46 protein-coding genes (2 of these 46 cut by a window edge) are annotated in these 57,671 nt (G+C 41.3%); 22 read left to right on the top strand and 24 right to left on the bottom strand.

All coding sequences use genetic code 11. The features are described 5' to 3' along the window. Both V7K73_RS07785 and V7K73_RS07780 read left to right on the top strand, forming a co-directional pair. On the top strand, positions 1-1,452 hold the 3' portion of the coding sequence (locus tag V7K73_RS07785) for an ABC transporter substrate-binding protein (RefSeq protein WP_334878691.1). Its footprint begins 201 nt before the window's first position; only the last 1,452 of its 1,653 coding nucleotides appear in the window; its start codon lies off the left edge, out of view; its stop codon occupies positions 1,450-1,452. Positions 1,453-1,700: 248 nt separating this feature from the next. After that, positions 1,701-2,726: an ABC transporter permease gene (locus tag V7K73_RS07780; RefSeq protein WP_334878689.1), complete on the top strand. Its 1,026-nt coding sequence runs from the start codon at positions 1,701-1,703 to the stop codon at positions 2,724-2,726. 247 nt (positions 2,727-2,973) lie between these two features. On the opposite strand, the gene V7K73_RS07775 is transcribed toward V7K73_RS07780, so the two are convergent. The 3 genes from V7K73_RS07775 to V7K73_RS07765 all read right to left on the bottom strand — a co-directional run bounded on the left by V7K73_RS07775 (position 2,974) and on the right by V7K73_RS07765 (position 5,888). Next, on the bottom strand, positions 2,974-3,573 hold the full coding sequence (locus V7K73_RS07775; protein WP_334878687.1) for a hypothetical protein: 600 nt from the start codon (positions 3,571-3,573) through the stop codon (positions 2,974-2,976). A gap of 156 nt (positions 3,574-3,729) precedes the next feature. Continuing rightward, a complete protein-coding gene (locus V7K73_RS07770; RefSeq protein WP_334878685.1) occupies positions 3,730-4,848 on the bottom strand; it encodes an ABC transporter permease in 1,119 nt (372 codons plus the stop codon). 158 nt (positions 4,849-5,006) lie between these two features. Then, complete coding sequence (locus V7K73_RS07765; protein WP_334878683.1) at positions 5,007-5,888, bottom strand: Npun_R2479 family HD domain-containing metalloprotein; 882 nt, start codon at positions 5,886-5,888, stop codon at positions 5,007-5,009. A gap of 690 nt (positions 5,889-6,578) precedes the next feature. Here V7K73_RS07765 and V7K73_RS07760 point away from each other — a divergent pair. Further along, positions 6,579-7,994, top strand: coding sequence for an efflux RND transporter periplasmic adaptor subunit (locus tag V7K73_RS07760; protein WP_334878681.1), 1,416 nt, complete (start codon positions 6,579-6,581; stop codon positions 7,992-7,994). A 110-nt stretch (positions 7,995-8,104) separates the two neighbouring features. Further along, complete coding sequence (locus tag V7K73_RS07755; protein ID WP_334878680.1) at positions 8,105-11,230, top strand: efflux RND transporter permease subunit; 3,126 nt, start codon at positions 8,105-8,107, stop codon at positions 11,228-11,230. 318 nt (positions 11,231-11,548) lie between these two features. Here V7K73_RS07755 and V7K73_RS07750 read toward each other — a convergent pair whose 3' ends face one another. The 6 genes from V7K73_RS07750 to V7K73_RS07725 form a co-directional block, all read right to left on the bottom strand. Next, positions 11,549-12,907 carry a M48 family metallopeptidase gene (locus V7K73_RS07750; RefSeq protein WP_334878678.1) on the bottom strand — a complete coding sequence of 453 codons (1,359 nt, stop codon included), beginning with the start codon at positions 12,905-12,907 and terminating at the stop codon, positions 11,549-11,551. Positions 12,908-12,913: 6 nt separating this feature from the next. Beyond that, positions 12,914-13,501 (bottom strand): LemA family protein, encoded by a 588-nt coding sequence (locus V7K73_RS07745; RefSeq protein ID WP_334878677.1) that lies wholly within the window; start codon positions 13,499-13,501, stop codon positions 12,914-12,916. Between the two features lie 220 nt (positions 13,502-13,721). Continuing rightward, positions 13,722-13,952 carry a hypothetical protein gene (locus V7K73_RS07740; protein WP_334878675.1) on the bottom strand — a complete coding sequence of 77 codons (231 nt, stop codon included), beginning with the start codon at positions 13,950-13,952 and terminating at the stop codon, positions 13,722-13,724. A gap of 323 nt (positions 13,953-14,275) precedes the next feature. Further along, positions 14,276-15,295, bottom strand: a complete 1,020-nt coding sequence (locus tag V7K73_RS07735) for a tRNA-dihydrouridine synthase family protein (protein WP_334878674.1) — start codon at positions 15,293-15,295, stop codon at positions 14,276-14,278. Between the two features lie 216 nt (positions 15,296-15,511). Continuing rightward, positions 15,512-15,838 (bottom strand): PIN domain-containing protein, encoded by a 327-nt coding sequence (locus V7K73_RS07730; protein ID WP_334878673.1) that lies wholly within the window; start codon positions 15,836-15,838, stop codon positions 15,512-15,514. Further along, positions 15,835-16,194 carry a CopG family transcriptional regulator gene (locus tag V7K73_RS07725; RefSeq protein ID WP_334878671.1) on the bottom strand — a complete coding sequence of 120 codons (360 nt, stop codon included), beginning with the start codon at positions 16,192-16,194 and terminating at the stop codon, positions 15,835-15,837. The genes V7K73_RS07730 and V7K73_RS07725 overlap by 4 nt, the downstream gene beginning before the upstream one ends. Positions 16,195-16,261: 67 nt before the next feature. On the opposite strand from V7K73_RS07725, the gene V7K73_RS07720 reads away from it, so the two are divergent. Further along, the gene (locus tag V7K73_RS07720) at positions 16,262-16,486 is read left to right on the top strand and encodes a DUF4926 domain-containing protein (protein ID WP_334878669.1); all 225 of its coding nucleotides are present in this window, start codon (positions 16,262-16,264) and stop codon (positions 16,484-16,486) included. A gap of 59 nt (positions 16,487-16,545) precedes the next feature. On the opposite strand, the gene V7K73_RS07715 is transcribed toward V7K73_RS07720, so the two are convergent. Both V7K73_RS07715 and V7K73_RS07710 read right to left on the bottom strand, forming a co-directional pair. Beyond that, on the bottom strand, positions 16,546-16,782 hold the full coding sequence (locus V7K73_RS07715) for a hypothetical protein (RefSeq protein ID WP_334878668.1): 237 nt from the start codon (positions 16,780-16,782) through the stop codon (positions 16,546-16,548). A 54-nt stretch (positions 16,783-16,836) separates the two neighbouring features. After that, entirely contained in the window at positions 16,837-17,097 is a 261-nt protein-coding gene (locus tag V7K73_RS07710; RefSeq protein WP_334878667.1) for a DUF2281 domain-containing protein, read from the bottom strand. A 301-nt stretch (positions 17,098-17,398) separates the two neighbouring features. Between V7K73_RS07710 and V7K73_RS07705 the strand changes: the two genes are divergently transcribed. Beyond that, the gene (locus V7K73_RS07705; RefSeq protein ID WP_334878665.1) at positions 17,399-17,635 is read left to right on the top strand and encodes a DUF2281 domain-containing protein; all 237 of its coding nucleotides are present in this window, start codon (positions 17,399-17,401) and stop codon (positions 17,633-17,635) included. 122 nt (positions 17,636-17,757) lie between these two features. On the opposite strand, the gene V7K73_RS07700 is transcribed toward V7K73_RS07705, so the two are convergent. Both V7K73_RS07700 and V7K73_RS07695 read right to left on the bottom strand, forming a co-directional pair. Beyond that, positions 17,758-18,780, bottom strand: coding sequence for a GTPase (locus V7K73_RS07700; RefSeq protein ID WP_334878663.1), 1,023 nt, complete (start codon positions 18,778-18,780; stop codon positions 17,758-17,760). Between the two features lie 191 nt (positions 18,781-18,971). Further along, the gene (locus tag V7K73_RS07695) at positions 18,972-21,185 is read right to left on the bottom strand and encodes a phosphoketolase (RefSeq protein WP_334878661.1); all 2,214 of its coding nucleotides are present in this window, start codon (positions 21,183-21,185) and stop codon (positions 18,972-18,974) included. A gap of 977 nt (positions 21,186-22,162) precedes the next feature. On the opposite strand from V7K73_RS07695, the gene V7K73_RS07690 reads away from it, so the two are divergent. The 5 genes from V7K73_RS07690 (at position 22,163) to V7K73_RS07670 (ending at position 28,510) form a co-directional block, all read left to right on the top strand. Beyond that, a complete protein-coding gene (locus V7K73_RS07690) occupies positions 22,163-23,539 on the top strand; it encodes a cytochrome P450 (RefSeq protein ID WP_334878659.1) in 1,377 nt (458 codons plus the stop codon). Between the two features lie 101 nt (positions 23,540-23,640). Then, a complete protein-coding gene (locus tag V7K73_RS07685; RefSeq protein WP_334878657.1) occupies positions 23,641-24,381 on the top strand; it encodes an LmeA family phospholipid-binding protein in 741 nt (246 codons plus the stop codon). Positions 24,382-24,567: 186 nt separating this feature from the next. Next, on the top strand, positions 24,568-26,262 hold the full coding sequence (gene crtO, locus V7K73_RS07680) for a beta-carotene ketolase CrtO (protein ID WP_334878655.1): 1,695 nt from the start codon (positions 24,568-24,570) through the stop codon (positions 26,260-26,262). Between the two features lie 529 nt (positions 26,263-26,791). After that, on the top strand, positions 26,792-27,535 hold the full coding sequence (locus tag V7K73_RS07675; protein ID WP_334878653.1) for a tetratricopeptide repeat protein: 744 nt from the start codon (positions 26,792-26,794) through the stop codon (positions 27,533-27,535). Positions 27,536-27,613: 78 nt separating this feature from the next. Next, the gene (locus V7K73_RS07670) at positions 27,614-28,510 is read left to right on the top strand and encodes an SDR family oxidoreductase (RefSeq protein ID WP_334878651.1); all 897 of its coding nucleotides are present in this window, start codon (positions 27,614-27,616) and stop codon (positions 28,508-28,510) included. A gap of 745 nt (positions 28,511-29,255) precedes the next feature. Here the strand turns inward: V7K73_RS07670 and gcvP are convergent. From gcvP to V7K73_RS07650, 4 genes are all read right to left on the bottom strand, one after another. After that, positions 29,256-32,201 carry an aminomethyl-transferring glycine dehydrogenase gene (gene gcvP, locus V7K73_RS07665; RefSeq protein ID WP_334878649.1) on the bottom strand — a complete coding sequence of 982 codons (2,946 nt, stop codon included), beginning with the start codon at positions 32,199-32,201 and terminating at the stop codon, positions 29,256-29,258. 185 nt (positions 32,202-32,386) lie between these two features. Further along, positions 32,387-32,776, bottom strand: a complete 390-nt coding sequence (gcvH, locus tag V7K73_RS07660) for a glycine cleavage system protein GcvH (protein ID WP_334878647.1) — start codon at positions 32,774-32,776, stop codon at positions 32,387-32,389. 125 nt (positions 32,777-32,901) lie between these two features. Continuing rightward, positions 32,902-34,038: a glycine cleavage system aminomethyltransferase GcvT gene (gcvT, locus tag V7K73_RS07655; RefSeq protein WP_334878645.1), complete on the bottom strand. Its 1,137-nt coding sequence runs from the start codon at positions 34,036-34,038 to the stop codon at positions 32,902-32,904. Further along, complete coding sequence (locus tag V7K73_RS07650; RefSeq protein WP_334878643.1) at positions 33,975-34,133, bottom strand: hypothetical protein; 159 nt, start codon at positions 34,131-34,133, stop codon at positions 33,975-33,977. The genes gcvT and V7K73_RS07650 overlap by 64 nt, the downstream gene beginning before the upstream one ends. A 132-nt stretch (positions 34,134-34,265) precedes the next feature. Here V7K73_RS07650 and V7K73_RS07645 point away from each other — a divergent pair, with 132 nt between their 5' ends. Beyond that, the gene (locus tag V7K73_RS07645) at positions 34,266-34,763 is read left to right on the top strand and encodes a pentapeptide repeat-containing protein (RefSeq protein ID WP_334878641.1); all 498 of its coding nucleotides are present in this window, start codon (positions 34,266-34,268) and stop codon (positions 34,761-34,763) included. A gap of 88 nt (positions 34,764-34,851) precedes the next feature. On the opposite strand, the gene V7K73_RS07640 is transcribed toward V7K73_RS07645, so the two are convergent. Beyond that, entirely contained in the window at positions 34,852-36,741 is a 1,890-nt protein-coding gene (locus tag V7K73_RS07640) for a tetratricopeptide repeat protein (protein ID WP_334878640.1), read from the bottom strand. A gap of 641 nt (positions 36,742-37,382) precedes the next feature. On the opposite strand from V7K73_RS07640, the gene V7K73_RS07635 reads away from it, so the two are divergent. Together V7K73_RS07635 and V7K73_RS07630 are read left to right on the top strand one after the other, a co-directional pair. Further along, positions 37,383-38,996 carry an NAD(P)H-quinone oxidoreductase subunit 4 gene (locus V7K73_RS07635; RefSeq protein WP_334878638.1) on the top strand — a complete coding sequence of 538 codons (1,614 nt, stop codon included), beginning with the start codon at positions 37,383-37,385 and terminating at the stop codon, positions 38,994-38,996. A 130-nt stretch (positions 38,997-39,126) separates the two neighbouring features. Beyond that, entirely contained in the window at positions 39,127-39,732 is a 606-nt protein-coding gene (locus V7K73_RS07630) for a Uma2 family endonuclease (protein ID WP_334878637.1), read from the top strand. Between the two features lie 37 nt (positions 39,733-39,769). Here V7K73_RS07630 and V7K73_RS07625 read toward each other — a convergent pair whose 3' ends face one another. After that, on the bottom strand, positions 39,770-40,156 hold the full coding sequence (locus tag V7K73_RS07625; RefSeq protein WP_334878635.1) for a hypothetical protein: 387 nt from the start codon (positions 40,154-40,156) through the stop codon (positions 39,770-39,772). Positions 40,157-40,393: 237 nt separating this feature from the next. On the opposite strand from V7K73_RS07625, the gene V7K73_RS07620 reads away from it, so the two are divergent. Then, entirely contained in the window at positions 40,394-42,961 is a 2,568-nt protein-coding gene (locus tag V7K73_RS07620; protein ID WP_334878633.1) for a DEAD/DEAH box helicase family protein, read from the top strand. Positions 42,962-43,101: 140 nt separating this feature from the next. Here V7K73_RS07620 and V7K73_RS07615 read toward each other — a convergent pair whose 3' ends face one another. The 4 genes from V7K73_RS07615 to V7K73_RS07600 form a co-directional block, all read right to left on the bottom strand. After that, the gene (locus tag V7K73_RS07615; RefSeq protein WP_012407317.1) at positions 43,102-43,452 is read right to left on the bottom strand and encodes a DUF1257 domain-containing protein; all 351 of its coding nucleotides are present in this window, start codon (positions 43,450-43,452) and stop codon (positions 43,102-43,104) included. Between the two features lie 141 nt (positions 43,453-43,593). Next, entirely contained in the window at positions 43,594-45,105 is a 1,512-nt protein-coding gene (ycf46, locus tag V7K73_RS07610) for a stress-responsive protein Ycf46 (RefSeq protein ID WP_012407316.1), read from the bottom strand. A gap of 96 nt (positions 45,106-45,201) precedes the next feature. Beyond that, positions 45,202-45,549, bottom strand: coding sequence for a hypothetical protein (locus V7K73_RS07605; protein WP_334878631.1), 348 nt, complete (start codon positions 45,547-45,549; stop codon positions 45,202-45,204). A 227-nt stretch (positions 45,550-45,776) separates the two neighbouring features. Continuing rightward, complete coding sequence (locus V7K73_RS07600; RefSeq protein ID WP_334878629.1) at positions 45,777-46,583, bottom strand: FHA domain-containing protein; 807 nt, start codon at positions 46,581-46,583, stop codon at positions 45,777-45,779. Between the two features lie 208 nt (positions 46,584-46,791). On the opposite strand from V7K73_RS07600, the gene V7K73_RS07595 reads away from it, so the two are divergent. From V7K73_RS07595 to V7K73_RS07575, 5 genes are all read left to right on the top strand, one after another. Continuing rightward, positions 46,792-47,310, top strand: coding sequence for a hypothetical protein (locus V7K73_RS07595; RefSeq protein ID WP_334878627.1), 519 nt, complete (start codon positions 46,792-46,794; stop codon positions 47,308-47,310). A gap of 213 nt (positions 47,311-47,523) precedes the next feature. After that, entirely contained in the window at positions 47,524-48,678 is a 1,155-nt protein-coding gene (locus tag V7K73_RS07590; protein ID WP_334878625.1) for an NAD-dependent epimerase/dehydratase family protein, read from the top strand. A gap of 12 nt (positions 48,679-48,690) precedes the next feature. Next, positions 48,691-49,335, top strand: a complete 645-nt coding sequence (locus V7K73_RS07585; RefSeq protein ID WP_334878623.1) for a DUF4291 domain-containing protein — start codon at positions 48,691-48,693, stop codon at positions 49,333-49,335. Between the two features lie 6 nt (positions 49,336-49,341). After that, positions 49,342-50,478 (top strand): glycosyltransferase family 4 protein, encoded by a 1,137-nt coding sequence (locus V7K73_RS07580; protein WP_334878621.1) that lies wholly within the window; start codon positions 49,342-49,344, stop codon positions 50,476-50,478. 446 nt (positions 50,479-50,924) lie between these two features. Then, complete coding sequence (locus tag V7K73_RS07575; protein ID WP_334878619.1) at positions 50,925-53,522, top strand: GAF domain-containing protein; 2,598 nt, start codon at positions 50,925-50,927, stop codon at positions 53,520-53,522. Between the two features lie 21 nt (positions 53,523-53,543). On the opposite strand, the gene V7K73_RS07570 is transcribed toward V7K73_RS07575, so the two are convergent. After that, entirely contained in the window at positions 53,544-53,828 is a 285-nt protein-coding gene (locus V7K73_RS07570; protein WP_334878617.1) for a DUF7219 family protein, read from the bottom strand. Between the two features lie 711 nt (positions 53,829-54,539). Here V7K73_RS07570 and purC point away from each other — a divergent pair. Together purC and V7K73_RS07560 are read left to right on the top strand one after the other, a co-directional pair. Further along, positions 54,540-55,277, top strand: coding sequence for a phosphoribosylaminoimidazolesuccinocarboxamide synthase (gene purC / locus V7K73_RS07565; protein WP_334878616.1), 738 nt, complete (start codon positions 54,540-54,542; stop codon positions 55,275-55,277). 126 nt (positions 55,278-55,403) lie between these two features. After that, positions 55,404-57,671 carry the 5' portion of a BamA/TamA family outer membrane protein gene (locus V7K73_RS07560; protein ID WP_334878614.1) on the top strand. The gene runs 330 nt beyond the window's last position, so 2,268 of the gene's 2,598 nt are visible here — the first part of the coding sequence; its start codon is at positions 55,404-55,406; the stop codon falls past the right edge of the window.

The following is a 57,671-nucleotide window of genomic DNA, read 5'->3' as shown; positions in this document are numbered from 1 at the left end:
GCTGATGCTTATGAGTTAGCATCTTTAGGTTTGGTGTTTAATATGAGCGATCGCCTCTACAACTACGAACCAGGAAGTACGGAAATTAAGCCGCAGCTAGCTACAGCATTACCTAAAGTCAGTCAAGATGGCTTAACTTATACCATCCCCTTACGCCAGGGAGTAATTTTTCACGATGGGACTCCGTTCAACGCCCAAGCAATGGCCTTTACCATCAAACGCTTTATTCAAAATAAAGGAAAACCCTCATTCTTACTAACTGATATAGTAGATTCGGTAAAACCTACAAGTGAGTATGAATTAACCTTTAAGCTGAAAAAGCCCTTTGCACCGTTTCCTTCATTGCTGGCGTTTTCTGGGGTGTGTGCAGTTTCACCAAAAGCTTACGAACTTGGTGCTGGTAAATTCAAGCCGAATATCTTTGTAGGGACTGGGCCTTACAAATTAGCACAGTATGGTACTGATTCAATCAGATTTGATGTGTTTGATAAGTATTGGGGAGAAAAACCAGTTAACAAGGGTGTTAACCTGCAAATTCAAACAAGTCCGGTTAATTTGTTTAATGCTTTCCGTACAGGCGCAATCGATGTAGCTTATCTGTCACTACAGCCAGATCAAAATCGCAGCTTAGAAGAAGGTGGTAAAAAAGGGGATTGGCAAGCGATCGCAGCTGAGGGTAGTGTAGTAAGCTATCTGGTATTAAACCGGAATCAAAAGCCTTTAGATAAATTAGAGGTAAGACAAGCGATCGCATCAATAATTGACCGTCCACTTTTAAATGAGCGGGCGTTACTTGGTCAAGCAGATCCACTTTATAGTATGATTCCTACAACATTTAAAGTTTCTGTGCCATTATTTAAAGAAAAATATGGTGATGCTAACTTTGATCAAGCTAAAAAATTGTTAACTACTGCTGGTTTTTCTAAAGAAAATCCTGCAAAAGTGCAAGTTTGGTATCCTTCTAGTTCACCTACTCGTAGTTTGGCAGCACAGACACTCAAATCTCTTGTCGATGTCAAAATGGATGGAATACTACAATTTGAAGTCACCCCCGCCGAAGGCCCAGCCTTTTTCAAAGACATTGCTAAGGGATTATATCCAGCAGCTTTACTCGATTGGTATCCAGATTTTTTAGATCCAGATAATTATGTCCAGCCATTTTTGGCTTGTGACAAAGGTTCAGTTGCTAAAGGATGCGAAGATGGAGGCAGTCAAACTCAGGGTTCATTCTACTATAGCGAAGGCATTAATAAACTGATTGATCAGCAACGCAAAGAACAAAACCCCGAAGCGCGTCAGAAAATTTTTACAGAAATTCAAACACAAGTAACTACTGATGTACCTTACGTTCCCTTATGGCAAAGTAAAGACTATGTATTTGCCCAAAAAGGTGTTAACAGCGTACAACTTAATCCCACTCAAATTTTGCTTTACCAAACAATTAAAAAGTAGTCATTAGTCATTAATCATTAATAATGATTATTGACTAATGACTCTTAAATAAAATATTTCATGTTCAATATAAGTAGGTGGGTCAAATTAAATATAAAACCTCACCCTCAATCCGGCTTCCCTCTCCTTCATAAGGAGAGGAATTGAGGGTGAGGTTTTATCTTATATTTAATTACGCCTACTTACTTATCTAGTTAATAGCTAAGATAAGTCCAAAAACTGCATTTATTTATAATTTTCAATTGCTTATGTCTCGCTCTAAAGCTTTACAGTATTACATTGTTTCTCGCTTGCTTCTCGCGCCACTTCAGCTATTAACGATCATCACTATTGTATTTCTCTTACTAAGAGCAACACCAGGAGATCCAGCAGATGCAATTCTCGGCGGACGTGCGCCAGAAGCTGTTAAAGAAGAATTGCGAAAACAACTAGGTCTAAACCTTCCTCTGTGGCTACAGTACCTAAATTATTTGGGAAATTTGTTGCGCTTTGATTTGGGAACTTCTTTGTTGAGTAGCGGACAGAATGTTTGGGACATAATTGGACAATATTTCCCGGCGACAGTGGAGTTAGCAGTATGTAGTATGGGAGTTGCACTCATCGTTGGAATTGCGGTTGGTACTCTTTCGGCTTCTCGTCCTGGAACATATTTTGATGTCGGTGGGCGTTTATTTGGGATTATCACTTACGCACTCCCGATGTTTTGGGCGGGGATGCTTTTACAGTTGATTTTCTCTGTCCAATTGGGTTGGTTTCCTAATTCCAACCGCTTTCCGCCCAATCTTCCGGCTCCCACTACTGTCACTGGATTGTATACAATTGATAGCTTACTCGGTGGAAATCTCACTCAGTTTTTTACATCTTTGCACCATCTTGCTTTACCAAGTCTCACTTTAGGAATTTTGCTGAGTGGGATTTTTGAGCGAATTGTGCGAGTGAATTTAAAGCAAACCTTGCAAGCCGATTATGTAGAAGCGGCTAGAGCTAGAGGGATTGGGGAAAATAAGATTTTAGCCTCCCATGCTTTAAAGAATGCTTTAATTCCAGTAATTACAGTCTTGGGGTTAACATTTGCATCTCTGTTAGGTGGGGCGATTTTGACAGAGGTAACATTTTCTTGGCCTGGGTTAGCTAATCGACTTTATCAAGCGATCGCCGATCGCGATTATCCCACAGTTCAGGGAGTGCTAGTATTTTTTGGTGCGATCGTTGTTAGCGCTAGTATTTTGATTGATATTCTAAATGCTTATGTAGATCCGCGAATTCGGTATTAGGGACTTCCAAATAAAAAAATACTCAACTACTTCTTGTGGTAATTTATTTGTTGGAAGTCCCTTAGCAAGGAGTTGTTAAGATAATTCGTAATTCGTAATGACGCTTCTGCGTCGCTAACGGAATTCGTAAATATAGCGTTTTTGGTTATTGAGACAATCTAAACAAATTCATTCGTGACATAATCCCAGTGATTACAGTCTTGGGATTAAGCTTTGCGTCTCTATTGGGTGGGGTTATTTTGATATTTTATTGAGAAATACCACTGGCTAAAATCCCAAGAATTTTATTCACATCTTTCAGATAATATTCGCTTAAATCAATGGTCAATGTTTGTGCTTCTAGTTTGAGGAATTGCCAAATACTGCCCGTTGTGACTGCTCCGTAAATTGTTTTAATTTCAGTTGCAGCTTGCTGATTAAAAATTTGGGCTGCTACCATTTCCGCCGCACACTGACCCAAACCCGCATTAATATTTTCTTTTTTAGCTTCTACAACTGTAATTACTGGTGCTGTTAAAATTAGAATTTCTGGAGATTTAGTAATAATAAAATCGCAAGTACCGTTTAATCCTTTGCTATTATCGACAGTGAAATCTACCCCAGAAAATAAACCAATTTGTTCTCGTAATTGTCGGCGTAAATCAACTAAAATTGGAGCAATAATTAACTCAGAACGCGCTTTTTCACTATTACTACCTAAAGCGATCGCCAGGTTATAATTGAGTGTTTCTACAAGTAAATTACTCGCTGCTAATTCAGGAGCTTCAGCGAAAATATCACGTTTTTCTAATGTGGTTAAACTAAACTCTTGTTTTGCTTTAGCTAAACTAAACTCGCTATAAGCCATAAAACTATTACTCGCTTTCGCTTTTAAACAGAAGACTGAAATTACTCCCCAACATCCAAGCAGCAAAGATACCGGGCGAATAGAATTCGCGGCTACACAGGCTTTCGTCCGCCTTCGCGGACTAATTTCGGCGATCGCATTTGCTATTCTAAGAGCTTATCTTCTATTTAAACTACGAGGGTCGAGTGCATCTCTTAGCCCATCACCGAGTAAGTTGAATGCTAACACTGTCAGGATAATCAGCACAACAGGCGGCCAGATTAACCAAGGTTGCAGTACCAAAATTGAAGCATTGCTAGCTAGAGAAAGCATATTGCCCCAAGAGGGGTCCGGTTGTTGAATACCCAAACCAATGAGACTCAATATCGCTTCTGCGCCAATAAAGCTAGGAATTGCAAGAGTAGCAGAGATAACTACATAACTAGCCGTTTGCGGCAAAACGTGGCGGAGGATGATATAAATTGGGTTTGCGCCCATCGCCCGTGCTGCTTGGACAAATTCTCGCTCTTTAATTGATAGTACCTGTCCTCGAATCACCCGTGCTAAACCAGCCCAGCTAATAACCGAAGTAATTACCACAATCAGCAAAAAGCGCTGGGTACTGCTTAAACCAGGTGGTAAGACTGCCCCCAAAGTCACCAAAAGATAAATACTAGGGAAAGTCATTAGCACTTCTGCCAAGCGCATGATGACGCTATCAGTCACACCACCGAAATAGCCGGAAATTCCCCCGATAATCAAACCGAGGGGATAGGTAATGATAATGCCAAAAATTCCGATAAACATACTGATGCGACCGCCATGCAAGAGGCGACTAAATTGGTCGCGGCTTTGGTCATCAGTCCCCAAGATGTTGAAGTTGGCGCCAGTTGTTGTGCCAAATAAATGCCAATTTAAGGGAATACCAGGAAAGATTGTCACCTCATCCCACTTTGGGGGTAATGGCAAACTCATCTGCAACAATCGGTATTCTGGCCCGGAGACAAATAGACGCAGGGGTGAGGGCTTTGTCAAGTCTACAATGAGTTTGCGATCGCCTGTTTCTAAATTTGTGTCTCCCTGAGTCGTCGGATAAATATACGGCCCGATAAACTGTCCTGACTTAGAAACCCAATGTATCTTAGTTGGTGGAAGCAGTGAACCATTGGGCTGTGAAGCATAGGGGTCATAAGGAGCCACGAAATCTGCTGCAATTACTGCTATGTAGAAAATTAACAGCAAAATTGCCCCAAATTGTGCCAAAGGATTTTTTTTCAGTCGTCGCCACCAATCCATAGGAGTTAGAAGTTATGAGTTATGAGTTATGAGTTATTAAACTTTTATCTTAATTCATAATCCATCATTAATAATTCTGAACTCCCAATGCAACTTGGGATTTTGGATTGAAGGAAAAATCTAAAATCTAAAATCCAAAATCCAAAATTGAATAACTCTTAATTCCCAACTCCTAACTTCTCTAAATAGCGCTGCTGTTCTTCCTGTTGTTTTTCATGTTCCACAACAAACACGTTTGAGTAGAGATTAGCCAGAATTTGTTTTCCCTGTTGTGTCAGTGATAGATAATGTAGCCCCTCTTGGATATAGGGGTAGACGCCATTCCAGTAAAACTTAGCGTAGTTATTCCGTAAATCAGCAGGGGTTTTATATCCTAAAACTTTATTTACACCAGTTTCTTCAAACTCGTAAAATAAAGAAGTAATTTTCTTCAGGTAACGCGGGTCGCTTAGTTGACCAATCAAATCAGCAGCCCGGACTAATCCTGCAAAACACCTTGTATCTTGATGATCTTCTGCCGCAGGCACAGGAAATCGAGTCAATTCAATATTGCTCTTAATTGCCTCAGCATCGATTAACTTGTGACCTCCAAAACGCTCATCAATAAAAAGCTTGGCTCTATCAACATGATACGGTGTCAGACTCGCATCAGAAGCCCCAGGAGCTACAGAAATCATTTTGCCATTTTTACCTGTGGCATATAAACCTGCTGTCTCTCGGTCTTGTCGGCAAACTCCCTTAACGTAGCCAATATCATGAGACAGCAAGGAAATGATACAATGCAGCCAGTCTTCACTAGAAACACCGCCTTCCCTAATGTGTTTGCCACGTAAGATTTCTTGCCCCACTAGGGTTACAAGTACTGTGTGTTCAACATTGTGATAAAGAGCGTCGCTATTGGCAATGTTTTCTAAAGCCATATTACCAGCCCAGGCGATAATATCTTGATAATCATTTTTGAAGCAGCCGTAGGTGCGACGGTAACCGTCTCGAATTTCATTTACAAAGGCATCAATTAAAATTTCAGTGGCATTGAACATATCTGGTTACTCTGGTAAATACCAATTATTTATTGATTTGATTTCAAAATTCCATAATCAGGCTCACCCTTGCTGGAATTTCTCCTTACTTCCATTCCTCTCTGCTTGTAGGAGAGAGGCTTAAAAACCTGATTATTTCATTGCTTCCCCCTTGCAGGGAGGCTGGGTAGGAGACGTTCGTCGAACTCACATGAATTTAGAACAATAGATTTTGCTCCTTTGTAACTTATATGTAGCTGTGGACGCTAGCTTGTCTTATGCCTAAATTGCATGGTAGAGAATGGTTTCCTAGTGACACAAAGGCTTCAGAGGAATTATCGATGCCGTACAAAAATATTTATTTGCTATAAGTTTATACATAAAAGGCTGGGTTTGAAATTAGATCAATCTAGATTAGCTTCACTAGTTTTTCATATCTAACCATTGCTTGACGGTGATCTAAATACATATTATGTGTGACCTTGAGTAGCTAAATGAGATAAGCTAATTTTTTGTGTGATAATTTACATAATTTTTTTCAGCCTGTTTGCTTAGTAATTACTCTTAGCAAGCTTGTTCTATTAGAGACGTTGGTATATAAAAGACATTTACTATGAAATGCGTCATAGTTGATATGAAGTAAATAAACTTCAAGTTTTCTTAAGAAAATAGCAAGCTTGGGATGCATAGACCGAAAGTGGAGGTAGGACTGTGAGCGATGAAAGTGTTTCAGAAGTCGAGGTGAATAAACCTGTAACATCTGAAGATGCTACCTTTTTAAGCAAATCAGATAAAAAACTAAGTCCTGCTTGGTTGAAGCCATTATTCTTAGGGGCTGGTTTAGGAATTGCGATCGCCTTTGGTGGAATGAGTGTATTAAGTCGTGTTCCATCCCGTCAACAAAGCGCGGTAGCGGATAAAAAAGTTAACCCAGCAATGACAGTTACCATCGCCAGAGTAGAATCCGCCCGTGTTTTCCGTACCCTGAAAACTACTGGGACTGTAGCAGCAGGCGATTTAATTCCGGTGTTATCGCAGACAAACGGCTTACAAATCAAAAGTATCCCGGAAAATGTAAAAGAAGGGGCTTTTGTCAAAAAAGACCAAGTGTTAGCGGTGTTGGATGGTTCGATATTGCAAAGCCAAATTAGCCAAGCAAAAGCAGATGTGGAATCAAAACAAGCAGATTTAGCAGCTAGACAGGCAGATTTGGCATCAAATAAAGCCATAGTCCAGCAAAAAAAAGCAGATTTAGCTCAAGCTAAGGCGAAGTTAGAAGAAGCAGCGAAGAATTATCAGCGCTATAAACAACTCGCTGATTCTGGGACGATTAGTAAGCAAGAACTCGATACTCGTTCCTACGCTGTGAAAACTGCGATAGAAGTTGTGAATCTATCCCAAGAAAATGTACGTAGCGCCCAAGCTAATATCGGCAGCGCCCAAGCTATCATCAACAAAGCCAGAGCCGATATCAAAAACAGTGCTGCTAAAGTGCAACAACTACAAACTCAGTTGGGACAAACTGTGGTGCGATCGCCGGTTGCTGGAGTAATTGCTGAGAAACTGGCCAGAGTTGGTGATGTGACTGGTGTACCGCCACAAACCCAGGTGGGAACCGTCATTGGTGGCACACAAAAGCTATTTTCGATTATCCGAGATGAAAAGTTAGAACTTCAGGCGAAGGTGGCTGAAATTCAACTAAATCAAGTGAAAATTGGTGCATCTGTGCAAATTACTTCAGATGTCGATCAGCGCGTGCGATCGCAGGGACGAGTCAGAGAGATCCAGCCACAGGTAAACGATCAAAGGCGAGAGGCTACAGTCAAAATTGACTTACCGCCAACAACTTTACTTAAACCAGGGATGTTTGCTAGTGCTGCAATTACTACTAACTCTGGGATAAGGATGGTAGTACCGCAAAAAGCAGTGCAATCTCAAGCAGACTCAAGTGTAATTGTATTTACCTTATCGAGTGGAGATATAGTCCGTAGCCAGAAAGTAGAGTTAGGAGATCCTGCAAATGACGACAAAGTAGAAATCAAAAGTGGTTTGCAATTAGGCGATCGCGTTGTAGTTGATGGTGCAGGATATCTTAAAGATGGCGATAAGGTTCGAGTTGCAAAGTAAAAACGAGATGAGGGGTATGGGGGGATGAGGGAGATGAGGGAGATGAGGGAGAAATGACAAATGACCAATGACAAATCCAAAATCCAAAATCTAAAATCTAAAATTTTCCCATGTCTTTTAATATCTCAGCTTGGTCGATTAAAAAACCTGTTCCTACAATAGTTTTATTTTTAATTTTGACGGTTGTGGGTTGGTTCTCGTTCATATCCTTGGGGATTGATATTAACCCAAATATTGATGTGCCAACAGTTACGATCAAAGTCACCCAACCAGGTGCAGGTCCGGCCGAACTAGAATCCCAAGTGACGAAAAAAATTGAAGATGCCGTCGCGGGGTTAGGCAATATCGATTATATGATTTCCACCGTCAGCGATGGGAGTTCTAACACGACAATCAATTTTGTTTTGGGTACAGATAGCGATCGCGCCACCAATGATGTTCGGAATGCGATCGCTCAAATTCGCCAAGATTTACCCCAAGATATCAACGATCCAATTGTGCAACGTCTGGACTTTTCCGGCGGACCGGTGATTACTTACGCAGTTAAATCAGATCGGCGTTCTGTAGAAGAGTTAAGCAATATTGTAGATCAAACCATTAGCCGCGCCTTATTGGGAGTTCGTGGTGTTGCACAAATTCAGCGTGTGGGTGGAGTTGACCGAGAAATTCGGATTAATCTTAATCCAAATCGCTTACAATCTCTGGGTATCACCGCCACCCAGGTAAACGACCAAATCCGCACTTTGAATATTAACTTACCTGGTGGACGCGCCGAAGTTGGTGGTAGCGAACAAAGTATCCGCACTTTAGGAAGTGCAGCTAGTGTGGATATGTTGAAAACCTACGAAATCCTCTTACCACAAGGTGGTTCCGTACCCTTATCTACCCTGGGAACCGTAGAAGATAAATTTGGCGATGTGCGTCAAGCCGCCCGCTTGAATAATCAACCTGTGGTAGCTTTTCAAGTGTTGCGTAGTACTGGTAGCGTTCTGGTGACTGTGGAACAAGGAGTCAAAGCAGCAGTTAAAGAACTGGAAAAAACCCTTCCCGCAGATGTGAAGCTGGATTTAATTTTTACTAGAGCCGATATTGTTCGCCAATCTTACCAAACCACCATTGATGAATTGATTCAAGCTTCGCTGCTGGCAGTCATCGTTATTTTAGTATTTTTGCGGGACTGGCGAGCAACATTAATTACGGCTGTTGCCTTACCCTTGTCAATAATTCCCACCTTCGCAGTGCAGCAAGCCCTTGGTTACACCCTCAACAACATGACTTTGTTGGCATTAGCGCTGGCGGTGGGCAACTTGGTAGATGATGCCGTTGTGGAAATTGAAAACATGGAACGCCACATGGCTATGGGCAAGTCAGCTTGGGAAGCTGCTTTTGAGTCTTCCGACGAAGTAGGGTTAGCGGTAATAGCAAGTTCCTCGACGATTATTGCGGTGTTTCTGCCCGTTGCCTTTATGGGTGGGATTCCGGGGCAGTTTTTCCAACCATTTGGTGTTACCGTTGCCGTTTCCACAATTTTCTCAACTCTGGTAGCGCGGATGGTTACGCCGATGATGGGGGCGTATCTTTTGAAGGAGAAGGAAGGGAGTGGGGGAACAGGGACAATAAAATTCTTCAATTTTAAATTTACACTTCCAGGTAGCGGGAACGGAAATAGAAAACTTATCACCGAAAAGCGCCGAGGCTTTCAACCTTATAGATCGCTCCTTGAGTGGGCGTTACGCCATAGATTGACAACAATGGCGATCGCATTAGCTTTTTTTGTTGCGAGTCTGACGCTGGTTCCCTTAATTCCCAAGGGTTTTGTTGATGATGGCGATTTTGGAATTTCTAACGTATCTATAGAATTAGCTCCAGGTTCGACATTAAAAGATGTTAACAAGGTAGTCACACAAGCCACTGACATCATCCGACAAAACCCAGTAGTTGAACGTGTACTAGCAACCGAAGAGATAAATTCTGCAACCCTTGCGATTAATCTCAAACCTAGAGAAGAACGAAATATTTCCCAAAAACAGTTTGAAGAACAAGTACGCCCTGACTTTGAGCAAATACCAGGAGCTAGAATTAGTTTTCAAAGTCAGTCACCAGGTGACAGTAACAAAGGTTTATCAATTGTCCTCAGAAGTGAAAATCCCGAAGCGCTGAATCAAGCTGCTGATGCTTTAGAAAAACAGATGCGATCGCTAGCCGGATTAGTGGAAGTCTCTTCTAGTGCGAGTTTAGTTAAACCAGAGATATTGGTAATTCCTAACCCGCAACGGGCGGCAGATTTGGGGGTGACAGTGCAAGCGATCGCTCGGACTGCTTCCCTTGCTACCATCGGCGACAATGAGGCCAACTTGGCAAAATTTAATTTAAGCGATCGGCAAATCCCCATTCGTGTGCAAATCGATCCGAAGGCGCGGGCTGACATCAACACAATCACAAATCTGCAAGTCCTCAGTCAAAGTGGTAAATTGATTCCCCTCGTCGCAGTTGCAGACATCCGCTTTGGCAGTGGCCCTGCTACGATTAACCGCTACGATCGCGCCCGTCAAGTTGCCGTAGAAGCCAATTTGCAAGGCATTTCTTTGGGACAGGCAGTAGAAACAATCAACAAACTACCTGCGATGCAAAACTTACCGCCAGGGGTAGTACAACAACCATCCGGTAGCGCCAAAATTATGCAAGACATTTTCGGGCGCTTTGGTGGTGCATTAGGATTGGCATTAATGTGTATCTATGCAATTCTGGTGCTGCTGTATAACAACTTTCTGCATCCATTATCGATTATGGCAGCCTTGCCCTTTTGTTTAGGCGGCGCACTGGTAGCGTTGATGCTTGCCCAAAAACCCTTGGGACTTTATGCCTTGATTGGGATCATCCTGCTGTTGGGAATTGTCACCAAAAACTCAATTTTGTTAGTTGACTATACAATCATCAACATGCAGGAAGGTAAAACCCAACGTCAGGCACTCGTAGAATCGGGTGTGTCACGTCTGCGTCCGATTTTAATGACTTCTTTGGCAACGATCGCCGGGACTTTACCTTTAGCATTAGGAATTGGCGCGGGTTCTGAAGTTCGCCAACCAATGGGAATTGCGATTATGGGCGGTTTTACAACTTCTACTCTGCTGACACTGGTTGTAGTGCCGGTGATATTTAGCTACATTGACAACTTCCAAACTTGGATTAAGGATAGATTGCGCTATGGCTTTGGTAAGAAACCATCACGCCAATAATGAAAAGCAAAGACGCGATTCATCGCGTCTCTTGCCTTAACCGAACCATATTGTTACCGATGTACCTCACATAAACGAGAACCCCTATATCACTGGTTATATTAACTTTGCTTTGCAAAAGATTGTTTCTGTTTGGAAACGCTACGCTGAGGGTTTAAAAATGGGGGAATGGGACAATCTAGAGTCATAGCGATCGCTCTTAGTAAATCTGCTTCTGACTGTGTAACTTTGTTGTCTAATAGTACCGTGTGGGCGCAGGCATCAACAATAGCTTGCTTGAGTTTGGGACTCGCTAGACGGAGGCGATCTATACTCTTCTTAAGGTACTGCTAAATCCACAAGTGGCAAGCGAATTTTAGGATCTAACTGGCTAATTTCGCTGCTCAATTCCAGAGTTTTTTCTACCAACTCCGCAGGCTGCACCTCGCGTAACCAAGCAATTTGACGTTCTTGGATCTCGATATTTTCAGTATCTAAGGCTAGGGCAAATGCGATCGCCATTGCACTTTCTTGCTCCCGCGCACCCAAACGCAGAGATTCTGGTAACTGCGATAACAGCGCTTGAGCATGGGCAAAATGCTCTGGTGTGACGCTTCCCACCTGGTTTACAATCTGTTCTGGAGTGGGGCTAAAACCACCAGCAAAGCCCATTGTTAAGGATTCCTGGGAGGGGGAACGCATCTGATTGCGAGATGGCATTGCTGGTAAATTGCTGACGTTTAAACCCCCAACCCGGCGGATACGTTCTGCTAAGGCTGGGTGCGTAGAAAACATATTTTCCCCAAAAGAGGGGTTGAGGGCGTTGCCAAAAAACATGTGGCTAGCGGCTTCTGCTCCCGGCGAAATCAAGCGGGAATCCATCTTTTGGAGTTTTTCGAGGACTCCGGTAAGTCCATTGGGGTTACGAGTGAACTGTACAGCCGAAGCATCGGCGAGAAATTCCCGTTGGCGAGAGACTGCGGCTTTAATTAAGCGTCCAGAGAGTAATCCGATACTGCCAATTGCCATCAGTGCTAAACCAAAAGCCCACAAAGGTAAACCCTTGTCTTCCTTTCCTAAACGGAAAGTACCACGAAGCCGCCAGAGCAATTCCCCGGTTAAATAAATGAACAAAATCCCGTGGAGTAATCCTACCAAACGCAAATTTAGCCGCATATCTCCATTGATAATATGACTAAATTCGTGGCCGATGACTCCTTGTAGCTCATCTCGGTTCAGGTGTTGCAGAGTTCCACGGGTAACTCCAATTACAGCATCATTGGGCGAAAATCCAGCAGCAAAGGCATTAATGCTGGTTTCTCTTTCCAGAAGATAAACTTCTGGGACGCAAATACCAGAAGCGATCGCCATTTCCTCGACAATATTTAATAGAATTCGCCCTTGTTCATCCGCCATATCTGCTATCAGGAGTCTTCCCCCCAACTCCTCAGCAATTACGCTTCCGCCCTCACGCAGATAGGCAATTTTATATAAGCTTCCGACTGCGATCGCAATTATTGTAATCCCAGCCACGTAAATAAATATCCCTGGATGCCACCAAACACGGGGAGCCATGCGAAACAGAAATAAAGTGGCAATATAAATTGCCATAATCATAACTGCGATCGATAGGGAAAATAACCCAATTAATTGTTGCGTATTTTGGCGTGCGCGATCCTGATGTTCAAAGAAATTCATAGACACCTAAAAAGACACGCGTGGGACATTTCTAATTTCTGGAGTAGCTTCCGGGAGCAATTCTGCAACAGTAAAGTTAAAATTATTGGCTACAAGATTGCTGGGGAAAGATTCTCTCTTGGTGTTGTAAAGTGTCACCCCGTCATTAAAAGCCTGACGGGCAAAAGCAATCCGGTTTTCAGTGGAAGATAATTCTTCCATTACCTGAGTCATGGCGCGATCGGCTTTCAATTCTGGATAAGATTCTGAAAGTACCATCAACCGACTTAATGCACCCGTCAGCGCTCCTTCAGCATTGCCCAAGTGTTGCATTGCTTGGGGATCGCCGGGATTTTGGGCAGCCCGACTGCTAGCATTAATTGCAGAATTCCGAGCGGTAATAACTGCTTCTAGAGTTTCCCGTTCATGTTTCAGGTACCCTTTGGCAGTTTCCACCAAGTTGGGAATTAAATCATAACGGCGCTGTAATTGAACATCGATTTGAGAGTAAGCATTTTTGTAACGATTCCGATACTTGACTAAATCGTTGTAGCTATTAATGATAATTACAGCAACAATGGCAACTAAAGCAACAAAAAATATTAAAATCCCCATATTTTTAGATGATTTCCATCAGATACTTATTTTATATCCAGCAAAATTTGTGTGGATATAAAGACGAGTTTACTTGTAGCAAGTTCGTTTCGTCGCCTGTAAAATTAGTTACGCGATTTTACTGATACTGCACGAGATCCCCGACTTCTTTAAGAAGTCGGGGATCTAAGCCTTGCGATTTTCAGCAATCAGATAGAATTGCTATATGTCATCAGATAAGTTACCCATGAATATGAAGAAATAGGGAATAACCACTGATAGCAAAAATAAAAAGGATAGCGGCAGGAAAAATTACTACATCCCTGACAATAAATAAAATCCAATCTTTTCTTAGTTCTTGTTTAAACTTAAGTTCTCGCAGTTTTGGCTCAAGTTCTACATCTTCTTGTGACTGCAAGTTTTCATCGGCTTTGTTAGCAATTATTTGTGATAAATCTATTTTATCTGTCATGCTGTTTAGATACCAATAATTTCAGTTTCAAGATTTTGGTTATCATCTGCAATCCAGATATAAGTAGGTAGGCAAGATAAAACCAAACTATGTAACGAAAAGTAAAATCTTTGTATTTGGCTCGTAGTTGCGCTTTAGCGCATCTTTATCCGGATGCGCTAAAGCGCAACTACGAGCGAGTGATAATTATTTGCGCCCACTTACTTATTTGCCTTTTTGCTTGATCGGAGATGATAATTTACTAGTGCTAAAGCCCTGGAGAGGCATTGAAATTCTGACTGTTTAAGAATTTTTAGCAGAGAATTAGCGAAATAGCAAGCAGGTTACACGCCTGAATAGGGTGCTAGGGCTAAAGTTTTCGTCAGATCGCCAAGGAGAAAGCGATCGCAGAGGTTTAAGATTTCTACCTCAGTCTGCATTTGTCGCATCAGCCGCAGGAAATGACCTTCAGCGTCAACATTCAGGGCAATGTAGTTAAGGAACATTTTTAGGTAGCCTACGCGCGATCGCACTGGCATAGTTGCAGAATAAGGGGTTTGCGATAAACGATCAATATAGTTGCGTACCTCTACTAAAGGAACGGGCGCGATCGGCTCTCCTCGGATAGCTTGCCGAATTTGATTAAAAAGCCAAGGATTCCCGATCGCCCAGCGTCCCACCATCACACCCGCCGCGCCCGTTTCCGAAAGCACTTTAAGGGCAGTTGTCGCAGAATGAATATTACCATTGGCAAGCACCGGACAATCAACCCGTTTCACCGCAGAGGCGATCAAATCATATTTCACTACCCCGTGGTACATATCTTTCACGGTGCGACCATGCAAACTCAGCAAATCAATGCTGTGGCGATTGATTATATCTAAAATTTCGTAAAAGTTATCTGTATTTTCAAAGCCTACGCGCATCTTGACGGTTAAAGGGCGATCGTTGACAGCAGAACGCAGTTCTCCCAAAATCCGATCCACTTTTTCTGGATATAGCAGCAATCCACCCCCAACATTTTTGCGATAGATTCTAGGTGCTGGACAGCCCATATTCAAGTCAACTCCAGCGATATTATAGTTGCAGAGTTCCTTTGCTGTTCTTACTAAGTGGGGAATGCTTTCGCCAATCATTTGAGCAAAAACGGGGCGACCTGTGTCGTTTTCGGTGATTGCTGCCAGAATGCTACGATTCAGCCGTGAGGTATCATTTACGCGAAAATACTCGGTGAAGAAGTAGTCAGGGCTGCCGTAGTGGGCAATGAGTTTCATAAACCAGAGGTTTGTCACATCCTGCATGGGCGCAAGAGCCGTGAAGGGTAGGTCTGGATGCCGCGATTGGGGGAGCGATACTTGGGGCATAGAGATTTTAGCGATCGACAAAGCATCACTCTATCAAAAAAGCGATCGCCATTGTACAGAAGATGTTATTTGGAATTGAACTGAGAATGCTGGGTTAGCGACAGCATAATAGAGCCTACGGGACTAACTAATGTTGAGTTTCTAAGGCAAAATCCAGTTTTCCAATTTTAATCCATTGATGCGTTCGTAATGGCGAGTATTATTTGTTACTAAAATTTAATTTTCTACAAGTGCAACACTAGCAATTAGTAAATCAAATTCAGCAATTGTTTGTCCTATTCTACGGAGTTCTGCCTTTAATTCACCATACTTTCTCAGAGCAGAATCATTTAAAGCTACAACGGGTAAGTTTTGAATAAAGTCTTCTGCACGAGTCAAATTTTCCACTACTCGTTGAGAATTATAAGCACCAAAATATAACTCAGCAACCGTGATGGTGCAAATAGAAATTTGCTCCCATCCTATTTCTCTAACTTTAGTTCTGACTGAATTAATATCTTTAATCCAATAAATACAAGTATCGGTATCAAGTAAATAAGTCATAGACTAATGTCATTGTTAGAAATAGTCCGGCTATCATAAATATCTTTGACTATTTCCTCAGCAGTACGTTCATCTTCCCAAGGGCCAAGCCTTTCCATAAATGTGTCTAGTGGATGCGGTTTTGGCTGCTGCTCAGATGAGAGAATGATTTCATTCACTATCAATTGATTTGCTTCTGGGACTCCTAATTTTTTGGTTTCCTCTTTAGCTATAACCATGATTTGCATCAATGTTATAGCCTGACGCAGAACATCACTTTTACTTGTGCCTATTTTATTTGCTAGTTCGTCTAATATCTGATTTAGTTCAGGTGACAAATCCAAGTTTAACCGAACCATCTTTTGAGTGTCAGTCATGGTTCCATCCTTGTGTAAGATATTAAGTATATTATAATTGGCTGAGACTATAAGATTTATACTGATTATGATTCAAGAACTTGATAAGGTTATTCTGACTAGTGATCTCCCAGAACATAGTTTAGAACAGGGTGATATAGGCACTGTTGTTTTAGTACATCAGGGTGACAAAGGATATGAGGTTGAATTTGTCACATTAGATGGCGAAACTGTGGCAATTGTTTCACTCCACAGCATACAAGTACGCCCTATTGTTAGAAGAGAAATTGCGCGATCGCGCGTGATAAACTAATGATAGTAGGTGGGTTTTTGGCGTAAAGATAAATCCAGAGATTGGTATCGAGAAAAATATTATTGCTCATATATTTCTTCTGGATTAAATTGGTAATCTTGAGGAAGTCGGAAAGAGTAGTTATTAACTTTTTCTAAAAATTTATGGATTTTGGATTCTCCATCATCAATTGTTTGAGTAGATTGACTTGGTTCCAGAATCAAAAATTGTATGGTTTTACCTTCTAATTCGGGGCTAAGTTTTTCACTCAAAACCAGTTCGCCATTAGTGCAGGTTGCTTGAACAATTTTGAGCATAAAATTTACTGAATATGAGAATTGATTTTTTTAAAAGCTAACCAAAATCCTGTATCAACGATGATCATATTTATGATCTAATGTATTATATAAAACTTCTTTATATGTAGTTGATAAATTTTCTTCCACAGAACAACAACCAATTAATCCAATTTCATCAAACTTTTCATAGAGACTTTTTTCTTGACTATGATTTCCTGATTCTGGTTGTGGATAACGCTTTTTGAGTAGCTGAATAAAATCAAGTAGTAAGATTTGAGCTTCTTCTGGTAAAGTAGAAATATCTCTAGATATTTCTTCAAATTTGATTACCATAATTAACTTCTAAATTGAATTGAGGAAAATTTTCGTTATGACCCTATTATATAGGACTAATACTTGATTTCTGAAAAGATACGTAGGGTGCGTTAGCGACAGCGTAACGCACCATCATTAAGGGTTTGGTGCGTTACGAACTGCGTTCTAACGCACCCTACAATACCTAATTTTGTTCAAAAATCAAATACAAATCCTATAGACTAATTGTAAACCGATCGCGGCTAATAATCTAATTGATAATGGCATACAGCCAAATAATATTTTAAAATTTATTAGTTAATATCAGAGGCTAGAGAAAATGAGCATTGAGGAAATTATTATAGATAAGGTAAGAATATTACCTCCTGATAAGCAACAAGAGGCATTAGATTTTGTAGAATTTTTACTTGCGAAAATGCAAAAGCAAGAGTTATCTGCTCAAGAAATAAAATCAGGGGTTTCGGCTTTGACTCTTGCTCAAGAATATGTTGGTTGTGTGGAAGCAGCAAGTGATTTGTCTACTAATAAAGATTATATGGATGGTTACGGTTTGTGATGAGGCGATGTGTATTGCTAGATACAGGGCCATTGGTTGCTGTAATTAATCGCCGTGACCAGTTTCATAGCTGGATAACAACACAGTGGTGGATTTTATTCTTATGTTACGTGCTGTTAAAATTATGAAAATAGGGAAAAAATAAAGTCAAGACCGTAACCTATTACACCACCTATTGTTTCACCTATTGTTTTGCCTACTGAACCACCAAATATAGAACCAAGGGAGCCGCATATTTTTTCCAAAATAGGAACAGTACTAAATAATTTACTTTTAATTTCTTCCGTTTGTTGGCCATTCAAATTAATCTCTGTCTCCCTGGTATCATTTTGTTCGGAATTGTCCGAAATATTTTTTTTAGACCGATTTTTATCTTTTTTAACTGTTTTATTTATTCTTGTAACTGTTGCTAAAAAAAATGGCACAGCACCTCTATCAGACATTTTTTTAAATACTTGTGTATAAAGTTCCTCCAACCATCTCTTACCATCTGGGGTAGTTTGGCTCTTATTATCTACTGCAACTGATGGAATAGTGCTGGCTACTTCATCACCCGTATACTTTGCAATTTCCTTTTGAATACGTTTTGTTCTTTCTTGTAAATCTATTACATAATTATCTGCTTTGTTTGCGCGTGTAAAAATAATAACGGCATATTTCCATACATCTTGCGTAAATGCCTCTGAAATAACTTCTATGCCTCGCATTTCATCGGCACTAACTCTTGCCTCATCAAGACGAGTTACAAAGCATAATGAATCAATTTGTTTTACTTTATTTCGTATATGTTCTATATACTTTTGATCATTACCCTTTTCTGGAATATTGTCACAAAGACCCGGAGTATCAATTATAGTGAATTTAATACCGTTAATTTCATGCTCGTAAGACTGAACATCTATTGTGGTTGGATCGTAATCACCTATATTACAAATTGGTTCACCCATTAGTGAATTTATAGTGCTTGACTTACCGACTCCTGTACGACCAACCAAGAGAAAAACAAATGATTTCTTATGAGATTCTTGTAGGGATTTAATTAAGGAAAATAAATCATCTATAAATGATGGATAAGCTTTATAATTTATCGAAGAAAACAAGTTTTTTAGATTATTTAATAAATTATTATCTTTTATGACGTTCATGGTGTTTGTATGTTTTATTTACAGTCAATTGACAATAAGAAAAATTCAAAAAATCCATCTAATTAAAGTTAACAAAGCACAATGAATAATAAGAACCGCAGATACACGGATCAAAACGCCAATTTATGGGCATCTATCTGCGTATATATGCGGTTTAAGGTTTAGACTTTTCTAATTATTAAATACCACCCTTAATGAACTAATGCGATCGCACGTTTTGTTAACGCTTCAGCAGTCAATCCATTAAACGCCATCAACTCGCCAGCACTGGCTGTAGTTTCGCCACGTTTCCAAGCGAAAGTATCGCGTTTACAATTACTCCGTAACAAAATTGGTTCTAGCATCCCCGCCGCACCACCAGTCACAGCAATTAGCGCATCACCATCAAATAATTCGGCAAATTTCGCATCATCCAAAAAACCGCCTTCAGGCTCAGAACAGGTATCCCATGCGGTATCATGGCTACGGTACAATTGCCGAGGATTAATCACAGAAATAATCTTCGCACCAATACCTTCAGTTTCTAAGAAAGCAGCAGCTTCAAATACTGGCATTAATGTTAAATCGCCAATTACAGCAAATACAACTTGTCTATCACCAGCGACTTCATGTAATAGCACAGCACCATCGCGCAACCCTTGACGAGTTTGTTCTAAAGTTGTGCGAATTGGCAATGGCGTTTTACTTGCTGTAATCACAATTCCCTTATTCTTAGTTTTCAAAGCCCAGTCATAACAAGCTTGAATACTATTAGCATCAGGCGGAAATAATGGGAAAACATTTCCATTTCGCATCAACGAAGCAAAGTAAGCTTCAATTTCGGGACGTTGGTGAGTCCAACCGTTGCGCCCTTGCTCTAATGCCCCGGCTGTGAATAAAGTAATAGTCGAGGGAGTTTGACGGCGCAATTCTGCCATTGATTGGGTTACAGTTTGCCAAATTGGTAATCCGTTGATGGCAAAAGATTCGTAAGAACACCACAAAGTTCTCGCACCCATTAACGCTAAACCGGCAGCTAAACCGGCACAAGCATCTTCACTCAATGGTTCATAAACTTGTCCGTTTGGTGCTTGAAAATATAAGTCGTCGGTTGTGGGGTGGATAATCTTTAATGCTTGGTTGATGTTGGCAATTCCTGATGCTTCATTACCATCGGCGTTGGTGACAAGGAAATTCTGATCTTTGTTTCCAACTATTCCTACCAATCGTCCCATTGCGGTTGTAGAAACTTTGGCTTCACTTCCAACTGCATATTCTTCTAAAGGTAATTCGCCTAAATCTGGTAATGGAAATTCAAATTCTGTGACTACAGTTTTTGCTGCTGGGCCACCACCGGCACGTTCTGCATTTGTTCTGACTAATTGCCAAGCTTCCGCAGACAAAGCACGGGTTTGCAATGCACTAATAATATGCGGCGCATCTAGCGTATCTTTAGGATACAGGTTGTGAGATTTTGCCCCGCGTGCGTGAACTCCTGCACCTTTGAGTTGTTTAATAATAAAGACGGTAAGTTTACCACCCAGTGCAAAACGCGCTGCTTTATCTACACCAGAAAGGACTGCTTGAGTAAATTCTAGGCGCTTCTCAAAGGAAAAGGCAGTACTATCAACGTAATCCCCTGGCTGGTTTTGATCGTCAAAATCTTTGGCATTCACTAACACCACTTCATCAAAACCGTTACCTTGCCAATATGCTTGCATCTCTGGGTTGGTTTTGAGTGAAACCATGCTGTGATGTTCTTGGCTGTAACCGTTCCACACCAGCACCGGTAAGAAGTTGGTGACAGCAGGATAAGCTGTATGGAAATGCCCGATCGCACTTACAATATAAGGCTCACCCAATCCACCATCCCCAACTGTAAAAGGGAATAACTTATCTTTGTGCAACAGTGCAGCTGCCATTGCAAAGTGTTGCCCTTGTCCCAAAGGCCCCGCAGGTGCGAGAATACCAGGGATGAAACCAGAAAGGTGTCCTAAGAGTCCGTGCTTTTCTCGGAAGCGATCGCGCAATTGTTGAACTGTAAATATTCCCATGTCCTCTAGCGATCGATCCAAGAACATGGCACTATAAAATCCGGGGGCGTGGTGTCCGACTTCGGTGATAATGTTCTTGTATCCCAGCATGACAAGAGATGCGTAAGCTTCTGCTTGACTGGCGAATCCGCCGGGATGCCCAGAAGCTTTACTAGCAGTAACTTGTAAGGTTAGGTAGCGCAGGGCATCAGCAGCAAGTAAAGTTTGATATACAGCTGCTTTGTCTGTGGGTGATGCGATCGCTATTTTGCCCGACTCTATAGCAGGTGTTGCACCATAAGTTTGAAAATCTGGTAAAGCTTCACCAAAATATTGAATTCCTTCAGAAAAATTGGGAAGCGCTGAAGATGCCTTTGGAGAAATTGCAGTCATGCTGAGTACCTTTTGACGATTAGGTGAAACTGTAGATGCTCGTTGAATTTAACAAAAATTTTACATCTTCGAGGTTGTAACAGTTTATTGCTTTTTCGCAACCTCAGTATAAGTAACTTCAATCAACAAAAATTTATCAGTTTCAGTGTTTGTTCCGAAACCTTGCAAATTTACCCAGTAGCGATGCTAACCCAATACGGTTTGGTTAAGAATATTTGTCGGGGTTAGAACATTCGTGTTACCCAACAAACCCCGCTTTTAGGCAAAACCTACGCAGTATTAACCTTTATGGGGATATTTTAATATATTGCAACTCTCCTAAAAATAAGTTTTTAGCTTGCTTATGTACACCAATATAGAACATTTGGGCATTACCAAAAGACGTAATTTAACTGGATGTCCACCCAAAATATTTTGAGGAAGTTTTTTCTGTAAATACTTCTAAAGATTCAAAAAAAATATTATTATTATCCTTGTAAAAATTAATATTAATGATTTGCCAATCCGATTAACTTAGTAATTGGCTCTATAAATTACTTAAAAAATTTAAAAATTATTGTTCTAATTCCTTGCTGTTTAAACGGGAGCATCGCAATGAGTGCTTAAATCTTTTCCCTCACCCCCAGCACCTCTCCCAAATATGGGAGAGGGGAGACATAATTCTAGTTCCCCTTCTCCCATTTTTGGGAGAAGGGGTTAGGGGATGAGGGCTATCAAGGTTTTTGCACTTGACGGGATGCTCCGGTTTAAACAGGGTTACAGAGGGTTCCCCGAATTCCATATGAAAGGAGAGGGAAGACATAATTCTAGTTCCCCTTCTCCCATATTTGGGAGAAGGGGTTAGGGGATGAGGGCTATCAAGGTTTTTACACCTGACGGGATGCTCCCATTTAAACAGGGTTACAGAGGAGCAATTATTAACCAAAACTTATTAAATTCCTTGCAGCTTCCTAAATCGTAAAGGTATTGAATCAACAATGAAAAAACTTGATAATCTACGCACACCAGCATTGCTACAAACTCTACAATTAATTGCTCAACCTACAAAAACATTAGAAAATTATGCTGCTAAATATGGTGATATTCTTACAATGCGGGTAATGGGTTTAAAGTCGCCACCGATAGTATTTTTTAGCCATCCGCAAGCAATTAGTGATTGTTTTGCCATCCCTGCACACAAATTAGATTTTAAGAAAGCAACCCATGTATTTAAACCTTTGTTTGGAGAGAATTCTATTGTATTTCAAGAGGCGCGATCGCACCAACAACAACGGCAGTTATTACTCCCAGCATTTCATGGCGATAATTTAAAATATTATGGACAAGCCATTTGTCAAATAACTGAAGAAGCTACACAGAATTGGACATCAGGTACAGATATTTGTATACACAAGTTAATGTCAAATATCACTTTAGAAATTATCTTAAAAGTAGTATTTGGTATTACTCATGGTGAGCGTTACCAACAATTAAAAGAAAAATTGAGTTCTTTATTAGAAGACGTAACTAAACCTTGGTATTCTAGCCTATTTTTCTTTCCTTTGCTGCAACAAGATTTAGGTGCATGGAGTCCTTGGGGAATTTTCTTAAAAAGACGAGAGGAAATTGACAAACTCATCTATGCAGAAATTTCTGAAAGACGTTGCCAAAATGATGCTGCGCGTACAGATATTCTCAGTATGCTGATGTCAGCGTGTGACGTAAATGGAAAACAAATGACAAATGAGGAATTACGCGATCAACTAGTTTCATTATTGCTGTTGGGTTACGAAACTACATCTGGCGTATTAGCCTGGGTATTTTATTTAATTCACTCTCATATGGAAGTGAAACATCGGCTAATGCAAGAACTAAACACCTTGGATGATCTCACAAACCCTGAAGCAATTACACAATTACCTTATCTCACCGCCGTCTGTCAAGAAACACTGCGAATTCATCCTATTGCTTTAATTTGCACACCACGAATGGTAAAAGATAGCGTAGAAATTATCGGACAAAAATTTACCTCAGAAACAGTTTTAGTTCCCTGTATTTATTTAGCACATCGCCGAAGCGAGACTTACCCAGAACCAGAACAGTTTCGTCCCGAAAGATTCCTCAACCAAAAGTTTTCGCCTTATGAATATTTACCCTTTGGTGGGGGTTATCGCGGTTGCATCGGTGCGGCATTTTCCATGTATGAACTAAAATTAGTAACAGCCATAATATTATCCCATTTTGAACTAACGCTTACTGATAAACGTCCAGTGCATCCCGTCCGTCGTGGTATTACAATTGTCCCTAGCGGCGGTGTAAAAATGGTTGTTACCAAAATAACAAAACTTAAAAGACGAACAATACTTTCTACTTGATTACTCAATCCTCCAATTTGCATATACCGGAATGTAGATTCATTCTTAGTATCTAGCCTTTACAGTAAATAGTAAGAAGACATTTAGAAGATGATTAATTCATGCCTGATGAGCATCGGTTGGAAGAACAATTTATATCCCAAGAAGCTGAAAAAATAATATCTGAAAAGCTAGATGACGCAGAGAAAATAGAAATAGATGTACAAACCGATCTGTTGAAAATAGTTCAGGGACAAGCGGATGGAGTTTCGGTTGCTGGTGTTGGATTAGTAATCCAAGAAGATATTCGCGTACAAGAAATCAAACTGCAAACAGAAAGTATTAACATCAATCCCTTCAGCGCTATTTTTGGTCAAATAGAACTCAATGAGCCAGTAAATGCCACTGCTCGGATTATACTCACAGAAGTAGATATGAACCGCGCCTTGGCATCAGACTTTGTTAGCAGCCAGATGCAAAGCTTTGATTTGGATGTAGATGGCACAATTGTGAGTTTTGAAGCAGAAAAAATTGAAATATTTTTACCTGGCGATGGCAAAATAGAATGTAAGGGAAGAGTACTGTTAAAGGAAAAGGGAAATACTCGGCTTTTGGCTTACACTGCGATCGCACGTCCACGAACTCATTCAGAACCCGCGATGCTGGAGAGTTTTAACTGCACTGAGGGAGGAGGAATTTCTCTAGAAGTAGTTACAGCTTTAATTCACAAAGCCAAAGAATTGATGAATATACCGTATTTTAAATGGGAAGATATGGTGTTTCATATTAAAGATATAAAAGTAGAAACTGGTAGTTTAGTGCTTCTCGTAGAAACTAAAATGAAGCAAATACCATCATATTAACAATTAAAAATTAAAAATTAAAGACATTTCAGAGGGAGATTTAAACCTCACCGAAAACTGATGCTACATGTAGATATTGGGGTGTTAAATCCTTCAATTTACCATAATTTTTGTTACTGAAGGATGATGTAAAAGTAGTAAAATGTTTCTACTATTTAGAAACCTACTTATTTCTAAATTCCAACTATGCAAGAGTATGATGTTGTGCTAATCGGTGCTGGACACAATGGTTTAGTTTGTGCAGCTTATTTGCTGAAAGCTGGTTATAGCGTCCTGTTACTAGAAAAGCGTTCTGTTCCAGGTGGTGCAGCAACAACTGAAGAATGTTTACCACAAGAGGCTCCTGGATTTAAATTTAACTTGTGTGCTATTGACCATGAATTTATTCACTTGGGGCCAGTTGTTGAAGAATTAGAACTAGAAAAATACGGTTTGCATTATTTGGAGTGCGATCCAGTTGTTTTCTGTCCTCATCCTGATGGCAAGTATTTCTTAGCACATAAATCGCTAGAAAAAACTTGTGCAGAAATCGCTCGTTATAGTGAACGTGATGCTAAGAAATACGCAGAATTTGTCGATTATTGGCAACGAGCGATCGGTGCAATGGTTCCTATGTTTAATGCACCGCCAAAGTCAATTATAGATATCGTTGGCAACTACGATATCAAAAAATTAAAAGATTTATTTTCGATGATTGGTTCCCCAAACAAAACGCTGGACTTTATTCGCACAATGTTAACCAGCGCTGAGGATTTACTTAACGAGTGGTTTGATGAGGAATTTCTAAAAGCGCCACTAGCAAGATTAGCAGCAGAACTTGGTGCGCCACCATCGCAAAAAACCCTTGCCATTGGTGCAATTATGATGGCGATGCGTCACAATCCGGGAATGGCCAGACCACGCGGTGGAACTGGCGCACTTGTGCAAGCTTTGGTGAAATTAGTCACAAGTAAAGGTGGCGTTATTCTGACAGATCAGCATGTTGAAAAAGTTTTAATTGATAATGGAAAAGCTGTTGGTGTACGAGTCGCTGGAAACACCGAATATCGCGCTAAATACGGGGTTATTTCTAATATTGATGCCAAGCGGTTATTTTTGCAAATGACTGATAAAAGCGATATCGATGGAGCCGATCCTAACTTATGGGAAAGATTAGAACGCCGCATCGTTAACAATAACGAAACTATCCTCAAGATAGACTTAGCTTTAGACGAACCACTGCGCTTTCCATACCACGCCCATAAAGACGAATATCTCGTTGGTTCTATCTTAATTGCCGATTCTGTGGCTCATGTCGAACAGGCTCATAGTAAATGTACCTTGGGAGAAATTCCTGATGCTGACCCATCAATGTATGTGGTGATGCCTAGTTATTTAGACCCCACATTAGCGCCACCAGGTAAGCACACTGTATGGATTGAGTTTTTTGCCCCTTATCAAATTGCTGGTGCAGAAGGCACTGGTTTAAAAGGTACTGGTTGGACAGATGAATTGAAAAACAAAGTTGCAGATAGAGTGATTGATAAATTGGCAGACTATGCACCAAATGTCAAGAATGCAACTATCGCCCGTCGTGTAGAAAGTCCAGCAGAATTAGGAGAAAGATTAGGTGCATATAAAGGGAATTATTACCATATTGACATGACTTTAGATCAGATGGTATTTTTCCGTCCCTTGCCAGAAATAGCCAACTACAAAACGCCAATTGAGAATTTATTTTTAACTGGTGCAGGAACTCATCCAGGTGGTTCGATTTCGGGAATGCCGGGACGCAATTGTGCGCGTGTATTTTTGCAAGCAAAGCATCCCATTAGCCAAACTTTGAAGGATGCGCGAGATTCAATTAAGTCAACTGTCGAATCAGTCTTTGGCATTAATTAGGTTTTATGTAAAGAGGCAAAAGCTACGAAGTTAGGCTTTGCTTCTTTGCGTTTTGACATCAGTTATGTAGCAATTCTATTTGATTTGCTTTCCACTAAGAGACTCAGATCCCCCACTTCTTGAATAAGTCGGGGATCTTTTTGTTCATAACTCCTACACGGATTGCTATAACAACATAAAGTTATCGTTTTTTAGCTCAAATTGATCTTAATACCAATTCTGTATGAAGATGCGCTAAACCGTATTTAAGTACAAGAAAGAAAAACGAACCGCAAAGTCCGCAAAGAACACAAAGAAAGAAGAAGTTAAGAGGGTTTGGCGCAGGCTCACAAAGAATTGGTAGTAATTGCTTTGTGTGTATTTAACATGGTAATGTAATATACGCTTGATTTTAATAAGCATCTGTAGGTTGTCAAAAAAGCTCTTTCGGAAAAAAATAAGTAAATTAATGGCTTAAAACTAGTGTATTTTGATAATACTGAGAAAACAAAAAATTTTAAGATCATTTTAGAAGTTTTGTAGGTACAGCATGGTTTTTCAGCGCTGCTTGGTTGCATCTGGCTTGATAGGTTTCTTCGCATTTGGCTGTAGTGGTGGGGCAAACTCATCAACAGAAAATACTACAAAAGTTGTGCAAGAAAGTAATGTAACCCAACTTTTTATAGAAGCTAAGGCTACTCAGAAAACAGAATATTTCTTTCATCAAGGTAATAATTTATTAGATGGACAGCGTTACGACGATGCAATAAAAGCATACAACAAAGCGATCGCTATCAAAGTTGAGAATCCTGAAGCTTGGATTAACCGTGGCATAGCCTTAACATCGTTGCAACGTTACCAAGACGCGATCGCATCTTACGACAAAGCGATCGCTATCCAACCCGACAAATATGAAGCCTGGTATAATCGTGGTATAGCCTTAACATCGTTGCAACGCTACCAAGACGCGATCGCATCTTACGACAAAGCGATCGCCATCCAACCCGACAAATATCAAGCCTTAATTAACCAAGGCATTGCTCTAACAAAACTACACCGCTACCAAGATGCGATCGCGTCTTATAATAGAGCGATCGCCATCAAGCCGGATTTGCACCAAGCATATTACAACAAAGCTTGCTCTTATGCTTTAGAAAACAATCTCGAATTAGCAATTGAGAATTTAGACAAAGCAATCGAACTTGTTCCTGATAAATACAAGAAATTAGCCAAAACTGACCCCGACTTTAGCAAAGTACGTAGTGCAAAGCAGTTTCAAGAATTACTACAATAGGATTTTGTCACCACCATTGAGTGTAAAATATCAACTTGCTGTAGCCAAGATTTTTTCTTGAGTGGTTTACAATAAGACATGAAAAAATTGTTAATCACCGGAGCAAGTGGTTTTTTAGGATGGCATCTTTGCCAGCTTGCCAAAACAGAATGGGAGATTTATGGCACTTATTTATCCCATCCTTTAGAAATTCCTGGTCTAAAAATGTTAAAAGCAAATTTAACAAATTTTCAGGAATTGAAACGTATATTTAATGATATCAAACCATCAGCAGTTATTCATACTGCGGCACATTCGCAACCCAATTTTTGTCAAACGAACCCCAAAGAATCCCACGCAATTAACGTCATTGCATCCTGCAATATTGCCGGACTTTGCGCGGATAATTCTATTCCTTGTGTTTTTACCTCAACCGACTTAGTTTTTGATGGTTTGAATGCTCCCTATCAAGAAACAGATGCTGTGTGTCCTGTCAATCTGTACGGTGAGCAGAAAGCGATCGCAGAAGCAGATATGCTAGAAAGATATCCCATGACCGCAGTGTGTCGAATGCCGTTGATGTTTGGTGCAGCAACACCCACAGCGAAAAGCTTTATTCAGCCATTTATTCAAACTTTAAAAGCCGAAGAAGAATTAAGTTTATTTATCGATGAATTTCGCACCCCAGTAAGTGGCACAACTGCCGCCAAAGGACTTTTATTAGCATTAGAAAAAGTTAACGGCATCATTCACTTAGGCGGAAAAGAGCGGATTTCGCGTTATGATTTTGGACAGCTATTAGTAGAAGTATTTCAACTTCCCGCCAGTGGTCTTAAATCCTGCCGACAACAAGATGTGAAAATGGCAGCACCTAGACCAGCAGATGTTTCTTTGGATAGTTCCAAAGCATTTGCATTGGGGTATCAGCCTTTATCTGTAAAGGAAGAATTAGAGGATGTTTGTAAAGTCTTAATTCATACTAGCCCTGGCGACTAGAAGTCGCGGCTATACAGACAAAACCCACGGAGGTGGGTTTGAAACCCTTGATTTTCTGTTACTCCACGGAGGTAGACGTTGCTTGTGTAGTAGCGAATTTTATTCACCCAATACTTTTCAAACATCCTCTTATATCGTGTCCGGCTAAAGACTTATCATTTAGATCGCAGTTCTTGCAGTTCTTGCTGGGGAAAAGAGGCTTTTCCGATTTTTGCACAGATGCGGTAATCATAAGTGATTAACCGGACTTGATAAGTAGGTAGGCGTAATTAAATATAAGATAAAACCTCACCCTCAATCCCTTTCCGATATTTTGGAGAGGGAAGCCGGATTGAGCGTGAGGTTTTATATTTAATTTGACCCACTTACTTGATTATAGAAGTTAGGAGTCTTAACTCCAAACTCCTAACTCCAAACTCCTAACTCCAAACTCCAAACTCCTAACTCCAAACTCCTAACTCCAAACTCCAAACTCCAAACTCCTAACTCCTAACTCCAAACTCCAAACTCCTAACTCCTAACTCCAAACTCCAAACTCCAAACTCCTAACTCCAAACTCCAAACTCCAAACTCCAAACTCCAAACTCCAAACTCCAAACTCCTAACTCCTAACTCCTAACTCCTAACTCCAAACTCCTAACTCCTAACTCCTAACTCCTAACTCCAAACTCCTAACTCCAAACTCCAAACTCCAAACTCCAAACTCCAAACTCCAAACTCCAAACTCCTAACTCCTCACTTGATTTTAATAAGCATCCATAGGCAGACAAGAACAAACAAAATTCCTGTCGCCAAAAGCCGCATCAATGCGGCCGACAGCCGGCCAGAATTTATACTCACGAGTCCAAGGCGCAGGATAGGCAGCTTGTTCACGAGAATAAGGATGCTGCCATTCTCCAGTGATGAGACTTTCAGCAGTATGGGGTGCGTTCTTCAAAACATTATCTTGGATATCCACCTTACCTGATTCAATTTCGGCAATTTCTTGGCGAATAGAAATCAACGCATCACAGAAACGATCCAACTCTTGTTTAGATTCACTTTCTGTAGGTTCCACCATGATTGTACCCCCTACAGGCCAGGAGACAGTCGGCGCGTGGAAACCATAATCTATTAGACGCTTGGCAACATCATCAATTTCGATCGCAGCTGATTTTTTGAGCGATGGCGAAGCGCCTCGCAAGCTACGCAAATCTAAAATACATTCATGGGCAACTAGACCATTTTTCCCCTGATACAAAACCGGATAGTAAGATTCCAGTCTTTTAGCGATGTAATTAGCATTGAGAATCGCCACCTTAGTTGCTTGGGTCAAACCATCTGCACCCATCATGGCGATGTACATCCAAGAAATCACCAAGATACTAGCACTACCCCAAGGCGCAGCCGCCACAGCACCAATACGTTGGGAATTAGAAATTTCTTCCCCAGTCCCCACAACAGGGTGTCCAGGCAAAAATGGCACAAGATGAGAGGCTACGCCAATCGGCCCCATACCAGGACCACCGCCACCATGAGGAATACAAAAGGTTTTATGCAAGTTTAAATGGCAGACATCCGCGCCAATATCTCCAGGACGGCAAATCCCTACTTGGGCGTTCATATTTGCCCCATCCATGTAAACTTGTCCGCCGTGACTGTGGACAATAGCGCAGATTTCCTGAATTGGCTCCTCAAAAACACCGTGAGTCGAGGGATATGTCACCATTAAGGCAGCTAATTCATTGCTGTGTTTTTCTGCCTTACTCTTTAAGTCATCAACGTCAATATTACCTTGTGAATCACAGGCAACTGCCACCACCTTCATCCCGCACATCACCGCACTCGCTGGATTTGTCCCATGTGCCGAAGTGGGAATTAAACAGACGTTGCGGTGTGCTTCACCTCGATTTTCGTGATATTGACGAATTACTAAAAGTCCCGCATATTCGCCCTGAGAACCAGCATTTGGTTGTAGAGAAATTCCCGCAAAACCAGTAATTTCAGCTAACCATGCCTCAAGTTGCTTAAATAACATTTGATAACCCTGAGTTTGCGACCCAGGTGCAAACGGGTGAATCTTGCCAAATTCCTCCCAAGTTACTGGAATCATCTCAGCAGTCGCATTCAACTTCATTGTGCATGACCCCAAAGGAATCATCGATGTTGTTAGGGACAAGTCCTTGCTTTCTAGCTTGTGCAGATAGCGCAATAACTCAGTTTCTGAGTGATAGCGGTTAAAAACTGGGTGGGTGAGATATGTACTTGTACGAGAGAGAGATAGATGGGGAAGAGAGCGAGAAGTTAATTCTTCTAGGGTAAAAGGTAAATCATCTGTACCAGCGAAAATCTGCCAGAGGTCGATTAAATCTTCTGGTGTAGTTGTTTCATTCAGTGAGATACCAACAGCAGTGGCATCAAAAACCCGCAGGTTAATTTGAAGTTCTTCGCTAATTGCCAAAATATCTTTTAAATCCCGTCTTCCCAGTTCTACGCGCAGTGTATCAAAGAAATCTTTGGAACTGATAGTGTAACCCAAACGCTTCAGTCCTTCCGCCAATAGCACTGTTAAAGAGTGGATGTTTTCAGCAATTTGCTTCAATCCAGCAGGCCCATGATAGACGGCGTACATACTCGCCATTACCGCCAGTAGCACCTGTGCAGTACAAATATTACTAGTAGCTTTTTCGCGGCGGATGTGCTGTTCGCGGGTTTGCAAAGCGAGACGTAATGCAGGCTTACCTTGGGCATCCTTTGATACTCCCACAATTCGCCCTGGAACCAGCCGCTTATACTCTTCCTTCGTAGCAAAGTATGCTGCGTGAGGTCCCCCAAACCCCAACGGAATACCAAAGCGCTGGGTGCTACCAACAGCAATATCAGCGCCAAATTCCCCAGGAGGGGTGAGCAAAGTTAAACTTAAAGGATCTGCTGCTACCGTCACCAATGCACCCTTAGCATGGGCTTTTTCTATAAAAGCGCGGTAGTCGTAAATGGTGCCATCACTAGCGGGGTATTGCAGAACAGCCCCAAAAATTTGTTGATCAAAATCAAATGTTTGATGATCGCCGACAATGATCTTAATCCCTAATGGTTTAGCGCGTGTTTGCAACACGTCGATAGTTTGGGGATGGCAATCACCAGAGACAAAATAGGCATTTGCCTGATTTTTACAAACACCATAGCTTAGACTCATTGCTTCAGCTGCGGCTGTTGCTTCATCAAGTAACGAAGCATTGGCAATTTCCAAACCTGTTAAGTCAATAATCAGGGTTTGGAAATTTAGCAGTGCTTCTAGTCGCCCTTGGGCAATTTCTGGCTGATAAGGAGTGTAAGCAGTATACCAACCGGGGTTTTCTAGGATGTTACGCCCAATCACAGGTGGGGTAATACTGTCGTAATATCCCATACCGATGTATGAGCGGAAAACCTGATTTTTGGCAGCAACTTTTTTTAAAAATGCCAGTGCTGCATACTCACTTTCGGCTTCTGGTAACTTTAAGGGTTGCTTCAGCCGAATTGCCTGCGGGACTGTTTGGTTGATTAGGGCATCCAGACTGGAAAACCCCAAAACCTTAAGCATTTGCTGGATATCGTCGGAGTTAGGGCCAATGTGTCTTGGCACAAAACTACTTAGCTTTTGACTTGTTTGACTTTTTTCATCCAGCACTTGCTGCTCATTAGACTTGAGAAGAGGGGCGTTCAATACCACAAATTACTCTCCAGACGGTACTATTTCATATTTTGCAATAAATACTCATCAGAAGTAGGTCTAACTTTTCAATTCATCTAAATTTCATGACTTTCGGGTGGAGGGGGAGATGAGTGAGCAGGGAGCAGGGAGCAGGGAGCAGGGGGAAAATTCCTCTCTCTTCCCCATGCCCAATGCCCAATTCCCTACTCCCCTTCCACCTGGGCGCGATACTCATCTGCTGTCAAGGCATCCTCTACTTCATCAGGGTCATTGACGCGCACTTTCAAAAACCACCCTTCCCCGTAGGGGTCTTCTGACACGGCTTCGGGAGAATTAATTAAGGCTTCATTACGTTCTATAACTGTGCCTGTGACTGGTGAATTCAGTTCTTCAACGGCTTTGACTGATTCAATTGTGCCAAAGTTTTCTCCCCTGGTAAGAGCGTCGCCAATTTCTGGCAGTTCTAAAAAGACGATATCGCCCAATTCATGTACAGCAAATTCAGTAATACCAATGGTGGCAATTTCACCATCTATTCGCACGTATTCATGAGAATCCAGGTATCTGAAATCTTGAGGATATTCAAAAGACATATCACTTCCTCTCCCTTATCAAAAAAATTATTGTCCCAACAGTTATCAAAGCCATATTTGGTAATGAACCTTACTGTAGATTGACTAACTCACAACACATTATTCCTCAAAAACCTCGACGCTTATCAGTTGGCGACACGATTTTTTGACCGATAAAAGGGACGTTTCACTACAACTGCTGGGTAAGCTTTGCCGCGAATTTCGACTTCTAGCTGTTGACCGATGGTTGCTAATTGGGTAGGAACGTAAGCTAAAGCAACGGGATAACCAAGTGTAGGCGACAGAGTGCCACTGGAAACTTCTCCCACAACTTTACCAGCTGATAACACTTGATAACCGTGACGGGCAATGTTGCGTCCTTGGGTTTGTAAACCCACCAATCGGCGCTGCACTCCAGTAGCTTTTTGTTGTGCTAAAATTTCCCGACCAATAAATTCGCCTTTGGTATCTAAGTGAACTAGCCACCCCAACCCTGCTTCTAAGGGTGTAGTGGTGTCATCGATATCTTGTCCGTAAAGTGCCATCGCCGCTTCTAGCCGCAGAGTGTCTCTGGCACCAAGTCCACAGGGAATAACACCAGCATTATGGAGACTTTGCCACAATTTTACTCCTACATCTGGATCTACCATCACCTCAAAGCCATCTTCTCCGGTGTAACCTGTGCGGGCGAGGAAGGCAGGTTTACCTAGTAAGGTTGCTTCTAAATGTCCAAAGGCTTTGATTGGTTGTAAGTCTTCTTGGACTAATGGTTGGAGATATTTAATCGCTTTTGGGCCTTGCACGGCGATTAAGGCTTTTTCTGGTGAAAGGTCTTGGAATTGCACTTTATCATCGTCAAGGTGTTGCAATAGCCATGCTTTATCTTTACCAGAGGTAGAGGCATTGACGATGATAAATGCCTTTTGTATACCAATGGTGTCTTCACCTTGGTAATAAACAATGATGTCGTCAATAATTCCGGCTTGGGAATTTAACAATACGGTGTATTGTGCTTGACCGGCTTGTAAACGACTCAAGTCGGAAGGCACTAGAGACTGGAGTTGGGAAATGAGGTTTTTACCTTGGAGGGTAAATTTACCCATGTGGGAAATATCGAACATTCCGGCTGTATTTCTTACAGCTTCGTGTTCGCGGCTAATGCCACTAAATTGTACAGGCATTTCCCAACCGCCAAAGCTGGTAAAGCGTGCTTTAAGTTTTACACCCACTTGATATAAAGGGGTTCGCGCCAAGGATTGGGCGTTGTCTTCTTGATTAGCCACAGGTAATTATTTTGCGATCGCACCTCAACATCTATAATCCTACGAGATGCTTTCTGATTTTTGAGTCTTATGTATTGAATTTGGGCATTGGTCATTGGTCATTGGTCATTGGTCATTAGTTCTTCTTCCCCTGCTTCCCCATCCCCCTCATCTCCCCACTCCCTTATCCCCTTCTGTAAGCTTTAATAGTTAATGGTGCAAGTGTTGAGATTTATTAAGAAGACATTATGAAATATTGGCGACTGTTAGCTAACTTTGTCTTAGCGATGGTTCTTTTTTGGTTTCCCCTATCGGCGCAAGCTGCAAGTTCTTCTAGTATTACCCGTTCTATGGGTAATGATGAACTCAAGGGCAAGGATTACTCTGGTCAAAGTTTAATTGGCACTGAGTTTACTAATCTCAAACTAGAGAATGCTAATTTTAGCAATGCTGACTTACGTGGTGGCGTGTTTAACGGCACCCTGTTGGAGGGAGTAAATCTGCATGGTGCTGATTTTAGTGAAGGCATAGCCTATCTAACAAGGTTTAAGGATGCTGATTTAAGTGATGCTGTGTTGACCGATGCAATGATGCTACGTTCTACTTTTGATGATGTAAATGTCACAGGTACTGATTTTACGAATGCAATTTTAGATGGGATACAAGTGAAAAAGCTTTGTGTTAAGGCAAATGGTGTGAATTCTAAAACTGGTGTAAATACACGCAAGTCTTTAGGATGTAAGTAGAATCTAACCCCTTCTTCGCTAATGGAGAGGGGGGATATTTATTTTAATGAATTACGAATTACGAATCATCAATTAGGCGTAGCGATCGCTAGTGATATGTTTCTCTTAAAAAGCTGGCATAATTTGCCCGAATTGTCATAGTAGTAGGATGACTTACACCTAAAGTTTGTTCACAAATTTTCAAAGCTTGCTCAAATAAGGGTTTGGCTTTCCTGTAGCGTCTTGTATTACGGTAGAGTGCTGCGAGATTGTTCAGACTAATGGCGACATCAGGATGATTATCTCCCAGCAGGTGTTTACTCATTTCTAAAGCTTCTTGATACAAGGGTTCAGCTTTGGTGTAGCGTTCTGTAGATTCGTAGAGTTGCGCTAAATTATTCAGGCTAGTGGCGACATCTTCATGGTTCTCTCCCAGCAAGCGTTTTCTCAGTTCTAAAGCTTTTTTAAGCAAGGGTTCAGCTTTGCTGTAGCGTCCTGTATAACAGTACAATGCTGCTAAATTGTTCAAAGTAGTGGCCACATGGGGATGTTCTTCTCCCACTAGGCGTTTCCACAGTTTCAAAGCTTGTTGATACAAAGGTTCGGCTTCGCTATAGCGTCCTATAGATTCATAGAGTAATGCTAAATAACTCAAGGTAGTGGCGACATCAGTATGTTCTTCTCCCAGCAGCCGTTTTCTCAATTTTAAAGCTTGTTGATACAGAGGTTCGGCTTCGCTGTAACGCCCTGTAGAATCGTAAAGTTGTGCTAAATTATTCAGGCTAGTGGCGACATCTTGATGGTTCTCTCCCAGCAAGTGTTTTCTCAGTTTTAAAGCTTGTTGATACAAAGGTTCAGCTTCGCTGTAACGTCCTGTAGATTTGTAAAATCCTGCTAAATTGTTCAAACTAGCAGCGACATCAGTATGTTCTAAACCAAGACGACTTTGAGTCACTTCTACACATTGTTGTAACCAATATTCTGCTTGCTGATAAAGTCCTTGTCCTTGATAAAACCACGCCAATTTGGTAAACAGAGTGATTAGATTTTCATCGCCCACATACTGGGATAAATGGGTTGCGACTTCTGTAATGTGCGGGATATGTGGAGTGAGGTTGAGAATATCTTCAGGGTTAGGCTGTTGCGGAATTAGTTTTGCTACCTCTAACATCATTGCTGCAAAGTTAGTTTTTGCTTCATCCGCCTTATTTGACTGATTCAACTTCATTTGGAAAAGTTGGCGAATTAGGGGATTTAGACAATAAATTCCTTTACTTTTCTGTTGTAGCAAATGCAATTCTAGTAAATTGGCTATGGCAGACAGCCATTCTTGTTTTTTATTATCTTCTATCGTCTCAATAGATAAGGGAATGTCAGCTAAGGCACACAAACTTAGCAAACAGCCAAAGCTTTGTGCATTTTCATCCAACTGTTCCCAACTTAATTCAAAAGCTTCAGTTACACCGTATTCATAAGGCATCAATGAGTTAGCATTGACTATTGCTTCATGTTCCACTCGTTTCTTTTCTAGCCGCTTCAGTAGTGTTTTCAGAGACAAATCTGGCATTTTATCCAGATATCGCCCTACTAACTCTAACGCTAAAGGCGAATATCCCAAAAATTTACAAATTCTTCTCGCAACCCAAGGTTCTTGTTGCAGTCTTTCCCGAACCACCAGCGTTTTTAATAATTTCATCGCCGCCAATGGTTTGAGGATATCTAATTCGCTATTATATTTCGCCCTCAGGTAAGTTTGTAACTTTTCTAGTTTGTCCCGATTGTTAGAAATAGCTAACTCAGGATAACTCTGAGCGAACTTGTTATATATCTCACCCATCCACTTTTTGAAAGCAACAACATCAACGTTTAATTCGTTGATAAGTTTAGCTTCACTTTTTCCTAAATTTTCATTATTAAAATACTTTAACAAAGCTGCTGTTTGCTCTAGAGATAAGCTATGATTAGCAGCTTCTTTGGCTAGAAAATTAGCCCATTGCATAAACAGCTTGTGATATTTATTTTAATTCTACTTTGTCTCTATTTGGAAATCTCCTCTCTTTGGGGTAAAAATACCATTTGCATAGAAACATTCAAACGCAGTGCTTGCGGTTAGACATCGCCACTTGAGCCTTTGAACCTCAGATTTCGAGTTTTGTACTCAAAATGACTATGCCTACGCAGGTTGTTAATTAGCATGAGAATCGAACCGCAGAGGCGCAGAGGACACGGAGGAAGAGATTTTAGGCATGACGGCGGAGTTTGGTGTTGATTTATGCAAGGTGTAGCAATCAGTTCTGTTATTTCCAAACACTGCTGTGATGCCTCATAAAAATAATCTAATTGCAGATTTAACTCAGCAAGAAAGCTCTCGCCAAGTCATCAAAGTTGAGAGCTTTCTTTATTGTTATGTGCATTGATTGCTTTTTGGCACAGATTGCAGGAGTAAGCTTTTATTCCACAGGTACTTAGAGGTTAATACACTCTATTATCCCATACTGTATTTTACTCAAGCGGGAACCGCTATATATTGCTGTCTATCTCAAAAATTTAATCTTTTAGACTTCAAGAATGTTTACAAAAATATGGACTCCTTAATATAATGCAATTAAAAGCGAGAAGGCAAATTAATTGTCAGAAGTGATGAATACTATTGAATTTCCCTGGCTAACAGCCATAATCCTCTTACCCTTGGTGGCTGCCTTAGCCATTCCCCTAATCCCAGACAAAGAAGGTAGAACTGTGCGGTGGTATGGTCTGGGAGTTGCTTTTGCCGACTTTGCACTGATAATTTATGCCTTTTGGTATAAGTACGACTTTCAAAGTTCAAGATTGCAACTTGTAGAAAACTATCCTTGGGTACCGGAGTTAGGTTTGCATTGGGCTGTGGGGGTTGATGGTTTATCGATGCCCTTGCTGCTTCTAACAGGCTTAATAAATACCCTCGCAATATTCGCGGCTTGGAAAGTTACCACCAAGCCGCGATTATTTTATGGTTTGATGTTAGCGATGTACAGCGCCCAGCTTGGCGTATTTGTTGCTCAAGATTTGCTGCTGTTCTTCCTGATGTGGGAAATCGAGTTAGTGCCGGTTTACCTGCTGATTTCCATTTGGGGAGGACAAAACCGCCGTTATGCAGCTACCAAGTTCATTATTTACACCGCCGCCGCATCAATATTTATCTTGATTGCCGGTTTTGCACTTGTGTTTTCTGGAGATACCGTCACCTTCGACATGGCGACTCTGGGAATGAAAGAATACCCCAAAACGTTGGAATTGTTGGTTTATGCAGGTTTCTTAATTGCCTTCGGGGTGAAGTTACCAATTTTCCCTTTTCACACTTGGCTACCAGATGCTCACGGTGAAGCATCAGCACCCGGTTCAATGATTTTGGCTGGTGTGTTGTTAAAAATGGGTGGTTATGCTCTCATCCGCTTTAATGTGGAAATGTTGCCTAATGCCCATGTAACTTTTGCCCCAGTGTTAGCAATTTTAGGTGTAGTAAACATTGTCTACGGTGCTTGCTGTGCCTTTGCTCAAACCAATCTCAAACGCCGCTTGGCTTACTCTTCAATTGCCCACATGGGCTTTGTGCTGATTGGGATTGCTTCTTACACAGAACTGGGTATTAGCGGTGCAGTGCTACAGATGGTTTCTCACGGCTTGATTGCTGCTAGCTTGTTCTTTTTATCCGGCGTGACTTACGATCGCACCCACACCTTAATGATGGATAAAATGGGCGGTATGGCGAAGGTAATGCCTAAAACCTTTGCTCTATTTACTATTGGTTCAATGGCTTCTCTCGCTTTACCCGGAATGAGTGGTTTTGTCGGTGAGTTGATGGTGTTTCTCGGTATCGCCACCAGTGATGTTTACAGTTCTAGCTTCAAGGTTGTAGTTGTGTTGCTGTCAGCAGTTGGCGTGATTTTGACACCGATTTATTTACTGTCGATGCTGCGTCAAGTGTTCTACGGTGAGCAAAATGAAGAGTTACACTTGGATGCTGTAATATCTGATGTCAAACCCCGCGAAATATTTATTACCGCTTGTTTGTTGCTGCCAATCATCGGTATCGGTTTCTATCCCAAATTGGCAACGCAGACTTATGATGTGAAGGCAGTAGAATTAGCCACCCATGCTCGTCAAGTTCTACCAGTCGTTGCTCATCAACAACCATCAAGTTTATACTCGCGGATTTTCTCTGCACCAACATTGGCTAATTCTCAAGTTGAAAGTTCGATTAATATTTCTGAGTAAATTAACTTCCCATTAAGGGGACTGCATGTAAATTCTAAATATCAGGGGAATCAAGGGGTGGTTACGAAACTACCCCTAAACTTTTGCCAAGATATATCTTAAAGATAGGTGAAGCCCCAAAATATGAATTATGAATACCAACTTAGCTGTAGCTACAGAAATTATACCAATAGTCTTGCAATTACAACCCGCGATCGCACTAACCGACGATCAGTTTTACGAGCTTTGTCAGCTAAACGGTGATTTTCGCATTGAACGTAATGCTTTTGGAGAATTAGTGATTATGCCCCCTACTGGTTCCGAAACTGATGAACGCAACTTTAACTTAGTTGGGCAGTTGTGGGTATGGACAAAGCAAGATGGTACAGGTGTAGGCTTTGCTTCCAGTGGTGGGTTTACTTTGCCTAATGGTGCGGTGCGTTCTCCCGATGCAGCGTGGATAAAACGCGATCGCTGGGAAGCCATACCACCAGAACTGCGAAAAAAGTTTGCGCCGATTTGTCCTGAGTTTGTGATTGAATTGCGTTCTGAGAGCGATCGCTTGCAAATTTTGCAAGACAAGATGCAAGAGTATATTGATAATGGCACGCAACTTGGTTGGTTAATTGATAGAAAACAACGCCGAGTTTTTATTTATCGTCCTAATATTGCGGTTGAGGTATTAGATAACCCTAAGACACTTTCTGGTGAACCGTTGCTACCTGGGTTTATTTTGGATTTAAGTCAGGTTTGGTAGGGAGTAAGCTACCGGACTTTTTCAGGAATCTGGCTCACTAGCTTAAGGGTTCAATCAACCCACGTTTGACAGCTTCGCTTAACGCAGTGGCTTTTCTTAAAAGTCCTTCTTGATACACTTGCATCAGGATTTGTAACTCTGAGCGATCGCCTTCATTAAGAGTATCTGATTGTTGGCGATCGAGCAGTTCGCTTAACCGGGCATCCTGTTCTGGTTCCATTTGCAGTTCGGTCAGCACCAGGACTTGTTCATCAGAAAGGACAGAGACAGGCTCAAGGTCGGTAATCTCGTCACTGATAGGCGGAATTGAAAGTTGAATGGTATCTACTAAAATGCTGGCGACATCACGATTTGCCAATCGTGCAAAGCGTTCTGCACGTTGGTAAATATCGTCTGGCAGGGTAATGATGATTTGGGTACTCATAGCTCTTATAAATACTTCTCTCTATTCTCACTTGCAATTAGTAATTATCTATTTCAGGGTCATAAATGAAGAATGTAATTTAACACACTGAGCGGTGAAACGTTGTTATCTGGGTTGATTTTAGATTTAAGTCAAGTTTGGTAGAGAAAAATTTCAAAAGATGAGAGTTGAAGCATACATTATGGGCAAACTAACCTAGTGGTCAAATAGTCTCTACATCACTAGGAAAATACTATAATGCACGAACCCATCAATTACAAATCTATCAATCTTGAGCAATTAAGAGATCAATCTACTAACCACCACTCTAAAATACCCTTCCAGCATCAAATTGAGGCATTTGAAGCCCTAAGTAAAACATTTAAATTTGGCAGTGAAAAACCGGGTAGTGGAATTTTAGTACTTCCTACAGGTGCTGGCAAGACATTTACAGCTACCAGATGGTTATCTGACCATGTAATCCCTAAAAATATTAAGATTCTTTGGTTAGCTCCTTCATTTTACCTGTTGGAACAAGCATTCGCTACCTTTGAGAAAAGTGCCAGAGATATTCCAGAGCCGAAAAAAACGTTAAATATTCGGTGCGTTTCTAGCAGTCCTTCTCATGCTGAAGCATCATCCATACAACTGACTGATGATATTGTCATTATCACAATACAAACAGCTATTAGTAATTTACATCCTGATGGAACAGACATATATGGTAAAAAGTTTGAGACAGCTTTCAGAAAATTTATTGATAGTTGCAACAAAACAGGGCTTTTTGTAGTAGTTGATGAAGCTCATCATTCACCAGCTTATGGTTGTAAAAACTTATTAATTGGTGAAAAAGATTCTGCTTTAGGACTTCGAGGTTTACTCCCAGGATTAAATCTGTTAGGTCTAACAGCTACACCAACTCATAATGATAAGGCTAGAAGGGGTTGGCTTTTGAAAATTTTTGAGCATGGAATTATTTATGAGGCTAAAAAAGATATTTTAATATTACAAAAAGTTTTGGCGAAACCCAAGTACATTGAAGTCTCAACTCATATAAAAGTGGAAGTTGATGACGAAGTATATGATAAATTAGTTAAGCAACATCAAGACCTTCCAGAAAAAATTATTGAGATTCTTGCAAAGGATAATGGTAGAAACAATTTCATAGTAGATACTTATGTATCAAATAAAAAGACTTATGGCAAAACTATTATTTTTGCCGACCGTTGGTTTCAATGCGTCTATATAAAAGAAAAGCTTCTTGAAAAGGGCATTAGAGTAGATGCGATTTATTCACATATAGATGCTAATCCAGGTTCTGCCGAGGCGAGAAATAAACGTACTCAAAGTGATAATCAAAGGATTATGGAGGAATTTAGAGATGGTAAACTTGATGTTTTAATCAATGTACGAATGCTAACAGAGGGTGTTGATGTTCCTAATGTTCAGACCGTATTTATTACTCGTCAAACAACAAGCTCTATCTTAATGACTCAAATGATTGGTAGAGCATTAAGGGGTGAAAAAGTAGGAGGTAGCAGTGAGGCAAATATTGTTTTATTCTTCGATGAATGGCAACGTATAATTGATTTTATAAAACTAGAACCAGAACCGAGGGAAATAATTGAGCCTGATGAGCCTTATACAAGGGGATATTCTCCACTGGAATATATATCAATTCGTCTAGTTGAAGAATTATCGAAGTCAATTGAGAGTGGTGGAGATTATCAAATAGAATACAAAAAAATATGTCCTATTGGATGGTATAAAACTGAAATTGTATATGCTGACACTGACAATAAACATGAATCAATGGAAGCATTTACTGAATTTATCATGGTATATGAACATACAAAAGACAAAATTGATGCTTTTATTAAATTCATTCTTTCTGCAAACTTACTAGATGAATGGTCTAAACAATATCTTGATGATAAATGGATGCAGCCTCAAGTTGAACAATGGATAGATGAATATTTTGACAGCAAAGCTGATGATATTGGACAAAAGCTTCAGTCTGATTTAATTAAGATTGTACGGCACATCGCTCAAAACCCAGATAAATATGCACCCCCGTATCATTCATTTGAAGAAAGAGAACTTTATGACTTAGATAAAATTGCAGAACAAGCAATCCAACTTACAGGTTATGAAAAACATGAATATTTAAATGAAAAATTTTTAGATTCTCGAACATTATGGAAAACTTTTTACAAAACATTGATGCGATTTGAAACAGCAGTTGATGCTGCTAGTAGAAACATTTTTTATCGTAAAAAAAATGTTATAGACCCTATTTCATCTGTGATTACTATCTCACTTGTGAATCCCAAAGATGATAGAGAACTAAACGAAGTACAAAAAGAAGAAGTTAAAAAACGAGACAAGTATGCTTGCCTATGTTGTGGAGTCAATACCAAAGGTAAATTAGAAATCGATCATATTAAACCGGTTTCTATGGGGGGTGAAACATCTATAGAAAACTCACAAACTCTGTGTGTTACTTGCAATAGATGTAAAGTCCAGAATGAAATTGATTTTCGGTGTAATACAACAAAATTGAGTATTCCAAAAAATCTTGATTTATCATTTACATCAGAAGGTGAAAAGGCTATAAAAGCTCTAACAAGAGTAGTTAACTTCTTTTACCATTGCAAAGCAGTTTCCAAAATTGATTGGGAGGTATATACTTACACTTACAATATATATTTGTACCCTAGTAACAATCCTGAATGGTTGCTTCAATATAAAGCAGAACTTCTTAAATTAATTAAAAATAAGCTTGGTTGTCATGCTGAATACATCAATGTTAGTACGATAAAATAAAATTACTAATTTTAAATTAGTATTGACTAGACTTATCAAAAATCGGGACTGAGAAATACATCTCAGTCCCGATAAAAAAGCGGGCTAACCGCTATTTATATGGTTAACCCGTGCAGCTTTGGGAACGCGCAGAGAAATTGTTATTGCAATACCAACTTCACATTGGCGTTTTGCAGACCGCGTTGTTTTACTTCTGCCAAAGTTTTGTTAACAGCATACTTTTGGTTGATTGAGTTGATCAACTCGGTTTGGTTGTGCTTTTTAGCAACTCCCCACAAGTCAGCGATTAGGTCAAAAGAACCATCGCTATTGCGAGACCAGCCGAGGTCATATTCGCCATCTAACATAGCTACGATGTCAGAACGGACGCGCTGACCGTTATAACCACGGACATCAGCTTCAGTCTTTACGCTGATACCGAGGTCGCGCAAAGAAGCTTTGAGGATTTCGGCATCGGTGATCTTGGTACGCAGGGTGCTAAAGTGAGACATTTGGGTTTCCTCCAATGAGAAGATTGAGAAAAACGACAACGGTTTGTTTCGGGCGAAGCCGCGTTAGCAGGATGCGGCTTTTTCTTATAACTGCTAGCATTGGGAGCTAGCCTTTCCCCCTGGGATGGCAGAGGAAAGCTTTTAAAACTCCATTCGCTGATATTCAGCTACGGAGGATGCTGCTGGGCGTGCGCGCTGTCTGGCCCAATCTCTCAGAGCCGTTACTTGTTCTTGCATCGTTCGAGACAGCGGCAATGTTGCCTTCAGTGCAGCAATAATATCTAGTTGGGTGAACTCCCGATCTTGGGCAAAAGCTTCATACATTGCCGCAACGATCGCTTGCTCAACTTCTGCCCCAGAAAAGCCGTCAGACATCTTGGCTAATTGCTCAAGATCGAATCGTGATATGTCTTCACGGCGCTTGGTCAGATGAATATTAAAAATGTGTTGCCGTTCTTCCGGTGTTGGCAGATCGACAAAGAAAATTTCATCAAAGCGTCCTTTCCTCAAGAACTCTCCAGGTAAGCGTTCTACTCGGTTGGCAGTTGCCATCACGAAAACTGGTGATTTCTTATCTTGCATCCATGTGAGGAAAGAGCCGAATATTCTACTTGATGTCCCCCCATCAGAATCAGAGGAACCTCCACTACCAGCAAAGGATTTATCCAATTCATCGATAAACAATATCGCTGGGGAAATAGATTCTGCTGTTTTCAGGGCGTTTCGCAGATTTGCCTCACTTCGTCCCACCATTGAGCCGTCGTAGACTCGCCCCATATCCAACCGCAACAGTGGTAAACCCCACAGTCGGGAAGTAGTTTTAGCTATTAACGACTTACCACAACCGGGAACTCCGAGAATTAACATCCCTTTTGGTTGAGGCAAACCATATTCTCTCGCTCTTTCTGTAAAAGCGTTAGAACGTTGCTTGAGCCATCTTTTTAACTCTTCTAAGCCACCTACTGCATCAATGGTTTCATCTTCTTCAATGTATTCTAAGATTCCATTGCGCCGAATTAGTTGCTTTTTCTCAGATAAAACGATATCTACTTCATCTTCCGTCAAACGCCCTGTTGTTACCTGTGCCTTTCGGTAGACTTTCTCAGCTTCATCTTTAGTTAAACCTAAAGCTGCTCTCAGAAGCTTTTCTCTGGCTTCTGTTGTCAACCGCCGACCACGATTTTGGTCTACGTGCTGAGTTAGTACTTTATTCAACTCTGCCATATCTGGCAGTGTAAAGTCGATAACAACAACTTCTTTTTCTAACTCTATAGGTACTTGCTGCATCGGTGACATCAAAATGATGTTCTTTTGCGTACCTTTAAAGCTAGCGATCGCATCACGTAACGATCTATTTGTTGCAGGCGCATCAATAAAAGGGTGTAAATCTTTAAGAATAAATATACTAGGTTCTTTCTGCCGAATTATCCACTCAATCGCCGCCTCTGGAGACACCGTATTATGTTGGGTGACATTCCGGGGTTGACCATACTCCACAATGCCGTGTGTTACTGTCCAAACAAATACTCGACGTTGGGGCTTTAACAACTGGGCGATGGTGGAAACTGCTTGCTCGGCCCGCTCTTCCTCGGAGGTCACAAGGTAGATTAAAGGGTATTGAGCTTGAATTAGGATATTGAGCTCTTCTTTCATACTTCGACCTACTTGAGACCTTATAGAGACAGTAGAGACATTGCTTCTGGTAAAGACAACCGAATTATGAATTATTTATTCATGATTCCTATTTATCTAGCAAGGAACTAACTCTTCCTCACCTTTGGGATGGGTTTCATCTTCATCCATTATGGAAAGATGTGGTTGACCAACTACTCCTGGTTGATTGCCTAAAGCAACCAGTTCCCCATCACGTAATACTAGTGAGCTATCACAAGCTGGGCATGAATAAACTCTATGAGTCCGCCCATAAGAAGAATCTTCTAACTCGTCAACCAATTCTGAATTAGACAGGTAAAAAACTAGCGCCCGTTCCGCAAGTTCTGACATTGGTTCTGAATCGACTGCTGAACGAATCTTCAATTTTCTGTGCAACTCTGGCGATAAATACAAAGTGACCTTTTGCTTAGTTTGCGTTTGCATATAACTCTTTAACGGTCTTACCCGGGTATGTATATTAACTTATCGGTTCTTCTATTGGTTGTCAAGACAGTAAAACGTTTTGATGCCAATATTGTTACATTTGTTTACATTTGAGGTTGAGATGCTGTTCATTGAGTGATAAATAGCAGATTTACAAACCTCTGAGAATTAATCAGGACTTAGGCAGTCAAAACCTGAAACCTTAATGGAAATTAGCGATCGCTAATTTAATGATTGCCTGAGTTGGCTGATTTTTTAACTATTTGGAGCGTAAGCGGATTAAAGTTGAACACCTTTCCGGTTGTAAACAACTGATATCCACAAGAGATGCCAGCGAATGACACCAGCATAGAGAAAAGGGACACAGAGCCGATTACCACACCACTGGCAAGGAATAGAGCAATTCCGATGCCAATCAACACCCATCCCAGTATCCGATTATTGCGCCCACCCCAATTTAGAGCTACTACACCTCCGAGACACAGCAAAATTCCAGGTGTGCTGCGTAAGTAGATGCTCACATAAATACTTGTACTTAAAAATGTAACGCCTGCTAGGATTAGCCCTAAGCCAATAAGCTTACTGGCAAGGATTACTTGTTCCTCTTCTTTACCGATGGTAGGCGGTGTATTTGTGGGCGCAAAGTTTGGCGGAGGATTTTTTGTGGTAGATGCAGACTGCTGCTGCACCCTAAACATGAAAGTTATTTTGTCTCCCTGCCCAAGGGAAATTCTATCTCCTGGATGCAGTGGAAAAAAAACTTGAGGTTGAAGTTTCGCACCATTAATGTATGTACCATTAGAACTGCCCAAATCGGTGATATGGTATTCATCGCCATTTATCCAAATTTGCGCGTGGATGCGAGATGCCACATCGGAATCTGGTAAACCAGAAATATCAATATCTGGTGGTTTTTGCTCATTTGGCTTACCGATGCAAATTACAGAAAGATTTGCTGGAAATTGTAAGGATGTGTTGGTTTGGAAGTGAAAAAGCTCCAAAGTTAGCTCGGCTGTCTGAGATACACTGTGCATAATTTGTGTGATAAAGCACTCTTTATAAGTTTCTCTACTGACAGCTAAAAAGAGAATGGTAAATATCCTGAATATTATTGAATTTTTAATCAGCGCTCTTTTGGTGCAGTTTACGGATTGGGCAATAGCTAGTAAATTGGCGAAGGTATTGATCTGAGTTTCTGGTACTTCTATAAAATCAGTGACTTTGGCAAAATGTGTAATGTAAATGGCTACTGCTAATAAAACCTGTAGTTTGGGGCGAAGAATGTATCGGTTTGCCGCCACCCTTAGCGGAGTCATTGCCCTATTAATAATTTTGTGGGGTTGTACTGCAAATGATTTTAACGCCAAAGCGATCGCCTGGAAAACTTATAGCAACTCCCGTTATGGCTTTGAATTTCCATATCCGAGTAACTGGACTTCTTTAGCAGCCCCAGAAAATGATGATGGAATTGCGTTTATTTCACCACAGGATAACTCCGTGGAAATTCGGGGGTGGGCAAGTCAGCAGCTACCGAATAATCGAGAGTCGGTGAAAAAGATAAAATCCAACTTTCAGACAGCCCAAGGAGTATCTGGGGTGCTGGTTGTAGAAGTTTCTCAACAGGTAGGAAAGGTGACACTGACACTAACTCAGAGTCAAGTGAAATACTGTTTGCAGGGACGAAGCAAAAGCCAAGATTTTCAAAATTACTATCGTTTCTTTTATTACATTGCCCAGCGGTATCGGATTTTGAAGCCCTGAGTTAGGAGTTAGGAGTTAGGAGTTAGGAGTTAGGAGTTTGGAGTTAGGAGTTTGGAGTTAGGAGTTTGGAGTTAGGAGTTTGGAGAATTCTCTTTATTTTCCACCATTTCCCCCTGTTCTCTGCTCCCAAAATCCACATCTCTCCCAGAATGATGATTGAGAGGGGACAGAAACCTGATAGATTTAGCTATCAGCGAGTAAAAACTGGTGAAGATGAAAGTCCTGGTTATTGGTGGTGATGGATATTGCGGTTGGGCAACTGCTCTTTACCTTTCCAATCGAGGTTATGAAGTTGGAATTTTAGATAGTTTGGTGCGGCGGCACTGGGATAATGAACTTGGTGTTGAAACTCTCACTCCGATCGCACTAATTCAACAACGTCTCCAGCGCTGGCAAGATTTGACGGGTAAATCTATCGATTTGTTCATCGGCGATATTACTAATTACGAATTTCTCCATAAAACATTACAGCAATTTCAGCCAAATGCCCTAGTGCATTTTGGCGAACAGCGTTCAGCCCCATTTTCCATGATTGACCGTGAACACGCAGTTGTTACCCAGGTTAATAATGTAGTTGGGACGTTGAACTTGCTGTACGCCATGCGGGAAGATTTCCCCGACTGTCATTTGGTGAAGCTGGGGACGATGGGTGAATACGGTACACCCAACATTGACATCGAAGAAGGGTATATCACCATTGAACACAATGGACGCAAGGATACCCTACCTTATCCCAAGCAGCCCGGTTCGATGTACCATTTAAGCAAAGTCCATGATAGTCATAACATCCACTTTGCTTGCCGAATTTGGGGATTGCGGGCAACGGATTTAAATCAGGGTGTAGTTTATGGTGTCTTAACCGAAGAAACGGGGATGGACGAACTATTGATTAATCGGCTGGATTACGATGGTGTGTTTGGTACTGCACTGAACCGCTTTTGTATTCAAGCAGCGATCGCACACCCCTTAACCGTCTACGGTAAAGGTGGACAAACTCGCGGATTTTTAGATATTCGGGATACAGTCAGATGTGTAGAATTAGCGATCGCTAACCCTGCCGAAGCTGGTGAATTCCGCGTATTTAACCAATTTACCGAACAATTCAGCGTCGGCGACTTGGCATTGATGGTGAAAAAAGCTGGTAACGCTATGGGATTGAATGTAGAAATCAATCATCTAGATAATCCCAGAGTCGAGAAAGAAGAACATTACTTCAACGCTAAAAACACTAAATTGCTCGATTTAGGTTTAGAGCCTCATTTGCTTTCTGATTCTTTACTCGATTCTCTGTTAAACTTTGCCATTAAGTATCAGGAACGAGTCGATCACAAACAAATTCTGCCCAAAGTCTCTTGGCACAGAAATTAGGGTAAACTTTGCGTGCGCCTGATAACAGAACCTTATTTAACTCAAGTCAGTAATTGGCCTGAAAATGGTCGTCATATTTTAGCACAATATGACGACCATTCAATTGTTGTTTACCAGGCATATCGTCCAGCCATCGGTAACTTCGCCGCCACCTACGGTTATTTTGGTGGTGAGTTCAGTTTTGCCCGGATGAGTTGGATAAAACCTAACTTCCTTTGGATGATGTATCGTTCTGGATGGGGTACACAAAATGGTCAAGAGGTAGTGTTAGCTATTTGGATTAAGCGTTCGGCAATTGAAGAAATTTTAGCGGCGGCTGTTGATTCTAGCTACGTACCAGAACTTTATCCCGATAAAAGTGCATGGCAAAAAGCACTCAAGCAATCACAAGTCCGCCTACAATGGGACCCGGACCATCACCCAACTGGGACAAAATTAGAAAGACGCGCTATTCAGTTAGGGTTACGTGGTGAAGTACTAGCTGCTTACGCCAAAGATTGGATTGTGAACATTGAAAATATCTCGGACTTTGTACAAAAACAGCGCCAAAACATTAAATCTGACTGTGCAGAGTTGATTACACCACAGGAGAGAGTCTATTCTGTGTTTGATACTGAAACGCAAGCAAAGCTGAGATTATCTGCCTGGACTGAATAGTTTTTTATGAGAATTGCCCTATTTACCGAAACCTTTTTACCCAAGGTTGACGGCATTGTAACGCGCCTGCGCCATACCGTTGACCATCTACAGCGCAGTGGTAATCAAGTGCTGGTGATTGCCCCTGATGGAGGCATCACAGAACACAAAGGCGCTAAAGTTTACGGCGTTACTGGCTTTCCTCTGCCATTGTATCCAGAATTGAAAATGGCACTTCCTCGCCCAGCCATTGGGTACGCCTTAGAAGAGTTCAAGCCAGATGTTATCCATGTTGTGAATCCAGCCGTTTTAGGTTTATCTGGGATATTTTATAGCAAAATTCTCAAAATTCCCTTAGTAGCGTCTTATCACACGCATTTACCCCAATATCTCCAACATTACGGCTTGGGGATGCTGGAAGGTTTTCTTTGGGAACTGCTAAAAGGCGCTCATAATCAAGCTGCTTTAAATCTGTGTACCTCAACAGCAATGGTGGAGGAACTGACAGCACATGGTATTGAACGTGTAGATTTATGGCAGCGTGGGGTGGATACGGAATTATTTCACCCAGATTTAGCTAGTCTAGAGATGCGATCGCGCCTATCAAAAAATCATCCAGAAAGTCCATTACTACTTTACGTGGGGCGGCTTTCTGCTGAAAAAGAAATTGAGCGCATCAAACCAATTTTAGAAGCAATCCCCGAAGCGCGGTTAGCATTGGTTGGGGATGGCCCCCACCGTGAAGCATTGCAAAAACACTTTGCTGGCACAAACACCTATTTTGTTGGCTATCTCATGGGGCAAGAATTAGGTTCTGCTTTTGCTAGTGCTGATGCCTTTATCTTTCCTTCCCGTACAGAAACACTAGGTTTAGTACTACTAGAAGCAATGGCAGCTGGTTGTCCGGTAGTAGCAGCCCGTTCTGGGGGGATTCCCGATATTGTTACAGATGGAGTAAATGGATATCTTTTTGAGCCAACAGCAGATGTTCAAGGAGCATTAGCTGCTACTGTTCGCCTCCTAGAACAAAAACAACAACGAGACATCATCCGTCAAAATGCTCGCCAGGAAGCAGAACGTTGGGGTTGGCCATCTGCCACTAAACAGCTACAAGATTACTATCAAAAGGTGATATTTTCTGAAAAATTGGCAAACTTCAAGTAGTAGAAAGTAGAGAATAGGGAGTGGGGGGGCAGGGGAGGCAGGGAGAGCAGGGCAAAAAGAACTATTATTGACCCATGCCCCATGCCCAAAATCTAAAATTTAAAATCTAAAATCTAAAATTCCTATGACCGAAACAGACTCATGATACAGAGCAAGTAAATTTATTTATGGAGAAGAAAAAAAATGGATGTAGTGATGCACTGCGCGTTCGCCTTTGGCGTCTCGTAGAAAGAAATACGGCGTCCGTTGACCAATTATTCCTTGATGGTACAGAGCAACTAAATTCATTTATGGATAGATAAATTTTAAACTTTGCTTGGTTCAGAGCTACCGGATTTATCCGTGGGCATTAATTGCGAATTGCGAATTGCGAATTGTGCTGACTTGCCCCTAAATTTATGTATGGGGATTATTAATTTTGAATTTTGAATTCGGAGCAAAGCGACGTGACACTCCCCAATTCTGGTAGCGTCTTGGCTACATTAACTGAATTGACTCAAGTTAATCGTACTCACGCCCTATTGCGTCGTGTTAAAGACTTATCTGTTAATGAATTTGTTTGTTTACTCGACTTCATAACTGCTGAGTTTCAGCAATTTCTTAGAGCTATTGAACTAATCAATAATGAAGCTCTAGAAACTATGTTGGAGAAGGTTTTAGAAGCTATCACACTCAAAATTGGTCAAATTTTGCAAGCAGAACACACTGCTATTTTTTTAGTTGACTATGACAAAGGTCAATTGTGGTCAAAAGTTCCTCAAGATAATTCCCAAAAATTCTTAGAAATTCGGACTCCCATTAAAGTGGGTATCCCCGGTCATGTTGCCAGTACAGGTGAATATTTAAATATATCTGAAACTTATAGTCATCCCTTATTTAGCCCAGAACTTGAAAAACAAATGGGCTACAAAATGCATAATATTTTATGTATGCCTGTTATCAGTAGCAAAAACCAAACTGTAGCAGTAGTGCAACTGGCTAATAAAACCGGGAATGTTCCTTTTAATTCTGATGATGAAGAACGGTTTCGAGACTTCGCCGCTTCTATTGGTATTATTCTAGAAAGCTGCCAATCTTTTTATGTAGCCGCTCGGAATCAAAGAGGCGCAACTGCTTTGTTACGCGCAACTCAGACACTGGGGCAAAGTTTGGATTTAGAAGCAACTTTGCAAATAGTCATGGAGCAAGCTCGAATTTTAATGCAAGCAGACCGCAGTACACTGTTTTTATATCGTAAAGAGATGAACGAACTCTGGACGAAAGTTGCTGCGGCAGCAGATGGCACAAACTTGATAGAAATCCGCATTCCTGCTAACCGTGGCATTGCTGGCTATGTGGCTTCCACTGGTGAAACCTTAAATATTTCTGATGCTTATAAAGACCCCCGATTTGACCCGACTACAGATAGAAAAACTGGGTATGTAACTCGCAATATTCTGTGTATGCCAGTATTTAATTCGGCAAATGAATTAATTGGCGTTACACAATTAATTAATAAACAACAAAGCAGTTTTACCGCTTCTGATGAAGAGTTTATGCGAGCTTTTAATATTCAGGCAGGAGTTGCCTTAGAAAATGCTCGGCTGTTTGAAAATGTGCTGTTAGAAAAACAGTATCAAAAAGATATTTTACAAAGTCTATCAGATGCGGTAATTTCTACAGATATGGCAGGACGCATTGTGACGATTAATGATGCGGCGCTGGTGTTGCTGGGCTGTCCTATAAAAGATGCTAATAGTAAAAATAACAAGCTTTTGTGGGAACAAAATTTGATTGGTCGCCTAGTTTGGGAAGTTGTACCGATTGAAAACCTCCAAATGCGGTTAGAAGATAGTTTAAAAACTGGAGCTAAACATTATGTACCAGAGCAAAGTTTGATAGTGGGAATTTCTCAAGTTACTAGTGAGGAGTTAGGAGTTAAAAGTGAGACTCAAGAATCAAAATTCGGGACTCAGGATTCAATTTTAGCAGTCCCCGATCGCACTAACCCCGATATTTTCATTCCCTGGAATCTACCCCTCACTTCCCAATCTGAGTTTTTCACCGCTAATCAGGTGCAAAAATTAGAACGCAGCACAAATCTCACTGTTAATCCCCTAACTAACCCCGAAGGCGGTGTCCGGGGTGGCTTGGTGGTGTTAGAAGACATCAGCCAGGAAAAACGGATGAAAACTACCATGTCCCGCTACCTAACGCCCCATGTAGCCGAGCAAGTTATGGCTCTGGGGGAAGATGCTTTAATGGTGGGTGACCGTAAGGAAGTAACCATTTTGTTTTCTGATATCCGAGGTTACACCACACTTACAGAAAATCTTGGTGCAGCTGAAGTGGTATTGCTGCTCAATCAGTATTTTGAAACGATGGTAGAGGCGGTTTTTAACCACGAAGGCACTCTCGATAAATTTATTGGTGATGCCTTAATGGCGGTATTTGGTGCGCCGCTACCACTTACAGAAAATCATGCTTGGAGGGCTGTGCAGTCAGCATTAGATATGCGACACCGGTTAAAGGAATTTAACCATCGGCGAATTATCCAGGCGCAGCCACAAATTCATATTGGCATTGGGATTAGTTCTGGGGATGTGGTTTCGGGTAATATTGGTTCTCGCAAACGCATGGATTACACCGTAATTGGAGATGGCGTAAATTTAAGTTCGCGTTTGGAAGCGGTAACTAAGGATTATGGTTGTGATATAATCTTAAGCGAATTTACTTATCAACTTTGCAGCGATCGCATTTGGGTCCGTCAGTTAGATAAAATTCGAGTCAAAGGGAAACACCAAGCAGTTAATATCTACGAGTTAATAGGCGATCGCACCACTCCCTTAGATGCCAGCACTCAAGAATTTTTATCTCACTATCATACCGGACGCTCGGCTTATTTATCGCGCAACTTCTCCCAAGCGATCGCCTATTTTGAAGCCGCCAAATGTATCCAACCCCAAGACCAAGCTGTTGATATCCACCTAGAACGTGCGCGTAGTTACCAACAAGCCCCGCCCCCAGAATCCTGGGATGGTATCTGGACAATGGTTACTAAATAGTCATTTGTCATTTGTCATTTGTTATTCTTTCCCTGCTCCCTCATCCCCCTGCTCATCCTGAAACGGATCTTCGCCAATTCTTAGCTCTTTTTTTGAGCGTTTCAACTGTTTCCATAGATCCTTGATTTGTTCGTAAGCTTGACCTGGAGGCAGTTTTCCACCTGTCTCTAAGTTGCAAATGTAGCTTACTCGTTGGGCAAATTCTTGTAGATTTGCATTAAAAACCAAGTTTTCTGGCTTTACCTGACCGTAGTAGCGGCCGCGAGGGTAAAGAAAATCATCCTTGTTCACTATTTTGTTCTCCAATTTATTCAACTCCCCTTGTGTTTGAATCTCTAAAGCTGAATCATTAGCTACCCCGATCTTTATTGTCCTCAGAGTGCGGGAACTCGAAGCATCAAACTTCTTTTCCAATTATTAATGATGCAATAAGAGGGAATTGGTTGATTTAGATTTTGAGACTAAAAAATAAAGCTTGAAATACTTTTACAGTAAAAGTTAAAAAAAAAGTTTCTGCTAAAGTGACTAAAGAGAATATTTGACTTCCCTCCCAGTTGTTAATTTATCTCATCTTAATTTATAAATTTCTGACTGTAATTAACTTCAGTTGAAACCCTGAGTGACAATTTGCAAAAAAATACTCGTTTTATCTAGCAATTATCATTAATGTAAAAATATATACTATTTTATTGAAAACACTACTTAAACAACCTTACTATATTTTAAAGCTAATTGTCGTCTGTTAAAAGTTAGAGATTGAGTTATAAATCTTTAGCAACTTTCTGCTGGGCTGTGACCAAAAATACACAAAGGTGTACTAGAGCAGAGCGGGAATTTCCTCTGTGTCCGTCTGCCCTCTTCTTGCGTTAGGGGTTCCTGCCATAGACCTCTGCCCAATAACCGTGTCCCCGCACCCTTGTAAATAATTGCCAATGGCTAATAGTTAATAACTAAAGATAAAATGGTGAAGCCTCAAAGGACAACTTTTGTCCATCGCCTAGAACTTTACCTGCCACCATGTCTGTTAATTCCAAGTTATACGAAGGCAAAGCCAAAATTCTCTACACCACGGACGATCCGGAAGTCTTGTTGGCGGATTTTAAAGACGACGCCACGGCGTTTAACGCCCAAAAGCGTGGCAGTATCCAAGAGAAGGGAAAAATTAATTGTAGCATTTCCAGCCAGCTTTTTAAACAATTGGAGGCAAATGGTATAAAAACTCACTTTATCGACAGCCCTACCCCGAATCAGATGCGGGTAAAGGCAGTAAAGATTTTACCCCTAGAAATAGTTATCAGAAATATTGCTGCTGGCAGTTTGTGTCAGCAAACAGGCTTACCGGTGGGTACAATTCTAAAAGAGCCAATGGTTGAGTTTTATTACAAAAACGATCAGTTAGGAGATCCTTTGTTGACACGCGATCGCCTGTACTTGCTAGAACTAGCGACTGCGGAACAAGTAGATGCAATTACACATCTAGCATTGCAAATCAATGAATTTCTCAAAAACTTTTGGCAACGATGCGGCATTACCCTAGTAGACTTCAAACTAGAGTTTGGTTTGGACTCACAGCAGCAGTTGCTCTTGGCAGACGAAATTAGCCCCGACACCTGCCGTTTATGGGATATTGCAGAACAGGACTCAAACCGCCGGGTAATGGACAAAGACCGCTTTCGCCGGGACTTAGGAAATGTAGAGGATGCCTACCAGGAGGTTTTACAAAGAGTGCTAAAAGCAGTAGAGAGTAATAATTAAGTGAGTAAAAATCGATTAAACTCGTGTGGATTGTCCTTTGTCAGTTGTCCTTTGTTATTCATCAAGGGCTAATGACTAATGACTATTTGTGTGTGTGTGTGGTCGTGAAGAGGAATTATAAGTAAAATGCGTTTATCTCCCATGTTGCTGGCAGCAGTAGCAATTGCAGCCCCTTTGGGCGGTTCATTGAGTGCAAATGCAGAAACCGCCAACAGTTCAAAACAGACAACAGAAGTTTTGACACTAGAAACAAATCAGTGGCCAGAAAAAGATACTGGTCAGGTTGATAGTAAAAGTCTAGAATCTCGACCTAATCCCACAGGGGTTATGGAGGCGAAAAAATCCCACATTGTCGGACTTTACCCTGCCAATCCAGGAGCGATGCCTGCGGGGGGCTACGCCGAAGCAACCCCAAAAGTAATCGTGCCAACCTCCACAACACCAAAAACTGCACAAACCCCTCAACTAGATCCTAACTCTACTCAACAGCCGTTTCCCGCTCCAGACATTCCACCGCCAGAAATTCAACAACCAACGCCTTCCCCAACTCCTGAGACTACTCCAGTCCCAGAAAATGTCAACCCACCGACAACACAGCCTCAACAACCAACGCCTTCCCCAACTCCTGAGATTACTCCAGTCCCAGAAAATGTCAACCCACCGACAACACAACCTTTATTACCCACAACTCCAGAACCATCTACCACTCCAGATATTCCATTCCCAAATGGTCAACAAAGAACACCTGCTCCCAGCCCAGCTGCGACTCCTAGTCCGCAGAATGTTAACCCGCCGACAACTCCGGGAAATACTCAACCCAACACAGCCCCAGAAGCCAATGACCCCCGCGTACTGGTATCGGAAGTAGTAGTTAGAGCGCAAACTGGGCAACTACCACCAGGGCTAGAAGACCAAGTTTACAAAGTAATTCGTACCCAACCAGGACGAACCACAACCCGCAGCCAACTGCAAGAAGATATTAACGCCATCTTTGGTACTGGCTTCTTCTCCAACGTGCAAGCAGCGCCAGAAGATACCCCCTTGGGAGTGCGGGTGAGCTTTGTTGTACAGCCTAACCCCGTCTTAACCAAAGTCGAAGTGCAAGCCAATCCTGGCACTGGTGTTGCTTCTGTACTCCCAACGAATACTGTAGATGAAGTATTTCGGGAACAGTATGGCAAAATCCTTAACTTGCGTGACTTGCAAGAAGGCATCAAGCGGTTAAACAAGCGCTATCAAGACCAAGGTTACGTACTAGCTAACGTAATTGGAGCGCCCAAAGTCTCTGAGAACGGAGTTGTTACCTTGCAAGTAGCAGAAGGTGTAGTAGAGAATATTAGAGTCCGGTTCCGCAATAAAGAAGGTCAGGAGACAGACGAGAAAGGACAACCAATTCGGGGACGGACACAGGATTACATCATTACACGAGAATTGGAGTTGAAGCGAGGACAAGTATTCAATCGCAACACAGTACAAAAAGACCTACAGCGCGTGTATGGGCTAGGATTGTTTGAAGATGTGAATGTCTCCCTTGACCCTGGTACTGACCCCAGCAAGGTGGATGTAGTAGTCAATGTAGCTGAACGCAGCAGTGGTTCCATTGCGGCTGGTGCAGGGGTTAGTTCTGCTAGCGGACTTTTTGGCACCCTTAGCTATCAACAGCAAAACCTGAACGGTAGAAACCAAAAACTGGGAGCAGAGATACAGGTGGGACAGCAGAATTTAGTGCTGTTTGACCTGCGCTTCACAGACCCCTGGATTGCGGGAGATCCCTACCGAACTTCCTACACAACCGATATTTTTCGCCGCAGTTCTATTTCGTTGATTTTTCAGGGCAAAGATCGGAATATTAATACATTTGACCCAAATAATCCCACTGATACAAATTCTCAGGCCAGCCCCCGCATTCTCCGTTTAGGTGGTGGTGTCACTTTTAGCCGTCCCCTGTCCTCTAATCCCTACAAAACTTCCGCATGGTCAGCCTCAGCAGGTTTCCAGTATCAACGAGTTTCTGCCCGTGATGCCAATGGCAATGTTGTAAAAACAGGAGGGCTATTTGACAGTAATGGAAATCCTATTAACCAGAATGGAAATATTGTCGCACAACCAACCACCACTCAATTAACCGAGTCTCCGGGAGGTCAAGACGATTTGTTGCTATTGCAACTCGGCGTACAGCACGATCTCCGTAATAACCCTTTGCAACCCACCAAAGGTTCTTATCTGCGCCTCGGTGTTGATCAGTCAGCCCCTATAGGACTAGGCAACATTCTCCTCACCAGATTACGGGGGAGCTACAGCCAATATTTACCCATCAAGTTGATTAGCTTCTCTAAAAAAGGCTCACAAACTCTAGCATTTAACTTCCAAGCAGGAACAATTCTCGGTGACTTG

The sequence above is a fragment of the Nostoc sp. genome (assembly GCF_036916975.1).
GTDB lineage: Bacteria > Cyanobacteriota > Cyanobacteriia > Cyanobacteriales > Nostocaceae > Nostoc.
The sequence above is the reverse complement of the archived record's forward strand: the minus strand, read 5'-3'. Positions and strand labels throughout refer to the sequence as shown.

Excerpts from the sequence above, each read along its gene's own strand:
- V7K73_RS07780 (WP_334878689.1), top strand. The coding sequence starts at position 1,701 with ATGTCTCGCTCTAAAGCTTTACAGTATTACATTGTTTCTCGCTTGCTT.
- V7K73_RS07775 (WP_334878687.1), bottom strand. The coding sequence starts at position 3,573 with ATGGCTTATAGCGAGTTTAGTTTAGCTAAAGCAAAACAAGAGTTTAGT.
- V7K73_RS07770 (WP_334878685.1), bottom strand. The coding sequence starts at position 4,848 with ATGGATTGGTGGCGACGACTGAAAAAAAATCCTTTGGCACAATTTGGG.
- V7K73_RS07765 (WP_334878683.1), bottom strand. The coding sequence starts at position 5,888 with ATGTTCAATGCCACTGAAATTTTAATTGATGCCTTTGTAAATGAAATT.
- V7K73_RS07755 (WP_334878680.1), top strand. The coding sequence starts at position 8,105 with ATGTCTTTTAATATCTCAGCTTGGTCGATTAAAAAACCTGTTCCTACA.
- V7K73_RS07750 (WP_334878678.1), bottom strand. The coding sequence starts at position 12,907 with ATGAATTTCTTTGAACATCAGGATCGCGCACGCCAAAATACGCAACAA.
- V7K73_RS07745 (WP_334878677.1), bottom strand. The coding sequence starts at position 13,501 with ATGGGGATTTTAATATTTTTTGTTGCTTTAGTTGCCATTGTTGCTGTA.
- V7K73_RS07740 (WP_334878675.1), bottom strand. The coding sequence starts at position 13,952 with ATGACAGATAAAATAGATTTATCACAAATAATTGCTAACAAAGCCGAT.
- V7K73_RS07735 (WP_334878674.1), bottom strand. The coding sequence starts at position 15,295 with ATGCCCCAAGTATCGCTCCCCCAATCGCGGCATCCAGACCTACCCTTC.
- V7K73_RS07730 (WP_334878673.1), bottom strand. The coding sequence starts at position 15,838 with ATGACTTATTTACTTGATACCGATACTTGTATTTATTGGATTAAAGAT.
- V7K73_RS07725 (WP_334878671.1), bottom strand. The coding sequence starts at position 16,194 with ATGACTGACACTCAAAAGATGGTTCGGTTAAACTTGGATTTGTCACCT.
- V7K73_RS07720 (WP_334878669.1), top strand. The coding sequence starts at position 16,262 with ATGATTCAAGAACTTGATAAGGTTATTCTGACTAGTGATCTCCCAGAA.
- V7K73_RS07715 (WP_334878668.1), bottom strand. The coding sequence starts at position 16,782 with ATGCTCAAAATTGTTCAAGCAACCTGCACTAATGGCGAACTGGTTTTG.
- V7K73_RS07710 (WP_334878667.1), bottom strand. The coding sequence starts at position 17,097 with ATGGTAATCAAATTTGAAGAAATATCTAGAGATATTTCTACTTTACCA.
- V7K73_RS07705 (WP_334878665.1), top strand. The coding sequence starts at position 17,399 with ATGAGCATTGAGGAAATTATTATAGATAAGGTAAGAATATTACCTCCT.
- V7K73_RS07700 (WP_334878663.1), bottom strand. The coding sequence starts at position 18,780 with ATGAACGTCATAAAAGATAATAATTTATTAAATAATCTAAAAAACTTG.
- V7K73_RS07695 (WP_334878661.1), bottom strand. The coding sequence starts at position 21,185 with ATGACTGCAATTTCTCCAAAGGCATCTTCAGCGCTTCCCAATTTTTCT.
- V7K73_RS07690 (WP_334878659.1), top strand. The coding sequence starts at position 22,163 with ATGAAAAAACTTGATAATCTACGCACACCAGCATTGCTACAAACTCTA.
- V7K73_RS07685 (WP_334878657.1), top strand. The coding sequence starts at position 23,641 with ATGCCTGATGAGCATCGGTTGGAAGAACAATTTATATCCCAAGAAGCT.
- crtO (WP_334878655.1), top strand. The coding sequence starts at position 24,568 with ATGCAAGAGTATGATGTTGTGCTAATCGGTGCTGGACACAATGGTTTA.
- V7K73_RS07675 (WP_334878653.1), top strand. The coding sequence starts at position 26,792 with ATGGTTTTTCAGCGCTGCTTGGTTGCATCTGGCTTGATAGGTTTCTTC.
- V7K73_RS07670 (WP_334878651.1), top strand. The coding sequence starts at position 27,614 with ATGAAAAAATTGTTAATCACCGGAGCAAGTGGTTTTTTAGGATGGCAT.
- gcvH (WP_334878647.1), bottom strand. The coding sequence starts at position 32,776 with ATGTCTTTTGAATATCCTCAAGATTTCAGATACCTGGATTCTCATGAA.
- V7K73_RS07650 (WP_334878643.1), bottom strand. The coding sequence starts at position 34,133 with ATGACCAATGCCCAAATTCAATACATAAGACTCAAAAATCAGAAAGCA.
- V7K73_RS07645 (WP_334878641.1), top strand. The coding sequence starts at position 34,266 with ATGAAATATTGGCGACTGTTAGCTAACTTTGTCTTAGCGATGGTTCTT.
- V7K73_RS07640 (WP_334878640.1), bottom strand. The coding sequence starts at position 36,741 with ATGCAATGGGCTAATTTTCTAGCCAAAGAAGCTGCTAATCATAGCTTA.
- V7K73_RS07635 (WP_334878638.1), top strand. The coding sequence starts at position 37,383 with ATGAATACTATTGAATTTCCCTGGCTAACAGCCATAATCCTCTTACCC.
- V7K73_RS07630 (WP_334878637.1), top strand. The coding sequence starts at position 39,127 with ATGAATACCAACTTAGCTGTAGCTACAGAAATTATACCAATAGTCTTG.
- V7K73_RS07625 (WP_334878635.1), bottom strand. The coding sequence starts at position 40,156 with ATGAGTACCCAAATCATCATTACCCTGCCAGACGATATTTACCAACGT.
- V7K73_RS07620 (WP_334878633.1), top strand. The coding sequence starts at position 40,394 with ATGCACGAACCCATCAATTACAAATCTATCAATCTTGAGCAATTAAGA.
- V7K73_RS07615 (WP_012407317.1), bottom strand. The coding sequence starts at position 43,452 with ATGTCTCACTTTAGCACCCTGCGTACCAAGATCACCGATGCCGAAATC.
- ycf46 (WP_012407316.1), bottom strand. The coding sequence starts at position 45,105 with ATGAAAGAAGAGCTCAATATCCTAATTCAAGCTCAATACCCTTTAATC.
- V7K73_RS07605 (WP_334878631.1), bottom strand. The coding sequence starts at position 45,549 with ATGCAAACGCAAACTAAGCAAAAGGTCACTTTGTATTTATCGCCAGAG.
- V7K73_RS07600 (WP_334878629.1), bottom strand. The coding sequence starts at position 46,583 with ATGCACAGTGTATCTCAGACAGCCGAGCTAACTTTGGAGCTTTTTCAC.
- V7K73_RS07595 (WP_334878627.1), top strand. The coding sequence starts at position 46,792 with ATGGCTACTGCTAATAAAACCTGTAGTTTGGGGCGAAGAATGTATCGG.
- V7K73_RS07590 (WP_334878625.1), top strand. The coding sequence starts at position 47,524 with ATGAAAGTCCTGGTTATTGGTGGTGATGGATATTGCGGTTGGGCAACT.
- V7K73_RS07580 (WP_334878621.1), top strand. The coding sequence starts at position 49,342 with ATGAGAATTGCCCTATTTACCGAAACCTTTTTACCCAAGGTTGACGGC.
- purC (WP_334878616.1), top strand. The coding sequence starts at position 54,540 with ATGTCTGTTAATTCCAAGTTATACGAAGGCAAAGCCAAAATTCTCTAC.